Source organism: Vibrio sp. YYF0003 (genome assembly GCF_036350715.1).
Taxonomy (GTDB): domain Bacteria; phylum Pseudomonadota; class Gammaproteobacteria; order Enterobacterales; family Vibrionaceae; genus Vibrio; species Vibrio natriegens.
This window is the reverse complement of record NZ_JAZDWA010000001.1, coordinates 1,128,280-1,185,950: the sequence shown is the minus strand read 5'-3', so window position 1 is coordinate 1,185,950 and position 57,671 is coordinate 1,128,280. Positions and strand designations below refer to the sequence as shown.

General features: G+C 44.9%; 52 protein-coding genes and 1 pseudogene. 31 read left to right on the top strand and 22 right to left on the bottom strand.

From position 1 onward, the window contains the following. Positions 1 to 14 precede the first annotated feature (14 nt). On the top strand, positions 15 to 404 hold the full coding sequence (locus V1U08_RS05215; protein WP_024372646.1) for a cytochrome b562: 390 nt from the start codon (positions 15 to 17) through the stop codon (positions 402 to 404). A 153-nt stretch (positions 405 to 557) separates the two neighbouring features. Continuing rightward, a complete protein-coding gene (locus V1U08_RS05210; RefSeq protein WP_076633446.1) occupies positions 558 to 911 on the top strand; it encodes a hypothetical protein in 354 nt (117 codons plus the stop codon). A gap of 80 nt (positions 912 to 991) precedes the next feature. On the opposite strand, the gene gloA2 is transcribed toward V1U08_RS05210, so the two are convergent. Both gloA2 and V1U08_RS05200 read right to left on the bottom strand, forming a co-directional pair. Then, the gene (gene gloA2, locus V1U08_RS05205) at positions 992 to 1,375 is read right to left on the bottom strand and encodes an SMU1112c/YaeR family gloxylase I-like metalloprotein (RefSeq protein ID WP_020333450.1); all 384 of its coding nucleotides are present in this window, start codon (positions 1,373 to 1,375) and stop codon (positions 992 to 994) included. Continuing rightward, on the bottom strand, positions 1,368 to 2,297 hold the full coding sequence (locus tag V1U08_RS05200; RefSeq protein WP_014234956.1) for a LysR family transcriptional regulator: 930 nt from the start codon (positions 2,295 to 2,297) through the stop codon (positions 1,368 to 1,370). Before V1U08_RS05200 ends, gloA2 begins: the two co-directional genes overlap by 8 nt. Before the next feature lie 346 nt (positions 2,298 to 2,643). Between V1U08_RS05200 and V1U08_RS05195 the strand changes: the two genes are divergently transcribed. From V1U08_RS05195 to V1U08_RS05180, 4 genes are all read left to right on the top strand, one after another. After that, entirely contained in the window at positions 2,644 to 3,327 is a 684-nt protein-coding gene (locus V1U08_RS05195; RefSeq protein WP_330470101.1) for a spondin domain-containing protein, read from the top strand. Between the two features lie 9 nt (positions 3,328 to 3,336). Then, a complete protein-coding gene (locus V1U08_RS05190) occupies positions 3,337 to 4,029 on the top strand; it encodes a spondin domain-containing protein (protein WP_330470100.1) in 693 nt (230 codons plus the stop codon). A gap of 138 nt (positions 4,030 to 4,167) precedes the next feature. Next, entirely contained in the window at positions 4,168 to 4,923 is a 756-nt protein-coding gene (locus tag V1U08_RS05185; protein ID WP_330470099.1) for a response regulator transcription factor, read from the top strand. Between the two features lie 20 nt (positions 4,924 to 4,943). After that, a complete protein-coding gene (locus V1U08_RS05180; RefSeq protein ID WP_330470098.1) occupies positions 4,944 to 6,317 on the top strand; it encodes a sensor histidine kinase in 1,374 nt (457 codons plus the stop codon). A gap of 32 nt (positions 6,318 to 6,349) precedes the next feature. Here V1U08_RS05180 and sodC read toward each other — a convergent pair whose 3' ends face one another. Continuing rightward, positions 6,350 to 6,823, bottom strand: coding sequence for a superoxide dismutase [Cu-Zn] SodC (gene sodC / locus V1U08_RS05175; RefSeq protein ID WP_443089732.1), 474 nt, complete (start codon positions 6,821 to 6,823; stop codon positions 6,350 to 6,352). A gap of 585 nt (positions 6,824 to 7,408) precedes the next feature. Between sodC and V1U08_RS05170 the strand changes: the two genes are divergently transcribed. The 5 genes from V1U08_RS05170 to tdh all read left to right on the top strand — a co-directional run bounded on the left by V1U08_RS05170 (position 7,409) and on the right by tdh (position 14,744). Then, positions 7,409 to 8,824 (top strand): aminotransferase class V-fold PLP-dependent enzyme, encoded by a 1,416-nt coding sequence (locus tag V1U08_RS05170; protein ID WP_065303969.1) that lies wholly within the window; start codon positions 7,409 to 7,411, stop codon positions 8,822 to 8,824. A 60-nt stretch (positions 8,825 to 8,884) separates the two neighbouring features. After that, positions 8,885 to 9,814 (top strand): transporter substrate-binding domain-containing protein, encoded by a 930-nt coding sequence (locus V1U08_RS05165; RefSeq protein ID WP_065303968.1) that lies wholly within the window; start codon positions 8,885 to 8,887, stop codon positions 9,812 to 9,814. After that, complete coding sequence (locus V1U08_RS05160; protein ID WP_330470096.1) at positions 9,814 to 12,138, top strand: putative bifunctional diguanylate cyclase/phosphodiesterase; 2,325 nt, start codon at positions 9,814 to 9,816, stop codon at positions 12,136 to 12,138. The genes V1U08_RS05165 and V1U08_RS05160 overlap by 1 nt, the downstream gene beginning before the upstream one ends. 212 nt (positions 12,139 to 12,350) lie before the next feature. Continuing rightward, complete coding sequence (locus V1U08_RS05155) at positions 12,351 to 13,544, top strand: glycine C-acetyltransferase (RefSeq protein ID WP_020333441.1); 1,194 nt, start codon at positions 12,351 to 12,353, stop codon at positions 13,542 to 13,544. A gap of 168 nt (positions 13,545 to 13,712) precedes the next feature. Continuing rightward, positions 13,713 to 14,744, top strand: coding sequence for an L-threonine 3-dehydrogenase (gene tdh / locus V1U08_RS05150; protein WP_014234946.1), 1,032 nt, complete (start codon positions 13,713 to 13,715; stop codon positions 14,742 to 14,744). Between the two features lie 134 nt (positions 14,745 to 14,878). Here tdh and V1U08_RS05145 read toward each other — a convergent pair whose 3' ends face one another. Continuing rightward, positions 14,879 to 15,079, bottom strand: a complete 201-nt coding sequence (locus V1U08_RS05145) for a hypothetical protein (protein ID WP_014234945.1) — start codon at positions 15,077 to 15,079, stop codon at positions 14,879 to 14,881. Between the two features lie 560 nt (positions 15,080 to 15,639). Between V1U08_RS05145 and V1U08_RS05140 the strand changes: the two genes are divergently transcribed. Further along, entirely contained in the window at positions 15,640 to 15,852 is a 213-nt protein-coding gene (locus tag V1U08_RS05140) for a cold-shock protein (RefSeq protein ID WP_425315146.1), read from the top strand. A 77-nt stretch (positions 15,853 to 15,929) separates the two neighbouring features. Here V1U08_RS05140 and V1U08_RS05135 read toward each other — a convergent pair whose 3' ends face one another. Beyond that, on the bottom strand, positions 15,930 to 16,367 hold the full coding sequence (locus tag V1U08_RS05135; RefSeq protein WP_014234943.1) for a DUF3859 domain-containing protein: 438 nt from the start codon (positions 16,365 to 16,367) through the stop codon (positions 15,930 to 15,932). Positions 16,368 to 16,710: 343 nt separating this feature from the next. Between V1U08_RS05135 and V1U08_RS05130 the strand changes: the two genes are divergently transcribed. Beyond that, positions 16,711 to 17,430, top strand: a complete 720-nt coding sequence (locus V1U08_RS05130) for a carbonic anhydrase (RefSeq protein WP_065298104.1) — start codon at positions 16,711 to 16,713, stop codon at positions 17,428 to 17,430. Between the two features lie 54 nt (positions 17,431 to 17,484). Here V1U08_RS05130 and V1U08_RS05125 read toward each other — a convergent pair whose 3' ends face one another. Further along, complete coding sequence (locus V1U08_RS05125; RefSeq protein WP_330470095.1) at positions 17,485 to 18,594, bottom strand: mechanosensitive ion channel family protein; 1,110 nt, start codon at positions 18,592 to 18,594, stop codon at positions 17,485 to 17,487. 226 nt (positions 18,595 to 18,820) lie between these two features. On the opposite strand from V1U08_RS05125, the gene V1U08_RS05120 reads away from it, so the two are divergent. Beyond that, positions 18,821 to 19,168, top strand: coding sequence for a helix-turn-helix domain-containing protein (locus V1U08_RS05120; RefSeq protein ID WP_014234940.1), 348 nt, complete (start codon positions 18,821 to 18,823; stop codon positions 19,166 to 19,168). A gap of 114 nt (positions 19,169 to 19,282) precedes the next feature. Here V1U08_RS05120 and lldD read toward each other — a convergent pair whose 3' ends face one another. Together lldD and V1U08_RS05110 are read right to left on the bottom strand one after the other, a co-directional pair. After that, complete coding sequence (gene lldD / locus V1U08_RS05115; RefSeq protein ID WP_014234939.1) at positions 19,283 to 20,425, bottom strand: FMN-dependent L-lactate dehydrogenase LldD; 1,143 nt, start codon at positions 20,423 to 20,425, stop codon at positions 19,283 to 19,285. A gap of 299 nt (positions 20,426 to 20,724) precedes the next feature. Next, complete coding sequence (locus V1U08_RS05110) at positions 20,725 to 22,416, bottom strand: L-lactate permease (RefSeq protein WP_014234938.1); 1,692 nt, start codon at positions 22,414 to 22,416, stop codon at positions 20,725 to 20,727. Between the two features lie 163 nt (positions 22,417 to 22,579). On the opposite strand from V1U08_RS05110, the gene V1U08_RS05105 reads away from it, so the two are divergent. Together V1U08_RS05105 and V1U08_RS05100 are read left to right on the top strand one after the other, a co-directional pair. After that, a complete protein-coding gene (locus V1U08_RS05105; protein ID WP_014234937.1) occupies positions 22,580 to 23,479 on the top strand; it encodes a LysR family transcriptional regulator in 900 nt (299 codons plus the stop codon). A 166-nt stretch (positions 23,480 to 23,645) separates the two neighbouring features. Further along, a complete protein-coding gene (locus V1U08_RS05100) occupies positions 23,646 to 25,679 on the top strand; it encodes a prolyl oligopeptidase family serine peptidase (protein ID WP_330470094.1) in 2,034 nt (677 codons plus the stop codon). Positions 25,680 to 25,909: 230 nt separating this feature from the next. Here the strand turns inward: V1U08_RS05100 and V1U08_RS05095 are convergent, their stop codons facing one another. After that, positions 25,910 to 26,407: a hypothetical protein gene (locus V1U08_RS05095; protein WP_330470093.1), complete on the bottom strand. Its 498-nt coding sequence runs from the start codon at positions 26,405 to 26,407 to the stop codon at positions 25,910 to 25,912. Positions 26,408 to 26,602: 195 nt separating this feature from the next. Here V1U08_RS05095 and V1U08_RS05090 point away from each other — a divergent pair, with 195 nt between their 5' ends. Beyond that, complete coding sequence (locus V1U08_RS05090; RefSeq protein ID WP_268668829.1) at positions 26,603 to 28,963, top strand: Lon protease family protein; 2,361 nt, start codon at positions 26,603 to 26,605, stop codon at positions 28,961 to 28,963. Between the two features lie 116 nt (positions 28,964 to 29,079). On the opposite strand, the gene V1U08_RS05085 is transcribed toward V1U08_RS05090, so the two are convergent. After that, positions 29,080 to 29,814 (bottom strand): flagellar brake protein, encoded by a 735-nt coding sequence (locus tag V1U08_RS05085; protein WP_330470234.1) that lies wholly within the window; start codon positions 29,812 to 29,814, stop codon positions 29,080 to 29,082. Positions 29,815 to 29,943: 129 nt separating this feature from the next. Between V1U08_RS05085 and V1U08_RS05080 the strand changes: the two genes are divergently transcribed. Together V1U08_RS05080 and V1U08_RS05075 are read left to right on the top strand one after the other, a co-directional pair. After that, positions 29,944 to 30,219 (top strand): GNAT family N-acetyltransferase, encoded by a 276-nt coding sequence (locus V1U08_RS05080; RefSeq protein ID WP_020333428.1) that lies wholly within the window; start codon positions 29,944 to 29,946, stop codon positions 30,217 to 30,219. Positions 30,220 to 30,227: 8 nt separating this feature from the next. Beyond that, positions 30,228 to 31,205 (top strand): phosphotransferase, encoded by a 978-nt coding sequence (locus V1U08_RS05075; RefSeq protein ID WP_330470092.1) that lies wholly within the window; start codon positions 30,228 to 30,230, stop codon positions 31,203 to 31,205. Between the two features lie 26 nt (positions 31,206 to 31,231). Here the strand turns inward: V1U08_RS05075 and V1U08_RS05070 are convergent, their stop codons facing one another. Then, positions 31,232 to 31,732, bottom strand: a complete 501-nt coding sequence (locus V1U08_RS05070; protein ID WP_330470091.1) for a GNAT family N-acetyltransferase — start codon at positions 31,730 to 31,732, stop codon at positions 31,232 to 31,234. A 388-nt stretch (positions 31,733 to 32,120) separates the two neighbouring features. Here V1U08_RS05070 and napG point away from each other — a divergent pair, with 388 nt between their 5' ends. From napG to V1U08_RS05055, 3 genes are all read left to right on the top strand, one after another. Further along, on the top strand, positions 32,121 to 32,891 hold the full coding sequence (napG, locus tag V1U08_RS05065; RefSeq protein WP_014234929.1) for a ferredoxin-type protein NapG: 771 nt from the start codon (positions 32,121 to 32,123) through the stop codon (positions 32,889 to 32,891). Then, complete coding sequence (gene napH / locus V1U08_RS05060) at positions 32,891 to 33,745, top strand: quinol dehydrogenase ferredoxin subunit NapH (RefSeq protein ID WP_330470090.1); 855 nt, start codon at positions 32,891 to 32,893, stop codon at positions 33,743 to 33,745. The genes napG and napH overlap by 1 nt, the downstream gene beginning before the upstream one ends. Positions 33,746 to 33,837: 92 nt before the next feature. Then, positions 33,838 to 35,019 (top strand): MFS transporter, encoded by a 1,182-nt coding sequence (locus V1U08_RS05055; RefSeq protein ID WP_065298113.1) that lies wholly within the window; start codon positions 33,838 to 33,840, stop codon positions 35,017 to 35,019. Positions 35,020 to 35,125: 106 nt separating this feature from the next. Here V1U08_RS05055 and V1U08_RS05050 read toward each other — a convergent pair whose 3' ends face one another. From V1U08_RS05050 to deoD, 7 genes are all read right to left on the bottom strand, one after another. Next, positions 35,126 to 35,674 (bottom strand): ECF-type riboflavin transporter substrate-binding protein, encoded by a 549-nt coding sequence (locus V1U08_RS05050; RefSeq protein WP_014234926.1) that lies wholly within the window; start codon positions 35,672 to 35,674, stop codon positions 35,126 to 35,128. Between the two features lie 226 nt (positions 35,675 to 35,900). Continuing rightward, on the bottom strand, positions 35,901 to 37,034 hold the full coding sequence (locus V1U08_RS05045; RefSeq protein ID WP_020333422.1) for an HlyD family secretion protein: 1,134 nt from the start codon (positions 37,032 to 37,034) through the stop codon (positions 35,901 to 35,903). Further along, the gene (locus V1U08_RS05040) at positions 37,034 to 37,411 is read right to left on the bottom strand and encodes a DUF3302 domain-containing protein (RefSeq protein WP_014234924.1); all 378 of its coding nucleotides are present in this window, start codon (positions 37,409 to 37,411) and stop codon (positions 37,034 to 37,036) included. The genes V1U08_RS05045 and V1U08_RS05040 overlap by 1 nt, the downstream gene beginning before the upstream one ends. A 404-nt stretch (positions 37,412 to 37,815) precedes the next feature. Continuing rightward, positions 37,816 to 39,399: a GGDEF domain-containing protein gene (locus V1U08_RS05035; RefSeq protein ID WP_330470089.1), complete on the bottom strand. Its 1,584-nt coding sequence runs from the start codon at positions 39,397 to 39,399 to the stop codon at positions 37,816 to 37,818. Further along, positions 39,383 to 40,867: a hypothetical protein gene (locus V1U08_RS05030; protein ID WP_330470088.1), complete on the bottom strand. Its 1,485-nt coding sequence runs from the start codon at positions 40,865 to 40,867 to the stop codon at positions 39,383 to 39,385. The genes V1U08_RS05035 and V1U08_RS05030 overlap by 17 nt, the downstream gene beginning before the upstream one ends. Positions 40,868 to 41,014: 147 nt before the next feature. Next, complete coding sequence (locus tag V1U08_RS05025; protein WP_330470087.1) at positions 41,015 to 42,484, bottom strand: lactate dehydrogenase; 1,470 nt, start codon at positions 42,482 to 42,484, stop codon at positions 41,015 to 41,017. 61 nt (positions 42,485 to 42,545) lie between these two features. After that, positions 42,546 to 43,256: a purine-nucleoside phosphorylase gene (gene deoD, locus V1U08_RS05020; protein ID WP_014234920.1), complete on the bottom strand. Its 711-nt coding sequence runs from the start codon at positions 43,254 to 43,256 to the stop codon at positions 42,546 to 42,548. A 398-nt stretch (positions 43,257 to 43,654) separates the two neighbouring features. Between deoD and V1U08_RS05015 the strand changes: the two genes are divergently transcribed. The 4 genes from V1U08_RS05015 to V1U08_RS05000 are packed head-to-tail and all read left to right on the top strand — an operon-like array spanning position 43,655 to position 47,768. Continuing rightward, positions 43,655 to 44,605: a YbgA family protein gene (locus tag V1U08_RS05015; RefSeq protein WP_020333419.1), complete on the top strand. Its 951-nt coding sequence runs from the start codon at positions 43,655 to 43,657 to the stop codon at positions 44,603 to 44,605. Then, positions 44,595 to 45,410 carry a MerR family transcriptional regulator gene (locus V1U08_RS05010; RefSeq protein ID WP_239946711.1) on the top strand — a complete coding sequence of 272 codons (816 nt, stop codon included), beginning with the start codon at positions 44,595 to 44,597 and terminating at the stop codon, positions 45,408 to 45,410. Before V1U08_RS05015 ends, V1U08_RS05010 begins: the two co-directional genes overlap by 11 nt. 9 nt (positions 45,411 to 45,419) lie before the next feature. Continuing rightward, a complete protein-coding gene (phrB, locus tag V1U08_RS05005; protein ID WP_330470086.1) occupies positions 45,420 to 46,835 on the top strand; it encodes a deoxyribodipyrimidine photo-lyase in 1,416 nt (471 codons plus the stop codon). A 6-nt stretch (positions 46,836 to 46,841) separates the two neighbouring features. Further along, positions 46,842 to 47,768, top strand: coding sequence for a L,D-transpeptidase family protein (locus V1U08_RS05000; protein ID WP_024372651.1), 927 nt, complete (start codon positions 46,842 to 46,844; stop codon positions 47,766 to 47,768). Positions 47,769 to 47,789: 21 nt separating this feature from the next. Here V1U08_RS05000 and V1U08_RS04995 read toward each other — a convergent pair whose 3' ends face one another. Further along, positions 47,790 to 48,035, bottom strand: a complete 246-nt coding sequence (locus V1U08_RS04995; protein WP_014234915.1) for an Lpp/OprI family alanine-zipper lipoprotein — start codon at positions 48,033 to 48,035, stop codon at positions 47,790 to 47,792. 544 nt (positions 48,036 to 48,579) lie between these two features. Between V1U08_RS04995 and V1U08_RS04990 the strand changes: the two genes are divergently transcribed. Beyond that, positions 48,580 to 49,923 carry a DEAD/DEAH box helicase gene (locus tag V1U08_RS04990; RefSeq protein WP_014234914.1) on the top strand — a complete coding sequence of 448 codons (1,344 nt, stop codon included), beginning with the start codon at positions 48,580 to 48,582 and terminating at the stop codon, positions 49,921 to 49,923. 88 nt (positions 49,924 to 50,011) lie between these two features. Here the strand turns inward: V1U08_RS04990 and V1U08_RS04985 are convergent, their stop codons facing one another. Next, on the bottom strand, positions 50,012 to 51,655 hold the full coding sequence (locus tag V1U08_RS04985; protein WP_330470085.1) for a methyl-accepting chemotaxis protein: 1,644 nt from the start codon (positions 51,653 to 51,655) through the stop codon (positions 50,012 to 50,014). Positions 51,656 to 52,003: 348 nt separating this feature from the next. Here V1U08_RS04985 and V1U08_RS04980 point away from each other — a divergent pair, with 348 nt between their 5' ends. From V1U08_RS04980 to pstB, 4 genes are all read left to right on the top strand, one after another. Then, on the top strand, positions 52,004 to 52,825 hold the full coding sequence (locus V1U08_RS04980; RefSeq protein ID WP_014234912.1) for a phosphate ABC transporter substrate-binding protein: 822 nt from the start codon (positions 52,004 to 52,006) through the stop codon (positions 52,823 to 52,825). 100 nt (positions 52,826 to 52,925) lie between these two features. Next, a complete protein-coding gene (gene pstC / locus V1U08_RS04975; RefSeq protein WP_014234911.1) occupies positions 52,926 to 53,858 on the top strand; it encodes a phosphate ABC transporter permease subunit PstC in 933 nt (310 codons plus the stop codon). Between the two features lie 22 nt (positions 53,859 to 53,880). Further along, positions 53,881 to 54,744 carry a phosphate ABC transporter permease PstA gene (gene pstA, locus V1U08_RS04970; RefSeq protein WP_014234910.1) on the top strand — a complete coding sequence of 288 codons (864 nt, stop codon included), beginning with the start codon at positions 53,881 to 53,883 and terminating at the stop codon, positions 54,742 to 54,744. 60 nt (positions 54,745 to 54,804) lie between these two features. Then, entirely contained in the window at positions 54,805 to 55,554 is a 750-nt protein-coding gene (gene pstB / locus V1U08_RS04965) for a phosphate ABC transporter ATP-binding protein PstB (protein ID WP_014234909.1), read from the top strand. Positions 55,555 to 55,628: 74 nt separating this feature from the next. Here pstB and V1U08_RS04960 read toward each other — a convergent pair whose 3' ends face one another. Together V1U08_RS04960 and V1U08_RS04955 are read right to left on the bottom strand one after the other, a co-directional pair. Further along, entirely contained in the window at positions 55,629 to 57,272 is a 1,644-nt protein-coding gene (locus V1U08_RS04960) for a BatD family protein (protein WP_330470084.1), read from the bottom strand. Positions 57,273 to 57,279: 7 nt separating this feature from the next. After that, positions 57,280 to 57,671 (bottom strand): annotated as a pseudogene (locus V1U08_RS04955) (hypothetical protein); the annotation flags it as partial.

The following is a 57,671-nucleotide window of genomic DNA, read 5'->3' as shown; positions in this document are numbered from 1 at the left end:
ATGGAGAAGTGAAGATGTTACGTCCTTTAGTTTTAGGGTGTGCGATTGCGTTGGGCTCAAGCTACGCAATGGCAGAAGCTGTCGATCTAAAACAGAACATGAAACAAATGAAGATGGATTTCAAACAAGCGGCCGAAGCGTCGGATGTTGAAACCATGAAAACGGCCATTGATAGCTTACAAGCTATCGTGGAGCAATCTAAGCGTGGTAACTACCCACCAGAAAAGTTTGATACGTTTCTTGAAGGCTTCAACAAGTTGTCGGTGACACTAGACAGCATCGAAGCGGACTTAGATGCGGGTAATCTTACCGAAGCGAAAGCTCAACTGCGCGAAATCGATAGTCTTCGTGAAGAATACCACGACAAACGTAACCCAAGCATCTGGAGCAAGCTGTTTGGCTGATTTGGGATGGGTATGAACAACCCCCAACGATTTCAAGACCCGCAACTCTGCGGGTCTTTTGTTTCTGATGGAAAATAGAACTACGCCTGAAATCCTTTATTGAGCTTGTACTTAGAATTGGTTACGCTGTATGAAATTTGTTAAGTCACCGTTATGCGTAGATTAATTCCTTTTTATCGCTCCATGCTGCTTGTTAGTGCCCTAAGTTGGGCGCTGGTAACACTGATGCCTGTTATTAATGCTCATGGTAACAGCATGGGCGTGTGGGCAACGCTTTGTACGCTTAATGGTTTTGAACTGGTACAGGTTGAAGAGGGAGACAATGCGGTAACACATAAGGGGAAACCCTGCCCATTCAGTTACTTTTCACCCTTTCATCACGACTCACTTCCAACTACACCTTTACTTTTACGACTGAGCTCGGTTATTTCTGACAGCTACACTTTTTTGGCTCTAAGTGTGCGATTTGAAACACCAGTTCCTAGGGCGCCGCCAGCCATTGCCTAATCAAACACTTAACGTTTTCTGAATCCCTTTACCTTCCAACCGAGCACCTCAAATACCCCCACGTTTTCCATCTTCACGGTTTACTTCTGATATAACTCCAAAGGCAGCCGATCCGGATCCTGAAAGAAAGTGAACGCTTTACCAGTGAATTCATCAATTCGAATAGGTTCAACTGCGATGTTCTTCGATTCAAGGTAGGTTTTTACTTCCTCAATATCATCAACTTGAAACGCCAGGTGTCGTAAGCCCTGGGCTTCCGGAAAGCTTGGGCGCTCAGGTACATCTGGAAAACTGAATAATTCAATCTGGCTACCATCAGGAAGCGCAAGGTCGAGCTTATAAGAATCACGCGCTGCACGGTAATTTTCTGCAATAACGGACAGGCCTAATATTTCCGTATAAAAATGCTTTGACGTTGGGTAATCACTACAAATGATGGCGACGTGATGAATCGCATTAAACATGATTAGGTTCCTTTGAGATCAAGTGTTCATTGACGAAATCGATAAACACACGCAAGCGCGCGGGCATGTACTTCGTTTGAGGGTACTGCATGGCTATTGCACCATGGTAGTTACTCTTGATCATCCAATCTGCAAGTACTTCAACGACTTCCCCTGTTTCTAGCGCTTCTTTAACGACAAAGTCGTGAAAGATTCCAATACCCAGCCCTGCTTTAACGCCATTTAATCGCATTTGAGAGTGGTTTACCGCGTAGCGACCATTTACGGCAACAGAGTGAAAGGCTTCTTCTTTAAAAAATGACCAAATGTTGTCTTTATCGTTTTCTGCCAGATAAATACAGTCATGCTGTTCAAGCTGAGTTGGATGGTCTGGCGTGCCCTGCTTAGCGAGGTAGTCCGGTGACGCACACAACACCAGATTGGTTTTACTTATTTCTTTTAATACCAAATTCTCGTCGGGCTTGTCAGTCAATTTGAAAGCGACGTCGATGCCTTGACGAAACAAATCGATTTCTCCATCTGCAGCGCGCAGTTTTAACTGAATCTTTGGGTAGCGCTGTAAGAAGGGTAAAACAAAAGGCTGAAGTACCGAGTTTAAAAACGCCTCTGGTGCTGCAACGGTAAGCGCACCTTTTGGCTCAGTATGATCTTCTGCTGAGAGTTCGACAGCTTGCTGCGCTGCGTTAACCATCGCAATGCTTTGGTCATATACCTTTTGACCAGCTTGAGTGATGAGCAGCTTACGAGTGGTGCGTTCGAATAATTTTACCGAAAGCGCATGCTCCAATCTCGTGATCAGTTTGCTCAAAGCTGAAGGCGTAACCCCGAGTTTTTTCGCTGCGGCAGTAAAACTCCCTTCATTTACTACCAAGATAAACGAGGCAAGATCAGGAAGGAGGGCGATAAGTTTAGTATTAACCATAGGTTTTGGTTCTGTAGCGCGTAATGACGGTATTCTCTGGCACGACATGGCTGAGTTCAAGTGTATCAGTCTCGCTTTCACGATATTTTCGTCAGAAAGCATGTATCGCTTGTTTTGTTCAGTAATCAGAGTGCGCTCAACCGATAAGAAGAGGGCCATTTCTACGTGTCATCAACCGAACCAGAAGTTGTGAGAATTTTATGAGAATTTGATGAAGTTGCCGATAGATCTACCCGCCATGCTTAGAAGCAGAACGGAAGGCGTTCGATCGTAACTTTACCCAGGCAGCCGTAAGACGATGAGTTAACGGGCTTGGATACCACTCTCATTAAAGGATGGACTCACAATGAAAAAACGTACCCAACTTAGTCTCGCCATGGCTTCTGTCGCTCTGACGTTTGGCGGAGCATCGGTGAGCGCAGCAGAATTAGAAATTACCGTAACCAACGCTACCAAAGGCATCTATTTTACTCCGCTCATTGTGGCCGCACATGGCGCTAATCTGCATATGTTCAGAGTGGGTGAAGCCGCGACATCGGAGTTAGAAGCGATGGCTGAACAAGGCGACATTTCCGGTTTATCCAGCGTGATTGGTAACGCTGGGGGCACTGTATTAGAAAATCCGGCAGGCGGCTTCCTTAATCCGGGGACTGCAACCACGTTTACCTTTGACAGTGGCGTTCATGGTTATCTTTCTCTCAGCGCAATGCTGTTGCCGACCAATGATGGATTTGTTGGTTTAGATAGCTGGGAAATTCCTACGGCAGCAGGTACTTATAAAGCAGCATTGAACAGCTACGATGCAGGCACAGAAGCCAATGACGAGTTAGTGGCAAGCATACCCAATCCGCCTTTTATTACTTTCGGAAGTGGCGGGACGGGTGTTGAAACTGTGGTCTCAAATGACAAAGTTCATGTACATCCGGGGAATTTGGGTGACAGTGATTCGCTCGGTGGTATGAGCGACCTAGACAGTAGCAGTCACCGTTGGTTAAACCCCGTAGCTACCATCACCATCGTAGTGAAGTAAGGGGGACGTATGAAATACAGAATCTTACTAGTGGCTGCGTCAGTCGCTCTACTCGCAGGTTGTAATAATGATGACAACGACGAGGTAACGTCATTCCGATATACGGTAAATGTGGTGAACCTCACTGCAAATCAGCCTATGTCTCCACTGGCGGTACTTACTCATAATAGTGATTTCCGCTTATTTGAAATTGGTCAAAGTGCTTCGGTCGCCTTAGAGCACTTAGCTGAAGGTGGCAGTAATGCCGAGTTGCTTGCGATGATGAACAGCGACAGCAACGTCTATCAGGGTGTATCGGGGAGTGGATTGTTACTTCCGGGGGCTTCTGACGAAGTGACGATTACCCTTAATCCACATCGCTATGGTTACTTGTCGGTGGCATCTATGTTGGTAAACACTAACGATGCCTTTGTTGGCGAGACCGGCTTATCACTTAAATCGCTCGCGGTTGGTGACAGCTACGAAATGAACATGAACGTGTGGGATTCCGGAACCGAGCTCAATGATGAACTCGCTGCGACGATTCCAGGCCCGGCTGGTGGCGGAGAAGGTTTCAATGCAGAGCGCAATGACAACGCTGATATGGTCGCTTTCCATGCTGGCGTTATTAGCCACGATGATGGCATGACGAATTCTACCTTGGCTGCGAATCACCGATTTCTAAACCCTGGCGCGAAGGTGACGATCACACGAATCGAGTAAACAGAGCTTCCGGCGGCTAAGCTTAATTCTCTTTCTTTTTGCCGCCGGAGCCTTTTAGTGAAAGAAAGCATGCTTTGATCCGGTCATGTGCAGAATGAGGCTTCTCAGATAGAGAAAGTCATTCGCAGGGAAAGGATCATGGCGCAGCAATCTATTAACCCAGCAATTAACCCAGCAATCAATTTGGCAGCAAACATTTTGTTGATAGAAGACGATAATGATTTAGCCGAGCTGGTTCAAATGCACCTTAAGTTTCAAGGGCATCATGTCACGCGAGTCGTTAGCATCGAAAAGGGTAAAGCTGAGTATCAGCGACAGACTTTTGACCTGGTTATCCTCGACAGGGGGCTACCAGATGGTGATGGTTTAGAACTTTGCCATTACTTGCGTCAGCAGCAAGATTGGACGCCAGTTCTGGTGCTGACTGCGAGAGACAGTGAAATGGACAAAGTCGATGGCTTAGAGGCAGATGTTGACGACTACATAACGAAACCCTTTAGTGTGCTGGAGTTTCAAGCTCGAGTGAGGAATGTATTACGCCGAGCAAACCAAACGACAGATAACAAGGCCAGAGAGACAGAGACCGAAGACGCTTTGAATTTTGGCGCGTTAAAGATTGTTCCGGCGTTGCATCTGGTTTCGCTCAACAATAAAGATGTTTCGCTGACAGCGATGGAATTCTCGTTGTTACAGTTTCTCGCGACTCGCCCCGGCAGGGTCTATAGCAAAGATGAACTGCTCGATCATGTCTGGAATACCAATCACGCCGGATATCATCACACGGTTTGTAGCACTATTAATCGCTTGCGCTCTAAGTTGATGCTCTCGGATTCTGAGCATCATTTTATCCAGACAGTTTGGGGTGTGGGTTACAAATTTCAGTCGCACCAATGAGCCAGTTAGGAGGCGAAAGGATGAGCTTCAAATCGCGTTTGGTTGTGTTTACCACGGTATGGTTTTGTTTGGCTACCGCTGCCATTGCGCTGACTTATAACTGGCAGAAAGAAACCATCGAACTTCGCACTCAGCAGAGTTTACACAAAGAACTCGCCAGTCATATGCGCGATGATAATCCGTTGATGATAGGGACCGATTACAACCCGAAAGCACTAAAATCGATCTTTCATACTTTAATGTTGATTGGGCCCGACTTCGAAATCTATTTTCTTGATAGTCAGGGGAATATCACCACACATGCCGCTCCGGATGGGGCAAAGCTGTTGGAGTCGGTGGATCTTGCTCCGATCAAACAGTTTTTACGCGGTGATGCTTTCCCGATTTTAGGCGATGATCCGCGAAATAGTGAGCAACATAAAGTGTTTTCCGTCGCAGCGATTGAAGAGCTTGGCTCAACGGTAGGTTATCTTTATGTGGTGATCGGCAGCTCACGTCACACAGCGATTGCTAACGCGCAAGTTGATACGCCTTACCTCGCACTCGCTGGGCTGGTGTTACTCTCCATATTAGGCTTCGCTTTCGGTGCCTATATGTTGGTGAAGCGCAGTCTTCTTAATCCTATCGAGCGAGTGACCGATCAATTGCAACAGCAGGCGGAACATGATTTTCGTCTGCATCCAGAGTTTACTCGTCAGGTTCCAGAGTTAATACCCGTCGCTCATTCTTACCAATTGATGGCAAAGCACATCCAGCAGCAATTCTTACACCTTGAATATCAATCTTCTCAGCGTCGTCAAAGTCTTGTGCAATTAAGTCACGATTTAAAGACACCGCTTTCAAGTGTATTGGGGTATTTAGAAACGTGGCGATTACAACATCCTGAATCGGACCCTCTTATTGATGTGGCTTTTCGAAATGGAGAAAAACTTTCCAGACAACTGCATGCATTACTCGAAGAGGCCAAAAAAGAAGCCACGCTACCGAGCTACGAATATCTTCCCGTAGATTTGGCTGAGTTGGTGACAGAGTGTGCTGAAACGATGCAAGGTCAATTTCAGAACAAGGAAGTGACGCTGAGTGTAGAGATGGAAGAGCAAATACAGACCATTGGCGACAAAGGGCTGCTGGAAAGGATGCTGCTTAACTTGTTGGAAAACGCGTTACGCCATAGTCCGTCAGGGTCGACCGTCGTTTGTCGAATCAATCTCAGTGATGACAGAGCCAGTGCCCACTTTATGCTTTCCAACCACATTGCGTCAGAGTCTCACCAAGGTTCATTAGGTATCGGAACTAAAATTGTGCAGTCCATCTTAATGTTGCATCACAGTTACTTAGAAACTGCAATGACAGCGTCACGATTTACCCAACGATTCACACTTCCCGCGGTATGAGAGAAGTGTGAATGAGTCAAGGGTTTGAGTCGTTACTCAATCACTCCACAAACAATGCGGGCCCCACCACCACCGAGTTTCGCTGGTTGATCGGAATGGTTATCCCCACCTGCATGTATCATCAGGGCTCGGCCTTTCAAATCGGACAGCTTTAGGCGTGGTGCAACGACGGGTGAAACGGCATTCCCTTCCATATCCGCATACAAGGGAGGAAGGTCGCCAAGGTGGTTATCGTCTGCCCACGGATACCCATGTTTTCCGGTATTTTGTGGATCATAATGGCCGCCAGCTGCACCGCCTAAGACGGTTTTTCCGTCTTTTTCTGCACTTTCACAAGATGGGTTTACATGTACGTGAAAGCCATGCAGCCCTGCAGGGATACTGGTCAATTGAGGCGAAAATACAACGCCGTATTGACTTTCTGATAGCTCAACCGTACCAACGCTTTTGTTGGTATTGAGATCAGTCATGGTGATCGATTGAGCGATAGCGGCAGGTGCGATCATTCCAATCAATGTTACGGGTGCAGAAATCCGCAGTAATCCTTTTAACATGGTTTGCCCTTCCATATAACTATTCGGATGTTAGTAAGTTCAATGTGCGAGTGTCGGAAAGAGACACGCGTAGCGTCATGCTCTTCAAACAACTTTTGACGTGAACTGGGGAAAGTTCTAAAGCCAGAACCGTATATTCTGACCCTAATAAAACGTAGCACATCAGACATATTTGACATAAGAATCACCGTGATAAGCGGAGAGTCAACGGCAAACTTGTTCGAAACCATGAAGAAAAACAGATGTGTAGAACTAAAAGCGAATGAACGAATCGGTTTTACTCGAGCGAATAAATTAAATTTTCCCTACTAAATCGCTCTAATTTAACTACTATTTTAATATGAGCTTATGTGAATATAAATGATAGTTTGGGTGTCTAATATGTCATCATTTTGTTAGAAAAATGGAATAAAGATCACTTAACAACGTTGAAAAAAATTCAAGTTTGGTTTGAATAAGTAATAATGTTTTAGTAACAAATAGTTACGTGTATTTAATTAACAATAAGATGGCTAATTTCGACAAGGAATGAAAAAGATGAGCAACAAGGAATCTACTCAGACTGATCGCAGCCGCCGTAATTTTCTGAAAGGAGCAACGGGTGCCGTTGTTGCTGGTGTGAGTGCATCTGCCTTCTCAGGCCTTGCACAAGCAGGTGAGCAGAAAATTAACTGGGGCAGCCAAGGTCTAGGTAGTAAAAACGATAGACAATTTTGGCGTAAAGTTCAAAAGCAGTTTGTTCTAGACAAAAAAACGACGTACATGAACATTGGCACGACAGGTTCTATGCCTAAGCATGTACTGGAAAACTACGCAGACAATAACAAGCTAGTAGCAACATACCCATGGGATATGCAAGGCAAGTTTGGTTCTTGGCCACAAGTTACCAATATGGCCGCGGAAATTGCTGCGGGCTTTGGTGCAGATGCGGAAGAGATCATTCTTAGTCGTAACACCACTGATGGCTTATGTACAATCATCAACGGACTGGATTTCGAAGAGGGTGACGTTATCCTCACAACGCACCATGAACATGCAGCAGCCCTTTCGCCTCTTCACGTGGCAGCAGAGCGTTTTAAAGCTGAGGTGATTCAAATTCAACTTCCGGTGTTTACTGGTACCGAAGAGGTCTCTGAAGAAGCTTACGTTGACGTGTTCAGTAAGGCGATTGAAGATAATCTTAACGCTGGTAAGAATGTCCGACTGATCGTTTTCTCTCATATCACTTACAAAACAGGTACGGCACTGCCAGCCAAGGCGATTTGTAAACTTGCGAATGAGAACAGCATCCCTACGATGATCGACGGTGCTCACACCATTGGTATGTTAAATCTCGACTTCCATGACATAGACTGTGACTTTTATGCAGGTTCTGGTCATAAATGGCAGTGTGGTGCTGGCGCGACTGGTATTTTATACGTAAGGAAAGGTGATCGTTTAAGCGAGTACTGGGAGCGGGAACTTGAAAACCCGCTTTGGTTGATTAACTCATCACTTGCTCATACTGGTATGTCTCAACAGACTCAGTTTCAGTACATTGGTAACGATAACTTCCCAGCGAAACAAGCGTTAACTGACAGCTGTAAAATGTGGGATGAGATTGGCCGAGATCGAATTGAAGAGCGTGTCCTTGGCTTAGGTAGTTTGTGTAAAGAGTTGCTTGCTGAAGCTTTACCACAAGCAAAGATCTTCTCACCAAACGTAGAGGGTTTAACCAGTGGTATCACGACGTTTAACCCACTTGCAGATGAGACGGACGGTGAAGCTCTAACGCTGTTCCGGGATCGCTTGCGCGAGGAGTATGGCTATATCATCCGTACAACGGATTTCAAGTTGAAGAAAGATGATTCACACAATACGTATGCGCTGCGTATCTCTACACACTTGTTCCATGATGAGCAAGATGTAGAAGGGTTAGTTCAAGCAATTACAGACTTGTACTACTCATTCTAAGATTGTTATTGATCACGTAAGCGTCCAGTTTTGGGCGCTTTGTGAAAAAGGTTAAGCACTATGTCAGTCAAGATACTTAAACGAACCATCGCCGCGATGGGGATAATAACGGCCACCGTTATGTCTTCTTCAGTTTGGTCAAGTGATCTCCAAGAGATCCGCGAGAGTGGAGTCCTGCGCCATATCGGTGTTCCTTATGCCAATTTTGTTTCTTATATCGAACAAGGTGAAATGGAAACACTCACCGGGTTTGATGTCGACATAGTGAGAGGATTTGCTCAGTCTTTGGGCGTGCGTTATGAATACGTGCCTGCTCAGTGGAGCAATATGATCGGCAAGCTCATTGGTCAACATGTTCATTACCAAGATAAACGAGCTGTGTTGGGTGAAACGACACCTATTGAAGGCGACTTGATTGCAAATGGTGTGACCATCCTCGACTGGAGAACTGAGGTTGTTGATTTTTCGAAGGACTACTTTCCTTCTGGTGTTTGGTTAGTATCCAGAACGGATTCGTCGCTGTCTCCAATTAAGCCAACTGGCTCAATTGATGACGACATCGGCATAGTGAAAGATCTCATAGATGGTCGAGAGGTACTAGCCTTGGAACACTCATGTCTTGACCCCAATCTTTATGACTTGTATGACACCGGAGCAAAAGTGATTCTTCCTGATGGTCACCGCCTTCTCAACGAGATGGTGCCAGCAATTATGAAAAATGACGCGGAAAGCACTTTATTAGATGTTGCTGATACCCTTATCGCACTAGAAAAATGGCCTGGTGAGATAAAAGTTATTGGTCCCATATCAGAAAATCAAAAGATGGCGGTAGCATTCCGAAAAAACTCGCCAGAATTACGCGAAGCCTTCGATCGTTATTTGGACGCGATTAAGCAAGATGGAACGTATGAAATGCTAGTGAAGAAATATTATCCATCGATCTACTACTTTTACAATGATTACTTCATAGAAGAAAGTAAGAAAAATTAATGAAAAAGGCTGTTAAGAAAATATCCAGCAGAAAAATAATAACAATAAGCGCAATATTAGTGTCGGCTTATTTGGCGATGCTTATTGTTGTTACCAGTCTCGGCCAAAATAAATTAAAAGAGTCACAACATAGAGAACTAGAATTAAAAGTAAATAGTTATGCAAGTACCCTAAATAATTTATTTACGATTGCAAGTGAAGACATTGAAAATTTATCCAGTGATAAGACCGTCCAAACATTTTTTGCCAATTTGGCATCTGGTATGTCTATGGAGTATGGACTGGGTGCGAGCCTGATCAATCTGAAGCATCGTTTTGACAGTAAAATCGCCAGTAAAAAAATAAATAACAGCCATATTTATGACAAGTTAACGCTGGTGGGCGGTGATGGAACGATTATCATCTCTACAAATCCTGAGAAGTTACAGTCGGTTGATGTTCATAAACTGATGATCGATCATAATCATACAGAGGAAGTTTACGCGTCTGATGAGGGTGATGGCACACTCATTCAAGTGGTCAAAAAAGTACAGTTTTCAGGAAAACAAGTCGCTTTTATTGTTGCAGACATCAACACAAGTGTCGTGATTGAGCAATTAACCAATCAAGAGCACGAAGATAGCTATAGCCGGATGGTTCTCAATGTTAAAAACGTTGAGATGGTTGTTTGGGATTCAATAACAAAGAATTCTATAGATAATCAACACGAGAGTTCCCTAGAACCTAAAGAACTGACAAGTAAAATATATTTTGAAGTGCCGGTTGAACGCTATCACTTTAAATTGAGAGCCTGGTTTGAGCCTTTAAGTGAAAGTGATGTTCTTACCTCACGATTATTTATTATTGGCTTGAGTATTCTTGCCGTAATGATTGTTAGCGGTCTTTGTTACGCTTTCATCGCGAATAATAATAGAATTGAATTAAAAATAAAGCTTGAAGAAGAAAAAAAGCGTAAGGATATTCTTTCTAAACAAAACCAAAAGCTTACTAATGAAATAGAGCGTCGTATTGCATCAGAAAAAGAGCTCGAATTCCAAGCGAAATATGACACCTTAACCAACTTGCCAAATCGTAGTTACGGTTCAGAACGATTGGCGTTGGAATTGATCCGCGCTGCTCGTAGTGGCTCTAAAGTGTTGGTTATGTTTATCGATTTGGATCATTTTAAACAGATCAATGATTCCATGGGCCACTTTGTTGGTGATGAAATCCTTAAGCTTAGTGCGCAACGTTTACACGGTGTCGCGAGAAAAACCGACTTACTAGCCAGAATAGGCGGTGACGAATTTTTATTAGTGGTGCCTGACTTGCCTGATGGTGACACGGCCAAACGTGTCGCATCTAGTGTACTCACTGCTTTTGATGCGCCGTTGATGTGGAACAACCATGAGTTTTTCCTCACCAGTAGTATTGGGATGTCAGTGTTCCCTGATGATGGTGAAACTGCGGAGCAGTTATTGGCAAGTGCTGATATGGCAATGTATCGCGTTAAGCAAGATGGCCGAGATGCTTTCTGTTTTTATGACCAGAACATGAACCAGGATCTGCAACGCTATCTTGATTTGGAAAGCCGATTGCGTCACGCAATTTCTAATCAATTGTTGGAATTGTATTACCAGCCTATTGTTGAGCTGAAAACAGGCGAGATTGTCGGTGCAGAAGCATTAATGCGCTGGAAAGATGAAAAATACGGATTTGTTAATCCTGAAGAGTTTATCTCCATCGCTGAGAAAAATGGATTGATTCACCAAGTGGGTGAGTTTGCCATCCAGCAAGCCTGTCTGCGAGCTGCGCAGTGGCAATCAATTACGCCTTTATTTATGTCGGTCAACTTCTCTAGTGTTCAGTTCCGTTATTGTGAAAAATTACTTGATTTGATAACTCAAAACTTAAGTGAATCGGGGCTCCCAGCCGATAAGTTTGATGTCGAAGTGACGGAAAGTTTACTGTTCAACCATGACCAAGAGTTATTGGACATGCTGAACAACTTGCGTTCATTGGGAACCAAACTGACCATTGATGATTTTGGTACGGGATATTCGGCACTGAGTTACTTGCAGAAATTCCCATTTGATCGTCTGAAAATCGATCGAGCTTTCATGCAAAACGTGTTTGAAAATGAGTCGGATCAAGAACTGGTCAGTGTAATTGTCGCGATGGCAAAAGCACTCAATCTCAAAATTGTTGCTGAAGGAATCGAAGAGCGCCGACATGTCGATTATCTCAACAACCTAAACTGTGAGTTTGGACAAGGTTTCTACTATAGCCGCCCAGTACCCGCAGAGGAGTTCGAAGCCTTACTAAAGCAACCAAGCTGGTTGTAAATCCTTTCAATACAATGTTATAGCTAAGCATTGATGATATTTGTGCCTCAAGTTCATCAATGCTTTTCCACCTCAAGGGATAATCCCTCTTCCTGCTTTGAATTACACTACAATTAATTGATAAGTGATCGCCGGTGACGCCCGTCACACAAAGGCTAAACCAAATTCAAAACGAGTGAAAACTCGCCAACGTAATCAAGAAGGAATTGCGAATGTCTTCTGCATTTTACCAACAGATTCAACAGCAAATTGAAGAAGTGAAGGCTGAAGGTCTTTACAAAGCAGAACGTATTATTACGTCTCAACAGCAAGCTGCTGTGAAAATCTCAACCGGTGAAGAAGTACTGAACTTCTGTGCAAATAACTACTTAGGCCTTGCTAACCACCCTGCACTGATTGAAGCAGGTAAAGTGGGTATGGATGAGCATGGTTTTGGTATGGCGTCAGTACGCTTCATTTGTGGTACTCAAGACATCCACAAAGAGCTAGAGCAGAAACTGTCTAAGTTCCTGGGTAAAGAAGACACGATTCTTTACACCTCTTGCTTTGACGCAAACGCAGGTCTGTTTGAAACCATTCTTGGTAAAGAAGATGCAATTATCTCTGACGCACTAAACCATGCGTCTATCATTGATGGTGTTCGCCTGTGTAAAGCAATGCGCTTCCGTTACTCAAACAACAACATGGAAGAGCTAGAGCAACAACTGATTGCAGCAAAAGAGGCGGGTGCTCGCCACATTCTTATCGTAACGGACGGCGTGTTCTCGATGGACGGCGTGGTTGCGAACCTTCCAGCTATCTGTGACCTGGCGGAAAAATACGGCGCATTGACCATGGTTGATGACTCTCACGCGGTTGGCTTTATGGGTAAAACCGGTGCAGGCACGCACGAGCACCACAACGTGGTTGACCGTATCGACATCATCACTGGTACGCTTGGTAAAGCAATGGGCGGCGCTTCAGGCGGCTATACATCAGGTAAAGCAGAAGTGATCGACTGGCTACGTCAGCGTTCTCGTCCGTACCTATTCTCAAACTCGGTTGCACCAGCAATCGTAAATGCCTCTATCCGAGTTCTAGACCTGCTAGAAGAAAGTGGCGACTTACGTGACCGCCTGTGGGAAAACGCAGCGCATTTCCGTGCACGTATGGAAGCGGCTGGCTTCACGATGGGTGGTGCTGATCACGCAATCATCCCAATCATGCTTGGTGACGCGAAAGTTGCGGCTGAGTTCGCTGAGCGTGCACTAGAAAAAGGCATCTACGTAATCGGCTTCTCATTCCCTGTTGTACCAAAAGGTCAGGCGCGTATCCGCACTCAAATGTCAGCGGCGCACTCTCGTGAGCAACTGGATCGTGCGATTGATGCGTTCATTCAGGTTGGTAAGGACATGGGCATTATTTAAGTTTCTGTATCGCTCGTGTTTCACGTGGGTTTATGACAAAGGCTTGCCCAAATCTCCCTTGGAGAAGGCTCATTGGGTTAAGCCTTTTCACCCACGCTATTGAGTGATAATGAAAGTTATTGAGAATTTTTTGTTGCGCACTGAGCGGAGCAATATTTGGTGAATACTATGAAAATTAAAGCATTATCAAAGCTAAAGCCTGAAGAAGGCATCTGGATGACCGAGGTGGAAAAACCTGAGGTTGGCCATAACGACATTCTGATCAAAATTAAGAAAACGGCTATCTGTGGTACAGACGTACACATCTACAACTGGGATGAATGGTCACAAAAAACCATTCCAGTACCTATGGTTGTGGGCCACGAATACGTGGGTGAAGTTGTAGCGATTGGCCAGGAAGTTCGTGGCTTTGAAATTGGTGATCGCGTATCTGGCGAAGGTCACATTACTTGTGGTCACTGTCGTAACTGTCGTGGTGGTCGTACACACCTTTGTCGTAATACCATCGGTGTAGGTGTAAACCGTGAAGGTGCATTTGCAGAATATCTGGTTATCCCAGCGTTCAATGCATTTAAAATTCCAGATGAGATCTCTGATGATCTAGCATCGATCTTCGACCCGTTTGGTAACGCAGTACACACCGCACTTTCTTTCGACCTAGTTGGTGAAGATGTGCTGATCACGGGTGCTGGTCCAATCGGCATCATGGCAGCTGCAGTTGCAAAACACGTTGGTGCGCGTCACGTAGTCATCACAGACGTCAACGAGTACCGTCTGGAACTTGCTCGTAAGATGGGTGTCACTCGCGCAGTAAACGTAGCAGAAGAGAAGCTAGAAGATGTAATGGCAGAGTTGAACATGACAGAAGGCTTCGATGTTGGCCTTGAAATGTCTGGCAACCCTGCTGCGTTCAACTCAATGCTGACAACCATGAACCACGGCGGTCGTATTGCTCTGCTAGGTATTCCACCATCAGACATGGGTATCGACTGGAACCAAGTGATCTTCAAAGGTCTGGTTATCAAAGGTATCTACGGACGTGAGATGTTCGAAACTTGGTACAAGATGGCAAGCCTGATCCAATCAGGTCTGGATCTGTCGCCAATCATCACGCACCACTACAAGATTGATGACTTCCAAGAAGGCTTCGACGTTATGCGTAGCGGTCAGTCTGGTAAAGTTATCCTTGATTGGGAATAACCATTCTAGGTTAGAAAAACGCTCCGAAAGGGGCGTTTTTTGTTTTAGGGAACATGAATAACCAGTAAACGTCTGGAATTAATCCCCGAAAGTTCTAACTAAGTAGAGTTTTGGCTAGCAGATCGAACGACAGGTTACCTCCAATGCGTTTCTTCTAGCTCTTTTTGAGCTTTGTCTAGCAAAGCCATTAGCCTGTCCGCATCTTTGTATTTCCCTGCGATGATGGCACTACGTAATTCGACCTGTAGAGCCTTTAATTTATCTAAGCCAGTTGGAGATTTAACAAGACGACGTAAACCTTCAGCTTGATCCATAGAACTGATGTTATTGTTCATTTAAGCTCCCATTTCGATGGAGAACTATATCTCTTTGAGTTTGATGAGAAAAAACTTCTGCTGAACAATTTATACACTCATATTTGAAGTATTTTTTCCGGAATACTTTTTCTATGAATGTCCGGTGTATTCGATTAAACACCGTACTCTTCTTACACGAAGGGCACATCCCATAAAGTTGCATATAAATTAGCCTACTGACGAACGGACAAAAAATTTATTCATACCTACCTGGGTATGAAACTTAGTTATATGCATGAGATTACTTCGAGTTTTTGTTTTTTGGTGTGATGTGCACCCCATAATTCAATGTTAAATAGGTGGTTAGATAAAGTTGGCAGCGCTAGGTTGATGGTGGATTTCTGTTGGATTTTTACACAGGTTAGCCTAAATATTTTCTGCAATTTCTTGTCTATTGCCTATATTGAGCTAATGGTTACTTATAGTTTTATTTGTTTTTATTAATTGGCTTACTTTTAATTCAATATAAAACTTTAAAACAAAATGGCTCTTGTAATGGTGATAACAAGTAAGTCATCCATAGTTCACCAAAGATGAAGATTGAGAATATGAGTACAGGAATAGTTAAGTGGTTCAATGGAGATAAAGGATTTGGCTTTATTACACCGGATGATGGCAGTAAAGATTTATTCGTCCACCATTCGGAAATTAAAATGAGTGGTTATAAGTCGCTGGCGGATGGTCAGAAAGTAGAATACGAAGTAGGGCAAGGGCAAAAAGGTCCGTGTGCGACTAATGTTAAGCCTCTATAACTGAGTATTGAAAAGTAAGCAGGCTCATTAAGTGTCGCTATGAGTCTGCTTTTAGTGTTTTTTAAGCATAAGTCAGGTTAAAACCCTCGGCTTTTCCAGAACTGTCCTTCGTCACGAGCAACAACGTTGAATGTTTTTTCAGCGATTGTCTTACCTTGCATTTCTAGCGTCATTCGCCATTCACCTAAGTTGCTTTCTAATCCGTTAATCGGACACAGCAGCTGAATGGTATCGCCAAGATAGAAGTGCCAATCATTACTTCGTACATACACTTCTCCATCAAAAGGCGCGAGTACTTTACCCTTTTTATTGATAATGCCCGGATGATGGATGCAAAACTGTAAAAGCTGTCCTTTCGCTTTCTTAATATTGACGGTAAAGCCAAATTCAACCCCTTCATCGGCAGTAACCGTTTGGGTGAACGCTTTAATTTGAGGCAACTCTTTGGCTTTTGCATCCCAGTGGGAATAAATACCGTAGGATGTCATTTCTATAACTGGAGTACGTTTTGCCACTCATTGGTTCTCGCTCATGAATAATGCCGCGATTCTACCAAATACCGGCAGGGCTTCAAGCAAGGGCCTGTATCCCCGCAAAAACAGACCAATATGGTGAGGTTGTGTCTGAATTACTCGACGTCATTCTAAGCCTGATGTGATGGATGAGAACACATCGATGCTTGTCTTTTTGTGACTTTCTGTGAAACAGAAGCTGGTGGGAGAACTATCAATTACATAACAAGAGGTCTTGCTCCCAAAGTTTATTTGCAATCATAGTTTTCGGACTATTCCAACAGGATCTTCTGAGATTAGTATAGCGAGGTTAAAAATACTTCGCTTGATGGAATAAGGTAAAACTATGAATAAGTCACTTACAGCGCTAGGTTTATCTCTAGCATTAGTTGGTACAGCGCATGCTGCAAATTGGGGATATGAGGGTAACCATGGCCCGGAGCATTGGGGGGAATTTGCTTCTGAATGTGCTCAGGGTAAAAACCAGAGCCCAATTGATATTCAGTCTACGGTTCAGGCGGAATTGGCCAAGCTGGAATTAGATTACAATGGTAAAGCTATTTCACTGACAAATAATGGTCATACGCTACAAACAAGTCTAGAAGGCGACAACAACCTGCTTGTTGACGGTAAGTCATTTAACCTCAAGCAATTCCACTTCCATACGCCATCAGAAAACCATGTTGATGGTAAATCCTATCCGTTAGAGGCGCATTATGTTCACGCAGATGAGCAAGGTAATCTTGCGGTAGTCGCGGTATTCTTCGAAGAAGGGGATGCAAACCCTGCGTTGACTCAGCTATTAGATAAAGTCCCAGCAAAAGACAGTAACGTGACGATCAGTGCGCCATTTGATGCAAGTGCTCTGATCCCGAGCGAGAAGGATTACTATCGATTTAATGGCTCTTTGACCACGCCTCCATGCTCGGAAGGGGTGCGTTGGCTAGTGCTTAAAGATCCTCAGACGATTTCAGCAGAACAAATCGCGACATTTGAACAAGCCATGGGTGAAAATAATCGTCCAGTACAGCCATTGAATGCGCGCCTGATTTTAACCAAGCAATAACGGCTGCTAAACCATAATGAAAAAGCCCACTCAATTGAGTGGGCTTTGCGTTATTTAATGTTTAAAGCCGTTTTCGTCTTGTTCTGTCTGATTGGCCATTTGAATCGGATCCAGCTTAAGCGTTTGAGTTGGGAAGGCAATGTCTGCGTTGTGCTCTTTAATGATAGTGATCACTTGCAGTAAGACATCCTGCTTTACCTCATGGTAGCGCACCCAGTTGACCGTCTTTGTGAAGGTGTAGATAAAGAAGTTCAACGATGATGGCCCGAAAGAATCGAAGTTCACGATGAGCGTTTGACGAGCGTCGATGTCTTTGTGAGCCTTCAGCATTTCCTTGATTGCATTGATGAGCTCTGGCACTTTTTCTGCGTCGTCATAGCGAAGACCAATTTTTTCATAAATGCGTCGGTTAAGCATTCGCGACGGGTTTTCCACCACAATGCTACTAAAAACCGAGTTGGGAACGTAAAGCGGGCGTTTATCAAACGTGCGAATAATCGTCATGCGCCACCCGATGCGTTCAACTGTGCCCTCGATCTCTCTGTCTGGCGAGCGAACCCAGTCGCCAACTTTGAAGGGACGGTCGAAATAGATCATCAAACCACCAAAGAAGTTAGACAACAAATCTTTCGCGGCTAAACCCACAATCAAGCCACCCACACCACCAAAGGTGAGCAGACCTGACAGAGAAAGGCCAAATGCCTGCATGATCGTCAAAACGCCCAATGTTGCGAAGAACAAGCGAGCCACTTTCGCGATAGCCTGCACCGTCGTTTCGTCGCGTTTTTGGTGTTCGAGTACGTATTCTTCTACATTGGTGATTAGCCGCATCAAGGTCCAGACCAAGATGCTGATGATCAAAATGAGCTTGAGTGTGCTCAGCCAATCTATCTTATCGTTTAGCTCGCTTTCCAAAATAATGCCGAGTGACACCGTGGCGGGCCAACACCAGATGAGTGTACTCACCGGCGCTTTGAGAGCCTCAAGCAACATGTCATCCCAATGGAATGGTGTTTTCTCTACCAGGATGGCTAAACGTGAGCGAATTAATCGCCAAGCGATCCATGCAATAAAACTGGCGAGAGTGATAAATAGAACGCTGCTGTTCCATTCTTCACCGTTGGTAAGAATATAGTTTTGAAGATCGATAAACCACTGTGACATAAGTAACTTTATTTCGAATGAGTCTTGGTGAGAAAGGTAGCAGATATTAAACGCTCACCCCAGAAATTTAACAAATATTGTATAGCACCAGCGTTATTGTCAGTAGAGTAAGTAACATTACCTTACAGGGCTTGAACGTTTAATTATAAGTTCTTTGACTTATCGCTAACATTAAGCGGTGGCAAGTGTGAGAGGGTATTGCCACTTAAAATTAGCGGAGGCAGATATGGAATTTAAAGAGCAGGATAGAATTGCGCTCTATAACACTTGGATGTCACAAAAAGCCAAAATGCACATCACTCAAATGGATATGGCGAAGCGCCTCGGCGTGAGCTTGCATGAGTTTTCTGGCTTATTACGTGGTAGTTCACCCCTGACATTGGGTTTTGTAAAACAGCTATGCGAGCAGCTACATGTGCGCCCTAGTCAAGTGATTCCGACTCTAAATGAGCGAGAAATGTCTGCTATAGGTTCTGTACAACTGCAAAGCCGAGTAACGGTGGATGGCGATATTAGCAACGTATTTATCGAAGGCAACCAGGTGGTGATCGAATACGTGCATCAAGTGAGCTAGTTTTCGTAGCCCGGTCTCAATCACTATTTGAACGACGACTACGCTCTCCAGCCCTTAGCTAATTAGCTATAAAAAACGAGCCTTTGATGGCTCGTTTTTTATTGATGTATCGGATTAGCTCGGGATTTTCACTAATGAGTCTTGTGAAAGGTCGGCAATCGTTTTAGCACCGGTTAACGTCATCGCTACACGCATTTCTTTGTCGTAAAGGTCAAGCAGGTTCTCTACACCAGTACCACCTTGTGCAGCCAGTGCGTAGACAAAAGAACGACCCAGAAGCGTACAGTCCGCGCCAAGAGCAAGCATGCGAACCACATCCAATCCAGTACGAATACCAGAGTCAGCAAAAATCTTCAGGTCACCTTTAACCGCGTCTGCGATACTTGGCAGCGCTTTAGCGGTAGAAAGCACACCGTCCAGCTGACGACCACCATGGTTAGATACGACGATACCATCGGCACCAAAGCGTACCGCGTCTTTTGCGTCTTCTTCATCCAGAATGCCTTTGATTACCATTGGGCCATCCCAAAAGTCACGAATCCACTCTAGATCTTTCCAAGAAATTGAAGGGTCAAAGTTTGCGCCTAGCCAACCAATGTAATCTTCTAACTTCGTTGGTTCACCACGGTAAGTGGAAATGTTACCCAGGTCGTGAGGTTTACCAAGCATGCCTACGTCCAGTGCCCAGCTCGGGTGACGCATCGCCTGAAATACGCGGCGCATTGCTGCATTAGGACCACTCATACCTGAGTGCATGTCGCGGTAGCGTGCGCCAGGTACTGGCATATCTACCGTAAACACAAGCGTCGTCACGCCAGCCGCTTTTGCGCGCTCAAGAACGTTTTTCATAAAGCCGCGGTCTTTTAGTACGTATAGCTGGAACCACATTGGGCGTTCAATGGCCGGAGCGACTTCTTCAATCGGACAAACGGAAACCGTAGACATCGTGAAAGGAATGCCTTTTTTCTCTGCTGCTTTTGCTGCCTGCACTTCGCCACGGCGTGCGTACATGCCCGTCAAACCGACAGGAGCAAGTGCGATAGGCATGGCGAGTTTCTCACCAAAGATCTCGGTTTCCAGGCTTAAATCAGCCATATCACGTAGGACGCGTTGACGAAGAGCGACATCACCTAAATCGTCAGTATTGCGCTTCAGAGTACGTTCATCGTAAGAGCCGCCATCAATATAGTGGAATAAAAATGGAGGTAGCTTGGCTTTAGCGGCTGCGCGGTAATCGGTAGAAGCAGATATAATCATAATTGTGTCCTAGCGTTTATTCTAAGCAAAGTTGTGGAGCGTGGTTTCTCATCGCTACGGAGTAGCTGACGACATCAGAATACGGGTTAACAAAGAAGTACAACTATCAGATAGAGTAATTCTAGTAACCAATTTACATAATTGATTGAACAATCAGTCCAATTATTCAATCAGTTATATAATGTGATTAAAGGTGACACAGCTACCGGGGGAGATTTGCAGGTCAAATAACCTATGCAGGTAGTGTTGCTAATAGCTGTGTCAAAATTGTGCAGGGCGTTGACACCCTGCGCTTTTATTTACTTCATCAAAGCATCTGTCATGTTGAATCCGTATATCAGTACCAAACCGATAATGCCCGTCATAACAAGGTAGTAGAACGTTGGGATAACGGTTTTACGCAGCGTCGCACCTTCACGTCCCAGCAGACCTACTGTTGCTGATGCTGCTACTACGTTGTGAATCGCAATCATGTTACCCGCTGCTGCACCTACTGCTTGAAGTGAAACGACAATCACACTTGAGATAGACAGCGTTTGAGCGACTTCAAACTGGAATTGGCTGAACATCATGTTTGATACCGTGTTCGAACCCGCGATGAACGCGCCTAGTGCTCCAACCGTTGCGCTCAATGCCGGGAATGCAGAGCCTACAAGGTCTGAGGCAAAGTTCGCGGTTGTTACCGGCATACTCGCAAGGTCTGCACCATTAACTCCTGAGTTAATGAAGATTCGTACCATTGGAATGGTGAATACCAGTACGAAGCCAGCACCAATCAGTGTTTTGCTTGATTCGCCGAATGCTTCACGAAGTGGTTTCGCGCTGCCGCTTTGCAGTAGTGCCGCAAGTAGCGCAACAAACACCAGGATGCCACCAGGCAGGTATAGCGGTTGGATGGCTGCACTAACGCCCGCTTCTCCAAGAATATTGCTGAAAGACAAGCTGATGCTTTGCAGGAAGCTCTTGAACTCAGCGCTTACACGGCTAGCAACAAGAATCACAGCCAACAATACGTAAGGAACCCAAGCCATTACCAGGCTCATTGGCTTACCAGATTTCTCTTGAATGTTGATTTTCAGAGAACCTAACCACTCGGCTGGCCATTTATCTTCGCTTTCAAAGTCCCATTTAGTTTTTGGTACCAGGAAGCCTTTCTTCGCTGCGGTCACCACAATTGCTAGACCAACAAGGCCACCAATCAGAGATGGGAACTCAGCACCCAGGAATACGCCAGTTAATGCGTAAGGAACCGTAAATGCGATACCAGCAAACAGAGCGAATGGCAGGATATCGAGACCTTCTGTCCAGCTTCTGTTTTTACCGAAGAATCGTGTTAACATCACAGCCATTAACACTGGAATCATAGTACCAACAACCGCGTGGATAACCGCTACGTGAGCAGTAATGTCCTGTAGGTATGCTTCCCATGAAGAACCTTGTGTTACCAATGTCTCGGTAATGTTATGTGAATCCAGTCCTTTATTGACACCGACAATGATCGGCGTGCCTACAGCACCAAATGACACAGGTGTAGACTGAATCATCATGCCCATAAGCACGGCTGCCATTGCTGGGAAGCCAATCGCAACGAGTAGCGGCGCAGCAATCGCAGCAGGCGTACCGAAACCAGATGCCCCTTCGATGAACGAGCCAAAACACCATGCAATGATGATAGTTTGAACACGACGGTCGGCAGAGATATCGGTAAAGCCGTTACGGATAGTTGTGATCGCTCCAGTGTGTTTTAAAGTGTTGAGCAAGAAGATGGCGCCAAACACAATCCAGAGTACAGATACAGTAATTCCTAGGCCTTGGAATACGGATGCCAGTACGCGAGTAGCTGACATATCCCAAAACATTAGGGCGATAGCGACGGTAAGACCGAACGCAACAGGCATAGCTTTTTTAGCAGGCCAGTTGAGACCAACCAATAAAATGGCGGCCACAACAATTGGCGAAAACGCCACGAGGGCAAGTAGGGTTTCACTCATTTGTACATCCTTCGTTCGCAGACTTTTTTGAACGGTATGTTTCCGTTGTAGAGGCGACTTTTTGTTGTAATGGTTTTGTTAATTTGGCGTGAATCTACTCCTTTATTTTTTTTAGATATAGGGAAATAATGAAAATAATTAATTCCAAAAGTGACATAATCAAATGAGAGCAGACGACTTAATCCTATTTTCTCAGGTAATGGAACTGGGCAGTTTTAGTAAGGTTGCTGAGGCAAATAACCTTACAAATTCGGTAGTTAGTAAAAGAATCGCCAGGTTGGAAGAAGAAATCGGCGCGCAGCTATTATATCGAACAACACGTAAATTGACCCTGACGGAAGCGGGGAAGGTGTTATTACATAGTGCTAAAAATGTGAAGCAAGCCACTCAGGAGGCTATGGATGCAGTTGCAGGCTTTGGAGAGAATGTAAGCGGACATATCAAGATGTCTGTGCCATCTATTTCTGGAGACTTGATTCTTGCTGATGCAGTAGCCGAATTTTGTAACCTTCATCCGGGCTTAACCGTCGATATGTCGCTCGATAATCGCTTCGTTGACCTTGTGGCTGATGGTTATGATCTCGTGATTCGAACGGGGTATCTTGAAGACTCCAGCTTAATTGCAAGGCATATTCTCGACTCTCAATGGGTGGTGTGTGCTTCTCCTTCTTATATAGCCAAAAATGGTAAACCAGTAGAACCGATTGATTTGACGCGTCATAACTGTTTTCAGTATGCCTACCAAACCACAGGTGCTTCCGATTGGGAGTTTAAGAGTGATGAAGGCAACTACATTGTTAAAGTGTCGGGCAGTTTCTCTACTGATAACGCCACCGCGCTTCGCAAAGCGGCGCTGGGTGGCCATGGTATCGCCTACGTACCAAGGTGCTTGGTGTATCACGATATTCGTAATGGCCAGCTGGTGGATATTTTTCCTGAATTGGTTGGCAAAAAACTGGGCATTTATGCGGTGTATCCATTTACTCGCCAGCCACCCAATAAAGTAAAATTATTAATTGAGCACATCCGTGATCGTTACTTAACGATTTCACACTATTTTTAGCGGCTTGGACTTCATGCCGTCTTCGATGCAAATTGCGTGTTAAGTATCAATTTAATAAATGTTTCAATCTTTTAGTTGAAATCAAACGTTAGCGCCCTAAGGTATGTGTTGAGAATTAGTCTCAATTAAAGCTAAAACAAAATTAAAGTGGAGTAACACGGACGTTATGCATTACCCAAAAACTCGCAAAGATTCTGTCGTGGACAGCTACTTCGGACACGATATCGCCGATCCTTATCGCTGGTTAGAAGATGATCGTAGTGAAGAAACGGCAAACTGGGTCTCAAGCCAAAACGCAGTGACTTTTGATTTACTGGGTCAGATCCCTTATCGCCAGAAAATTCGCGATCTGGTCGCTAGCAGCCAAAACTATGAGAAATACTCACAGCCATTTGTGCGCGGTGAGTACACCTATTTTTATAAAAATGATGGTTTGCAAAACCAAAGCGTACTTTACCGTCGTAAAGGAGAGGGTGAGGCAGAAGTATTTTTAGATCCTAATACTTTTTCTGAAGAGGGGACCACTTCTCTTGGTGAAGTGAGCTTTTCAAAAGACAACCGTTTAGTCGCGTATTCTATCTCTGAAGGTGGCAGTGACTGGCGTAAGATCTTTGTGATTGATGCGGAAACCAAAGCACAGTTGGAGCCTGAAATTGTCGATGCGAAATTTACCTCCATTTCCTGGTTGGGCAGCAAAGGCTTCTACTATTCCAGCTACGATAAGCCAGAAGGCAGTGAACTGTCAGCGCGTACTGAGCAGCATAAACTTTACTATCATGAGCTAGGGACTTCACAAGCTGAAGATAAAGTCGTGTTTGGCGCATTGGACTCTCAGACACATCGCTATGTATTCGCTACGACGACAACGGATGATCGCTACTTAATTATCTCTGGCGCGGAATCAACCTCTGGCAACCGCCTGTTTTATATCGACCTAAACTCAGCAGCACAAGAGATTGTGACGTTACGCGAAACCACACAAGGCGATACGCACCTTATTGATAATCAAGATGCAACTCTGCTGTTTTACACCAACCTTGATGCGCCAAATGGCAAAGTCGTCAGTTACAACACGCAAACCTCACAATGGGTAGAGGTTATTGCAGAGCAAGAGCAGCCGTTAGAAGTGGGTAAAGGCGGTGGCTATCTGTTTGCTACTTACATGGTTGATGTTCTGTCGAAAGTACAGCAGTACAACTACCAAGGTGAATGGATTCGTGATGTTGAATTACCGAGCGAAGGCACGGCATATGGTTTAGCAGGGAAGAAAGAAGAAACTACGCTTTACTACACTTTCACCAATTACGTCACTCCGCCGACGATTTTCTCTTTTGATGTGGAAACTGGTGAATCACCGCTTTATCAAGAATCTAAAGCGCCATTTGATCGCAATGACTATGAGTCGAAGCAGGTTTTCTACACCTCAAAAGACGGTACGCAAGTACCGATGATCATCTCCTATAAGAAAGGCACCAAGTTCGACGGTACTGCGCCGACCATGCTTTACGGTTACGGTGGTTTTAATATCAGCCTGACGCCAATGTTCTCTGGTAATGTGGCCAACTGGCTTGAGTTAGGGGGCATTTATGCCGTAGCGAATATGCGAGGCGGTGGTGAATACGGAAAAGCTTGGCACAATGCCGGCACTCAACTGCAAAAGCAGAATGTGTTTGACGACTTTATCGCCGCAGCTGAATATTTGATCGAGAACGACTACACAAGTTCAGAACGCTTGGCGATTCGTGGTGGTTCGAATGGCGGGTTGTTGGTCGGTGCGTGTATGACTCAACGTCCAGAGCTGTTCAAAGTGGCACTGCCTGCTGTGGGAGTGCTTGATATGCTTCGATACCATACATTCACTTCTGGAGAAGGCTGGAAGTACGACTTTGGTACGTCTGAGCAAAGTGAAGAGATGTTCCAGTATCTCCTGGGTTACTCGCCTGTACATAATGTGAAAGAGGGCGTGCAATACCCTGCAACGCTGGTGACCACTGCCGATCACGATGATCGTGTGGTGCCTGCTCACTCCTACAAATTCATTGCCGAACTGCAAGATAAACATCAGGGCGAAAATCCAGTATTGATTCGAATCGATGTGAATGCAGGACATGGTGCGGGCATGCCGCTCAGTAAACAAATCGATCTTACAACCGATATCTATGCGTTCACCCTATACAATATGGGCATCGAGTCTGTGTAACGACCGATGAGTTAGAAGAATAAAAAATGCCGCGACAGAATCGCGGCATTTTTCATGGTTGGGGGAACTCAAGTCATACTGTTAACAGTATATTGAATCAGATTGACTAAGTCTGACTCGTTGAACCAACCAGTCTCGGCGGCCAAACCGAAAGGCAGCTATGCCCATTTTCAGTAATTCAAAAGTTTTCTTGCCAATTTATGCATCGCTTCGGAACCAGAGGTTGAGGCTTAATTATAGAGACGCATATTGGCCGATTCGGCAGATATCATTGCCTGCAAATGCAAAAATTGTTCGTGTGCATGAGTCACGTGCTGTAATTCAATCATCCATTCCGCGTTACGTTGAGCGGTACAAAATGCTGCCATGTGTGCAAGTAAGTCTTCACTTTGCTGCGCGAGCAGGTGACTTAAGCGCTCAATCAGCTCATGGCTTTCCAATTGTAAGAACTGAAATAATGCATAAGTTTGGTTGAGTGCTGAAAAAGCTGCACGTTGCGAACCGAGTCTATTGAGAATCTCTGACTGTGCCACGCTAGCATCACGTAGTCCGCTAATAAGACAAATAAATTGGCAGGGTTTGGTTTGTTCGTTTTCTAACGCTGAGTGGATGTGATTGGGTAAATGATTGAGTACATCTTCATATAAACGATGCGCTTCAGGCCAGTGACCCTGTTGTATTAATTGCCCAGCTTTCATGTAGCGCATCCAGCATTGCTCGATATCCATGTCCAACTCCCCAAATTAGATTGAATATGATATTAAATGAAAATGGTTATCAATTGCAAGTGTGTATTGTTGTCATTTTTTGTGGTTTAGTTGTTCATAAAGTGTTCGGTTAGACCGCGATGTAATGTAAATCACTTAAAATTAAACAAATAATCTCTACACTCAATTGAACACAATAAGAAAAAGGAAGCGGATATGGCAATACTAAGGCTAGAACCTAAGCAGTTGTATTCTGTAGCTGATCTAGAGAATATGCCATGTAAGTCTACCAAGGAATTACCTCCTATTGATGAAATCGTGGGGCAGGAGCGCGCTCAAAAGGCAGTTGAGTTTGCGATGTCAATCAAGGAGAAAGGGTACAATATTTACGCAATCGGTCAGAATGGTTTAGGTAAACGTACCATGATTTTACGTTACTTAAATCGTCATCAACACGATGTAGAAGCGTTATTTGATTGGTGTTATGTCGCGAATTTTGAAGACACTCGCACACCTAAAGTATTGAAACTGCCTTGTGGTATCGGTAATAAGTTACGAGTTGATATTGAAGCCTTAATGGGTAAGTTGCTCAATGCATTACCATTGGCATTTGATAACGAAATGTACTTTAGCCGCGCTGATCGTTTAAAAAACCAACTTGCTAACAAGCAACAAAATGAGTTGGATCGTATTAGCAAAGAAGCGAAAGATAAAGGCATTAGCCTGACGATCACAACACAAGGTGACTACCAGTTCGTTGCGATGAATGGTGATGAGCTGCATACCGAAGAGTCGTTTGATGCACTGAGCAAAAAAGAGCAAGAACAATTCAGTGATGCCATTGATGAGTTGGAAGTGGCGTTGCGCTCTATGGTTCGTGAGCTCACTGAGTGGGAAGAAACGTTTAGTGATAAGATCAAAAAGCTCAATGATGAAGTGACACTGGATGTGATTACTCACTTCATTAAGACGCTTAAGGTTGATTACTCTGAATATCCAGAGATCAAAACCTATCTTACTGAACTTCAAAAAGACATTGTCGAGAACGCCGATATCTTTCTTGACCAAAGTGGTGAACAAGGCGAAATCGCGACCGCGTCTTTAGATAAAAAGTTACCGCGTCGCTACAAAGTGAATGTACTGGTCAGTCGTTGTAACAGTGATTTCCCAATTGTGGTCGAAGAGAACCCTAATTATCACTCGCTGTTTGGTTCAATTGAAACGGCAACGTTTAAAGGCACAGTGTTTACCGATTTCTCGCTTATCCGGGCAGGTAGTTTGCACAAAGCCAATGGCGGCGTCCTTTTGATGGATGCACAGAAAGTGCTGGAGCAGCCTTATGTATGGGATGGCCTAAAGCGTGCGATTCGATCGCGTCAGTTAAGTTTTACCTCACTAGAGAAAGAAGTAACGTTAACCGGTGCGGTTTCACTCGATCCAGAGCCGATTCCGTTAGATATCAAAATTATCCTGTTTGGTGATTACCGAACTTATCAGTTGTTACAGCACTATGATCCAGAATTTAGCGAGCTATTCCGTGTTACTGCCGATTTCGAAGATGAAATGAGCCGAACGCCTGAGTCTGAGCTGCACTACGCGCGCTTTATTTCCAGTGTCGTCCACGATAACAACATGCTGCACTGCGACAAGAAAGCCATTGCCCGTATTATCGAATACAGCTCTCGTTTGTCTGGAGACCAGTCCAAGTTGTCGCTGCATTCAGCCAACATTGCTAACTTGCTCCGAGAATCCAACTACGTTGCTCGTCAGGCCAACTCCAACATGATTCGAACCGGGCATGTACAAGAAGCGCTGAAGAATCAAGAAATGCGTGTGAGCCGTTTGCGTGACAGTGTGATGGAGTCCTATGTCAATGGTACTACTTTGATACGCACTGAAGGTTCCGCAGTCGGGCAAGTTAATGCATTGTCGGTGTTGAGTACCAGTGACTATATGTTTGGTGCACCAAACCGCATTACCGCGACCACTTGCTATGGTGACGGTGAGGTGATTGATATTGAACGCAGTGTTGATCTCGGTGGTAGCATCCACTCCAAAGGGGTCATGATTTTATCGGCGTATTTGTCGTCTGTGTTCGGTAAAAATGCACGTGTTCCGCTTACGACTACTATCACCTTTGAGCAGTCTTACGGCGGGGTCGATGGAGACAGTGCCAGTATGGCCGAGCTGTGTGCGGTTGCTTCTGCGTTTTCAAAACAGCCAAACCGTCAGGATATCGCCATCACAGGCTCGATGAACCAGTTTGGTGAAGCGCAACCTATTGGCGGTGTAAACGAAAAGATTGAAGGCTTTTATGACGTGTGTGTCATTAAAGGTCGTCATAGCGGTCAAGGGGTAATCATTCCTGCGTCGAATGCTCATAACCTGATGTTGCGATCCGATATCGTCACAGCGGTAGAAAAAGGCGAGTTTCATATTTGGGCGATAGACCATGTCACCGAAGCGATTGAACTGTTTACTGGAAAAGTGGCCGGAGAACCGACAGAAGAAGGCTCTTATCCGATCGATACGATTTTTGGTATCGCTCAAGCTAAGCTTAATGCATTGAGAAAGTAGACCAAATCTCGCGGAAAAGAGATTCAGTTATCTGGCTGAATCAAACAACAAAAAGGCACATTCAGTGCCTTTTTCTATTCTTGTGTTGTAAGAAAAACGATGAGACAAATTCTGAACTACTTTAATTTCAGTTTGGTTCCGTCAAATTTGAGATTGCTCAGTAAGCGCTTTGCATTAGATTTGCCTACGTCATCAAACTCCACGCCGTAACGGGAGTAATGAGTCGATTTTTGCAGGTTACAAATGCGGCCATTGAGTGGGGCTAGCATGCGGCTATCCTCCGGCATAGTTACATCTAACGAAATGAGGTCACCAATCTGTAGCGGACGACTGATCGGAGACGTCACGAAACGGCAGCCGCTTCGGGAAATGTCTCTTATCTCACATTCGTTGCGATATGTTTCGAAGCGGACATGGGCTTTCAAATTGACTTCGTAACGAACTTCTTTCCTAAGCTGATACACTTGCATCGTATTTGGCAGGTTGAGAACCAATAATGGATAAGGTTCACCCAAGCGATGCTGGATTTGCGCTCTAAAAGGAATAATAGCGCCTTCACCACGCTGAGAGTACGCTTTGATGTTGATCCAGAATCCTTCTTGAAAGTAGAACTTGAGATCTTCTTCCGAAATATTTGGTAGCTCTACCAACGCGGTATGGTTGGAGTGACAGCCAATAAAGGTGCTGGTGGTTATAAACTTAGTTCCTACGGGCGTCGTCACGTTTAAAGAAACTTCGCTTCCGTGTTCCACCATTGCCATTGCATCGGTGCTGTTGAGTATTGTCGCCTGACGTTCTGGTTCCCTCTTACTTTGAGAAGGTCGTTTGCCATCTCCGGCACTAATTATCATATTTCTCATTATTATGGTCGAACCTGAAAAGGGACTGATATGAAATGACTGGGCTTCCTAGCGTGGTATTGATTTTATTCAGTGATATAGTTCGATTCAATAAGTTAACCGAAAATAAGGAAGTAAGTTATGCAAAAAGTGACGCACGACAGTGAAAGTGGCATCTTTTGGGTTGAACTTGAGCAAGGCTTTAGCGCTAAAGTTGTGTATCAACTGCAAGATGGCGCAATGCATATCACGTCGACCGTGGTTCCTGAAGAACTAAGAGGTAAGGGTTGCGGAAAGGTGATGATGGAAGCCGTACTGCCAGAAATTGAATCATTGGGCTACAAAATCGTCCCGGTTTGTCCTTATGTCGGGCACTATATTGATAAAAATAAGCAGTGGGCACATCTTTTGGCGTAGGGGGACAAATGATCAACCCTCTCTATGTGAACATTGGCAATGAGCTAGATCTGGGTAATCTTGCTTCAGTCGAAGTGATTCAATCACTTTGGGGAGGTTACGGTGAACTGGTGCGAGTGAAGTTCTCTAAGCGCTCAATCATTGTAAAACATGTGACGCTTCCCAAACCATCTGAGCACCCAAGAGGCTGGAATACCGATCGCTCCCATCAACGTAAACTGCACTCTTATCAGGTTGAGGTCAGTTGGTATGAACACTTTAGCCAATCTGTCGACGAACATTGTCGGATACCCAAAGGGTTAAAATGCTTTCAAACGGACAATGAATGGTTGATCGTTATGGAAGATCTCGCCGAAGCGGGGTTCACCAAAGTGATGGCTCAAGCGTCCAAAAAACATTTACAGGCTTGTCTTTCTTGGTTAGCGCATTTTCATGCCCGCTATATCGGGGTTTACCACGATCAGCTATGGGATATTGGAACGTATTGGCATTTGGCAACGAGGCCAGATGAACTGGACGCGTTAGAAGATAAAGAGTTAAAACAAGCTGCTTCGTTAATTGATAGCACACTTACCTGCGCAAAATATCAAACTATTGTTCATGGCGATGCTAAATTAGCCAACTTTTGTTTTGATGACACAGAGTCATTAGTTGCCGCAGTCGATTTTCAATATGTTGGCCATGGCTGTGCGATGAAGGACGTGGCGCTGTTTATGAGCAGTGCGGTCGAGCCAGATGCGTGTTCAGAAATGGAAAGTTGGGTTCTTGATATCTACTTCGTAGAACTTAGGCATGCTCTTCAAATCTACCAGCCACAGCTTGATGCAAAAGCGGTCGAGCAAGAGTGGCGTCCGTTGTTTCCTGTCGCCTGGGCTGACTTTCAGCGTTTTTTAAAAGGCTGGAGCCCAAAGCATTGGAAAATTAATCCCTACACTGAAGCGCTGACCGCGAGAGCGATTGCTTATCTGAAAGGCCAATCTGAATGAAAAAGCCTCCATGTGGAGGCTGAATTCTAACTCTTACTCGGTCTTATACGTGCCATGTAATAGGTATTGATGAACTCACCATCGCGGAAGGAACCATCAATTGCTTCGCCTTCGATCTCGAAGCCATGCTTTTTGTAGAGGCCGATGGCTGCGTCGTTGTCGGCGTTCACCTCTATTTGAATGCGTCTCACATTGAGCCATTTATCGGCTAACTCTGTCACTGTCTCAATCAACTTACTGCCGACACCAAGGCCGTGAAAACGGTCATGAACACCAATACCAAAAGAAGCCGTATGTGACGTTCTTGGGCGTTGTGAGTGATGAAAGCCAATATTGCCTACCACTTTTCCATCCACTTCAGCGACATAGCTGTAAACGCCAGCAGACATGTTAGACAACCTTTCCACCCACATGGCGATAGACGGGTTAGGGAGCTGCAGGGTTTCACGTTGCGCTTTAGGCTGGGAATAGATTTCAACGAGCGCTGCTGCGTCTTCAACCATGGTTGGACGTACGATTATTTCCATGCTTCTCTCCTATGTGTTTGTTTTACCTTAATCTAACCACTGTTTTGGTTTTTGAATAGCATTTTTTAGGATTTAGTGAATTTATACGTTTAAAATTAGTGGTTTATGTTATTGGTGTTTTGAGTTTATATAGTGTTTTAGGGCAGAAAATACCGACAAGATTGAAAATGTGTTGGATTTTTATACTGAAACTTTACGCGTTTATAGGCAATTGTGGTGAATTCGTTTTTAGCGGAGAAAGAGGGTTTTCAAACTGTGAAGTGGGTAGCCGTCTAGAGTTGATTTGAATCAAGAGAGGTTGGAGTTACCTCTTATGAGGTATGGGGAAGACGTACGTTTCGGGCTATTTATGCTTAACTTGATAAAGGAGCTTCTTTGAGGAAACGTGATGAAATCTTTCCCGTCAAAAATGTCCCAAAGTCGTCGCCGATTTTTGCGTGATACTGCTCGAACAGCAATGGGCGTTGGTGCTGCAGCCTGTGTATTGGGGCTACAGTCTTTGCAAAGTCAAGCTCGCGAAACCAAAGGGGTCCCAATCAGGCCTCCGGGGGCTCTGCCAGAGGGCGACTTTGAATCTGCCTGCATACGCTGTGGGTTGTGCGTACAAGCATGCCCATACGATACGTTAAAGCTTGCCACGTTACTGTCTCCAGTCGCTACTGGCTCTCCGTATTTCACTGCACGCGACATACCTTGCGAAATGTGTGATGACATTCCGTGTGTGGTCGCGTGTCCGAGTGGGGCTCTCGATCCTGAGTTAACCAACATTGATGATGCCCGCATGGGAACCGCCGTCCTCATCGATCACGAAACGTGCCTTAACTGGCAAGGCTTACGTTGTGATGTTTGCTATCGAGTCTGTCCTCTTATTGACGAGGCGATTACTCTAGAAAAAATTCACAACGACCGCACAGGCTACCACGCTAAGCTGATCCCAACCGTTAATTCTGAGGTCTGTACAGGTTGTGGTAAATGTGAGCAGGCTTGTGTACTGGATGTGTCAGCAATTAAGGTTGTGCCTACGGACTTAGCGAAAGGCAAAGTGGGTAGCCATTACAACTTCGGTTGGCAGGAAATAGATAAACCTTTAGAGAACGTGCTTCCAGAAGAGAACCCTGTACCGACAGGTGCACTTGAGTCTCTAAAAGGAGGTAAGTAATGGCTAAAAACTTAGCTCAAGATGCAGGTAAAGAGGCGATAGAAAAGCTTGGCTGGTGGCGAGCACACCGATTCCTAATCTTACGCAGGCTTTGTCAACTTTCCATTATCGCGCTGTTTATGGCTGGGCCAACGCTAGGTGTTTTTTCGGGTAATCTTTCCTCTAGCATGTTGCTCGATACGGTTCCCATGAGCGATCCGCTGATCGTATTACAGGCGTTGGCTACTGGGCATGTACCGGAGTTTAATGTCTTGTTAGGGGTAGCCATCGTTATTGTGTTTTATGCGATTCTTGCGCCACGAGCATTTTGCGCATGGGTTTGTCCTTTGAATGTGGTGACAGACTTTGCTGCCTGGCTGCGGCGAAAACTGAATATTAAAGCGAGTTATCGCTGGTCTCCATCATTGCGCTACTGGTTAATTCCAGTTTTGATGTTGGGCAGTGCATTCTCAGGCACGATTCTCTGGACATGGATAGACCCGGTGGCCGCGTTGCACCGAGGGCTTGTGTTTGGCATGGGAGCGGGTTGGGTTTTAGTTGGGCTCGTTTTTATTCTGGATCTACTGCTGGTAGAACATGGGTGGTGTGGTCACCTGTGTCCTTTAGGAGCAACTTACGGTGTCATCGGTAGAAAGAGTATTCTCAGAGTTACTGCTGTACGACGTGAAGCTTGTACCAAATGCATGGATTGTTTTTACGTCTGTCCAGAACCAGAGGTTTTGAGGTTACCGTTAAAAGAAGGGGATCGCAGGGTGATGGATCAAAACTGCATCAGCTGCGGACGTTGTTTGGATGTGTGCCCGGAACACGTCTTTGAATTTAAAAATCGCCTGAGCGTAAAGAATATCGATTAAGCGTTATTTTACTTTTGCGTCAAATTAGAATGATATTGCGAATTTGTTACATTTAGGGCTATGATGATGCCTTCATATCTAAAGGATGCATCATGAATACCTCTTCTCAAGGCTGGAGAACACCGCAAAACTTCTTATTGCTCATCTCCATAATCGTGCCAATCGCCTTTTCAACTTGGATGGCGCTGCTCAACAATTTCGTTATTGAAAAAGCAAACTTTGATGGCTCAGACATCGGTTTGTTACAAAGTGTACGTGAAGTGCCGGGCTTTTTGTCGTTTACCGCCGTATTTGTGCTGCTGTTTATTCGCGAGCAACGCTTCATGCTGGTCTCTCTGGCCATGCTGACATTAGGCACGGCAATAACAGGTTATTTTCCCACTCTGTACGGTTTACTTTTTACGACCTTGTTAATGTCCACCGGATTCCATTATTTCGAAACGTTGAAACAGTCTCTCTCGTTACAGTGGCTGTCTAAAGACGAAGCCCCAGAAATGCTTGGTAAGTTCATTTCGGTAGGTGCGTTGGCCTCTCTGGTTACCTATGGCGCGTTGTGGGTGATGCTAGAGCAACTTAAACTGGATTTTCAAACGGTTTATATGGTGATGGGTGGGATAGGCTTTGTGCTTATCTTGGTAATGGCATTTGCTTTCCCTCAGTTTAAATCCACAGTACCGCAGAACAAGAAGTTGGTATTGCGTAAACGCTATTGGCTCTACTACGCGTTGACGTTTATGAGTGGTGCTCGTCGTCAGATCTTCACCGTTTTTGCAGGGTTCTTAATGGTGGAGAAGTTCGGTTATTCAGCGGCGGATATCACCTTACTGTTTTTGATTAACTACTTATTTAATTTCCTGTTTGCTAAACGAATTGGCCGATTTATTGGTGTTGTCGGAGAGCGTAAGGCGTTGATGTTTGAATACGTCGGTTTGATCTTTGTGTTTGTTGGTTACGGATTAGTTCAAACTGCGGAATGGGCAGCAGCGCTATACGTGGTTGATCATCTGTTCTTCGCTCTGGCACTAGCGATTAAAACGTACTTCCAAAAGATAGCTGATCCGGCAGATATGGCATCGACGGCGGGCGTAGCATTCACCATCAACCATATTGCTGCGGTTGTCATTCCAGTTACGTTTGGTGTTATTTGGCTGGTTTCGCCTTCAAGTGTTTTCTATATTGGTGCTGGTATGGCGGCAGTGAGTTTGTTGTTTTCGCTCAACATTCCTGCCAAGCCAGAAGAAGGCAATGAAACTCGTGTGCTGAGATGGAGTTAAGATTTATTACGTCATTTGCTCACGATGATCTGATTTAACAATGGGATGCACTGGCATCCCATTTTTGTGTCCGAATAGAACGATATAAAGCTTAGTGCTAGTGTGATTAAGTCTCTGTTAACTTGTCGCTGCCCTTATTGCGTTTAGCTATAGTTCGGATAATGAAGTAGCCAATAATAGAAATAAGTACCGTGTTGCCAGTGGCGATGATGAGCATCTGCGTTAGGACTTTATTAAAAGGTTCAGCATAAAAGATGGTGTCAAGATAGGCTGAGCAGCCATAGCCCAGAATATTACCAATCAGTGCGAGTACCACGAAAAGTATAACGTCTTGCCTGTCGAAGCCTCCGTCGTCTAAGCGGTGACGAGTCAGGTAGGGGAAGAGCCCCATAATCAGACCGACAACGCCAGAACCCGCCACCCAAGTTAACCATAAGCCCCAACCCGCGAACTGATCCGTGATCCAGTGGCCGATAATGCCCACCAAAAAACCGACAATAGGGCCGAATAACACCGAGTACACGGCTAATATCGCCATGGCTGGTTTTAGGGTTGTGTTAGCAAAGACAGGGACGCCAAACATAGGAAGGCCGCCGATACCGTAGAGTAAAGCGCCGCTAGCGATAACGATGAGAGTTTTGCCGAAAAGATTCATAGATAGCCTCTGCTTAATAGTCAGCGTTGAATATCGTTCACTTACATTACTTTGAATTATCGATAATTTTGCTGTTTATTACAGCTTAGCAGTAACCCAATTGATTGGGCTTTGGACAAGGTCGGTTTGAAAACAGTGTGTGATAAAACTCACGTATACGAAGGGTGCAGAAATAAAAAAGGAGCGGATATCCGCCCCTTTGTGAGTATGTAGCAAAGTCCATGTATTAATGGTCTAAGTACAGATAGTTTTGCCAGCTCTTCATGCGGATAAGTACTTTACGCATGATAGAAACATGGTGGAAGCTGTCTGAATAAACCGCGACTTCAACAGCTGTACCCATCGGAAGATGGAACTCACTCAAGTCATCGGTAATTTTGAGTTTGACAAACACTCGTCCACTCGTACGAAGTGCGTCTGTGCCTAACAGAGACCCACGTGCCTGGAATTGGCTTTCACCGATTGCTGGGATAACTTCAACCACTTCACCACGGAATACTCGGCCTGGGATCGCACGGAACATGAATTCAGCTTCAAAGCCGGGCTCTAGTCGTTGTAGTGAGTTTTGTCTGAAGGCCGCTGTGTAGAACTGGGTGGCTTCTGTATGAACAAAGGTCATTGCCGGAGCCAGTGGTAGAGGTACCGCCATCACGCCAGGACGTAAAGCAAGTTGGGTAACGTAGCCGTCGGTCGGAGCACGAACCACCGTTTGATCTAAATTGAACTCAGCTTTGCGTAATTCGGCAAGCAATTGAGCAACTTGGGTATTCTCTCCGCCTACTTCTGAATCTAGCGCAATTTGGGCTTGTTCTCTTTGTTGCAATGCGACTTCAAGGGTAGCTTCTGCCGCTTTATAAGCCTGACGACGAGTATCTAGGTCTTGTTCGGTAAATGCGCCTCGATCAAACCCTCGTTGGTAGCGGTCGAACTCTCGCTTCGCTTTATCTCGTTCTGCTTGCGCCTTGATAATGCCTGCCTGTGCCTCTTGCACCCCAGATTCTAAACCTAAAGCCCCTTGGCTTGCTTCTTTTACTTTTGCTTCAAGACGCGCAACTTCGGCCTCAAAAGGTGTTGGATCGATTCTAAATAGTATATCGCCCGTCTTTAATGGTTCGTTAGGTTGCACCGGCACTTCGATGACACGGCCACGAACACCAGAAACGATAGGTGTGGTCGGGTAGATCTGATTGCCAATTTGAGTAAAGGGATGGTTGTAGTTCATAAGAAGCACGAGCGTGCCTATCAGTACAACGCCACCAAGGACAGCGGTTGGAACCGACCATTTGTTAAGAGGGATCTTAAAAATTTTGAAAATCGCGATACAAAAGGCTGTATAAGTCAGGATCAACAATAAATCCATTATTTTTCCTCTTTACTTAGGTCAGCGGTAGGATTTTGCTGAGTTTGTTTCTTTAATACTGATACTTCATTTTTTAGCTCGTTTACTTCGTCAATGAGCTCTTCAAGACGATGATGAATATCGTGTGTTTCTTGTTCCAGTTGTTTAAAGCCCCAGCCTCGCTCTTTGCGCCATAATGTTGCCCAAATCCACAGGAAAGGCCACAAAGCGTGGAGTGTGAACAAACTTACCCAGCCAGCGTAATGAATCGCATCTTGATGTGGGTGTTCACGTTCTTTAGCAATTTCATAGGGAATATCGTGAATGACGATGATTCCGTAGAAAATAACCAAAGCAACGAAAATGAGTATCCCAAGTGCAAAATAGTCTAGAAACATCTTATTTACCCGTGCTTGTTGCTATATGAAAAAAGTTACGTAAATGAGTTGCTTAAGTATTTGATACAATTATAAATGAATCAAGTATTTTTGACGGTTATGCTCCGCTACTTCCAACATGCTTTGTTCTGTCTCAAATAGTGCACATTGAGAGACAAAGTAGTTTAAAGTTTTTGTCCCATTACATAGGAATTGCAATCATCAATTGTCTGGAAGAATTACAGCCTTTTGATACGCCGGCTGTTTAAAACAACTTGGCCCCTGAATAGTTAAGTAATAGACCTATATGGGAAGGAATGGAAACGAATTGCAGTACTTAGGAGAAGCAGCAGAGAAAATTACTGCTGCTATGCTGGCGACTACTTAAACGTTAACCGTTCTGTCGCTCAAAAGCTTGGGATCATTTATAACTCGGTACAAACTTGGTTGCGGCCATTGGCTTTCGCGCGGTAAAGCGCTTTATCGGCACGGTAAAAAGTACGCTGTGTATTTTCACCCTCTCGGTGAACAGTAATACCGATAGAAACCGTGAGGCCGCGCTCACCTAAAATATCACTCCAGTTGTAGTGATAAATTTGCTCCCGGTAATGGTCTGCGTGGATCTCGGCATGTTCTAGTTTGTCGTTTTCAAGTATGACGAGAAACTCTTCACCACCAAAGCGGATGCATGAAGCGCCTGAAAAGTTAAAGTAGTTGGATAAATGTGTTGAAACGCTCTGGATTGCTTTGTCACCGACTAAATGGCTCAGTTCATCATTGATGGATTTGAAGTGGTCAATATCAATCACCATAAGAGCAAAAGCCGTATCGCGAAGCAGCAAGTCTTTCAGTTTCACTTCTAACCAGCGGCGATTGTGTAACGACGTTAATGGGTCGGTAAAAACGTCCTGCTGCAATTGAGCAACGGTATTCTTGTGTTGTTTTGTCGTCTCTTTGAGCTCTTTGTTTTCGATCTCTGACAAGATAAGTTTGAGCTGTAATTCAAAGCGATCCAGACGATGTAACTGAGCAGAACCTAGCTCACTGATAGGTATTTGCCTAACAAGTTCAGACTCAATATTAAATGCACGTTTTTCGCAATCAAGTGCGAGCTCAAACTGACCTTGAGAAGCACTAATGTTACTCATCATATTATAAAATGTGCGGGCAAGCATCGCGGAAGAGTGTTTCTTAATTCGCTTAGCAACGGAATCCATAATTAAGTTGGCTAAAGCGGTATTGCCACTCCCATTCAGACAGTATGCCGTCTCCATTTTGACCATCGCAGACAACCAAAACGTTGTGGAGCTGCCCGAAGTATACTGGACACTAGAAAGTGCAAGTAAAGCGTTTGAATAGTCATGGTTCAATTGATGCAGTTTGGCTCGGTAAAGGTGAATTTGACCAGCGAGGTTTTTATCGCTGACCAGAATACTGAGCTCTTCACATTCAGTGAGTAGCTCCATAGCATCATCTGTGTGTTTTAGACTGATGTAACACGCGAGCATGTATAGCTTGTAGCGTAAACGCAAGGAACGGCTGCTGATCGCATGGTCTATTGCCTCGATTTTTTTATAAAAACGCAGCGCACGTTCGTGATCACCATAGGCATCACACAAGTTACCCATACCGACTATCGCTAATACATACTCGTCTATAAAACCGTAATCAACCGCGATATTTGTTGATTTAATATACTCGATCATCGCTGAATCATAATCACCGACATCAACCAGATGTTCACATAAACTCGACTTTACCGACAAAATATCCTCGGCATTCGCAGGTAGGGTGAGATGTTCCAAGGCTTGTCTGAGCTCGTCAATACTGTCGCTTAGCTGTCTTATCTCTTGGCGATACTCTGCACTGATAGTATAACAATGTGCTTTTTCGAGAGGGGTTTCGGCGATGTGCTCTCGAATATGTTTCCACAGTGCTATCGCATCTTCACCAGTCACCGATGATGGGTCAATGCCAGCCTGAGTCACTTTATTAAGCAATTGTTCCATTTTTCATTACCTCTATGTGGCTTTCTTCCAATTGCTCTAATGTGAACGGGAAAGTCAGAATATCTTGTAAATATAGGGTGGGCGTTGGTCCTTTCAGACCTCGTCTCTCCCATGGGTAAATGTTCATCATGGACTGGACCGTTTTATATAGCGATTCGGCGGCCTGACCTTTGTCCGCTATTAACATGGCGAGCCTGTCAGTAGAAAGCCGGGATACTAAATCGGTTGGTGCGGTTAAAGAGTGAACGAGTTCAGTACAGGCATCCAAAAAAGCCGGATTGGCGTGATGAATCATGATAATCGCGTGATTCGATTGTGTAAGTTCACTTTTGAACAGAACGAGTTGCTCCCACCAGTAGGTTTCAGAGACAACGTTAGAAAGATTCTTTTCAGGATCGTATTCATGTTGAGAACGAATATGATTGATCAGTTTACGAGCGCGCTGTTCAAGTTTGCGCTTGGAGCTGTGCGCTTTATCCTGACTGAGTTGATGCCTTTGATCTTTTATCGTTTGAAGCGAGTGTTTCCGGTATTTTTGGAAAGCGTGGAATGCGGCTTCAAACTGACCTTGTTCTTCTGCAACGCGTGACTGCTGGTAGCAAATCTGACTAAGTAACTCACCCTTATCAAAATGCCGTGCGGACTCTTCGGCGGCAATTAACAATCTCGTCGCATTTTCGGTATTGTTATGCAGAAGTTCCAGACGAGCTCTGCTAATGGACGAATGGGCTTTCATCCAGGTTAGATCATGCTCCATAGCTATCTGATGCGCTTTTTTCGTTGCAACTTCTGCGGCGTCTAATCTCTCTAATCCAAGTAAAGCCAGCCCTTTGAAGTCCCATATTTCTGCATGCCAAGTCGAGTCTTGATGATCTTTTAGCACTTCGGCTGCACCATCAAGCACAGTTAACATCTTGACGTAATCCTTCTGCAGGTAGTAATCCCATGCTAGTAAGATACGGGCTTTTCCTTCCAGGCTGGAGATACGGACATTGTTCGCCACTTTTACGGCTAGCTCATGCGTTGATGTGGCAAGTTTGTGTTGATTGGTGATACGCCAAACGTTACCGAGCCCAATCAGAGATTCAAGTTGGACTTCGATATTATTGTTCAGGACGGACTGTTCGAGTGCATTAATCCAGTATTTCTGAGCTGAGAAATATTTGGCTTGCCCCCAGTACTGAAGCGCAAAGGTGTGAAGAATCTCTGGAAGGTGGTCGTCGTTTTCAAGCCGGCTCTGCTTATCGTAAGCGGTCTTTATAAGCTTAAGCCCTTGACGATAATCCATAGCACACCAGCAACAGTGTGACATGATAAGTAAGGCTTGGATTTCGCCTTCGCTAAACAGCATTTGTTCTGCGGTAACACGAAACTGCTCAGCTTTACGCAGAGTGGATTTGGGTTGAGAACTAACTTGCTCTTTAAGCAGTGCTAGCTCACATGCTAGCTGAGTTTTGCTTCTATCCAACGTTTACATCCATGACCATCGAGCAGGAATTTACACCTTAACTTTATCGCTAGGTGCGCATTTCATTACGAGAGCAGATCAAGTACTACTTCATAAATCATCAGGAGATCTCATTGATATCGTAAGCACTCCTAATGATTTAGATGGTTAGGATAGGAGCTGTTTAATCGTCAAAGGAGCGTCAGTAACTTCGAGTCTTTGCGCCGCTGTGAGACCTTCTTTATCTTGATAGCACAAATTATGCCAAGCTCTGAAGATGTCTAAAAGAGGTAATAGACCTCCAGGTCTTAATTTGCGACGCGGCTCGTTGATGAAGCTTTCAAAAAGTAGCTGGAATCGATTTTGGTAGAATTGCACTTGTCGTGTTGTTGCAACATTGAACCATTTTTCAGGCTCATTATGATCACCTGCGAGGTAACAAATGCCCTTGCTGCTATCTCCTTGGTTTGAGATAGCCCAACGGTCTCGCCACCAACTCATATAAGCAATATCAATTTTACCGAATGGTAATCGCATGTCCCATGCCGGATCTTCGTCGACGTACATTAAATCAATATTTTTTTCTTTAATACGAGACAAACAGACGCTCAATGCCGCAGAGCGAAGCAGCGGATCCTGAGGCATGTAGATAGACACGCGTTTGCTTGGGCTGCACATATCGAGGACATGTAAATAATGCGCGTACGAAGTATAAGGTGGTCGAATAATCGCGCCTTTTGATGGGTAATGAAATACGGCCAGATTCCCAAGCGGATCTTCCACATTACCGCGAGCCAAAATGGTCTGGTATTTCTGGTCGATGCGTTCACGAAGTTTGCTTGAGGGCGCAGCTGGTGGCTCGCTGGCTTCTGCCGTGTACTCTTGTGAGACAAAACGAGATACCTGATCGTACGGGTTATGATCAACGCTACCCGTAGGCTCTTCATCAGAAGCGTAGTTAACGTGTTGGCAGAGAATATAACCGGAATGCGCTTCACCGGAGACGATCCAGTATACGCCGTTGTTACTCTTCGGCTGTAAAGCGATGTAATTTGACGCTAACTCGTAGCGATTTGCATGGTTTACCCAGCGTGCATCAATCGTCGCTAATTTACGGCGACAGCGACTCGCAATATGATCTACATGATCATAAAACGTTTTCGGGTTGATACTGAGTTTGCGGCAGATCTCGCGGACAGAGTACCCTGTGAATAGCAGCGCCATCAGGTTCTCTTGGAACTGTAGCTTCTTGTTCGCACCAGACCACTTGTCGACGAACGTACTTTGACACGCTTTACAACGGTAACGCTGGCGATCGCCACTGTAACCGAACGCGTGGTAGAGGTGTTTATGAGTATGGACAGAGAGCCCGAAGTTATCGCAGTCATTATTGCGACAAGCAGGTAGGCCGTCACTATGAACGTGCCGCAGACGATGAAGTTCGTTCACGACATCGCGATTGTTAAGTAAGGGGGGGAAAGCTCCACATTCACGGCATACCATCGCCGGACGCTTGGGGTTAGCATGTTGCAGAACGTAACGTTTTGCATCACTCAATCCAAAGTTGTCACACGCCAATGTTTTACAAAAGTTGAGTTGTAACCCATCTGCATCTTTTGGCAGTTCGCCGTTAGACACGATCGCCCCCTCTGGGTAATTCGGGCAGCCAGTCAGGCACTGGCTGCAAATAACAAATGACTTAGATGTTGATTGCGGTTTCTAGTGCAACTTTCATCATGTCGTTGAATGACTTTTGACGCTCTTCAGAGCTTAGTTTTTCGCCACGGATGATGTGGTCAGAAACCGTTAGGATAGTCAGTGCTTTAGCACCTAAATCAGCAGCTACGCCGTAGATACCTGCCGCTTCCATATCTACACCTAGGATACCCAGTTTTTCCATCTTCTCGAAGATGTCTGCTTCTGGTGTGTAGAACAGGTCAGCAGAGAACACGTTACCCACTTTAACTGGAACTTCTTGCTGGCGAGCTTGTTTTACCGCTTCTTCTAGCAGACCGTAGTCAGCAATTGCCGCGAAGTCGTGGTTGTTGAAACGGATACGGTTAACTTTTGAGTCTGTAGAAGCACCCATACCGATAACAACGTCCATCAGGTTTACATCGTCACGGACAGCACCACAGCTACCAACACGGATAACGTTTTTCACGCCGTACTCAGCGATCAACTCGTGTACGTAGATGCAGCATGATGGGATACCCATACCGTGGCCCATAACTGATACTTTTTTGCCTTTGTAAGTGCCAGTGAAGCCGAACATGTTTCGAACATCACAAACTTGCTTCACATCTTCCAGGAACGTTTCTGCAATGTATTTAGCTCGCAAAGGATCGCCAGGCATTAGAACTGTTTCAGCGAAATCACCTGGTTGTGCGTTGATGTGTGGGGTTGCCATAAGTGCTCTCCAAAGTTTTGTTTGATAAAACAGACCCTAGTATAGATGCCTGTTACCAATTCTGTTGAATTCGTTCGTTTTCGTTGAGGCAATAATATCGGGGAGTACACCTTACCCTTGAGAGGTTGGTCACAAAAAGCGCCCTTATGGAAGCTAGTACCAATCATTATAACTAAATCTGTTGAAAGCAAAAAGGCAATCGATTTGCTTGACGCAGGTTTGTTGACGGCGCACACAGAATTGCTGGTATGAGCGGAAATTCTTTTTTGATTCTCGGTGATCGAAATTCAAATTAGCTAAGTAAAACGATTAAATTGTACAATTTATTTTCTTGTACAATTAAAACTAACTTGCTATAAGTTATACAACAAAACCTTTTGTATAGGGATGGCGTTATTATGGAATCTTCAATCAAAGTTGGTATCAGTTCTTGTGTACTTGGTGAGCGTGTTCGTTTTGATTCTGGCCATAAGGTCAGTAACTTTGTGACCAAAGAGCTCAGCAATTACTTCGATTTCGTTTCTGTTTGTCCAGAGGTTGGCGTTGGCATGCCTGTACCCCGACCTACTATTCGTCTGATTTCTGATGCAGAACGAGTCGCGTTGGTTGAAACAAAAAATCCTGAGAATGACCACACGGACAACATGCTGGCGTACTCGGCTAATAAAGTAGATGAGTTACAGGAGCAGCAGCTATGTGGCTACATTGTGTGTGCCAAGTCGCCTACTTGCGGTATGGAGCGGGTTAAAGTTTACAGCAAGAATAATGCTTCTAAGGAAGGCGTGGGGCTGTACACGCAAACGCTGATGCAAAAGATGCCATGGTTGCCAGTTGAAGAAGATGGCCGCTTAAATGATCCTGTGCTTAAAGAGAATTTCATCACTCGCGTTTACTGCCTGAATGACTTTTATCAATCCATGGCTGGTGAGCCGACCCGTGGCAAAATTATTGATTTCCACTCTCGTTATAAATTAACGCTGATGGCCCACCATCCAGAATCATACCGAGCGTTGGGCCGTTTAGTGGCAGAAGTTGCCAACTACGAGATTGAAGATTTTTATGCAGAGTATCGTTTGGGGCTAATGAAAGCACTTTCAAATCGTGCCAGTCGAAAAAATAACACCAATGTATTGATGCACCTTCAGGGTTACTTTAAACGTGCCTTAACTAAAGACGAAAAAGAAGAGCTAGCGACGGTTATTCACGATTATCGCACGGGCCTATTGCCTTTGCTCGCACCGCTAACACTGATTAAACACTATCTAAATACTTACCCAGACGAGTATTTACAGAAACAGAAATTTTTAGAGCCGCACCCGCAGGAGATGAGATTACGTTATGGTTTGTAGTTCAGAAGGAAAACTGTACGCAATTAGAGATGTTGCAGAGATAACCGGAGTAAAGCCCGTCACTTTGCGAGCTTGGCAAAGGCGATACAATTTGATTCAGCCGCAGCGGACAGATAAAGGACATCGTTTGTATCGCCAGCAGGATATTGACACGATTAAAGAGATACAAAGTTGGCTGGCGAAAGGCATCGCAATTGGCAAGGTGAAAGGCCTGCTGGGCAAAGCCGATGAGTTAGATATGAGCGCTGAACCTGCGACTTTGGAAGAAGTGGAAACTCTGCTTTCTGCTTTATCTGATCTGAATCATGCCAAGACGGAGAGTGTACTTTCATCGGTAATGAAGGAATATCCGCTCAATTTAGTCGTTGAGCAGTTTATTGAGCCGGTATTTGAAGCGTTAGATCTCGTGAAAGGATCGCTGCGCTCAATACAGATGGGGTTGTTCCAGACATGCCTGATCAAACGGTTGGCCCTTATCGTTGACTCTGAAAACAAGGCATCTTCAAAAGGGAAGTGTTTGCTGGTTTGCTTTGAACAAACCCGAGAAGCAGAGAGCTGGATTCAAGCCGCAATACGTTGTGAGCAAGGTTATCACACAACCTTAATTGCTAACGTTAATGACATTTCAGGCTTGGCAGAACATCAGGTTGTCGATCGTTATCAACGTATATTTCTGTTTTCTAATAAAGCACTACCAGCCAAACAGGTTGAGGTGTTAAAAGCGATGCGAATGCAATTCCCCAACCAGATTCAATGTTCAGAAGTCATAGAGAAGCTTCATTTTGAACAGGCAGAGAATAGCTAAGGAGACATCATGATTCTGGTATGGTTTCGACGTGATTTAAGAACGTTAGACCACACGGCTTTGCAAGCGGCCCTGGACTCTGGGCAGCCTGTCGTCGCCTGTTTTATTGCGACGCCTCAGCAGTGGCAATCGCACGATATGGCTCCGATGCAGGCGGATTTGATTGCTCGTCGCTTAGAGCACCTGAATCAAGAGCTAGCAGAGCTTAACATTCCGTTTTTGTATGCAGAAGTCGACAATTTCTCCGGTTGCAGCGCCGTCATCGGCCGTTGGGTGAAAGCCCTAAATGCCACGAGCGTCATGGCAAATATCCATTATGAAGTGAACGAGCAGGAGCTTGATCGAGAAGTCTCTGATGCATTAAACCAATCAGGTGTGCGCTTTGAGTTGTTCCATGATAAGTGCGTTCATGCACCAACGACGGTTTTGAACAAGCAGGGCGACTACTTTAAGGTGTTTAGTCCCTTTAAACGAGCCTGGTTGCAGAAGTTTCAATTACCAAGAGTTGCAAAACCCTATCCCCAATCACCGCTTTCACCGCAAGTATTGAAAGAGATAGAGGGTGAGTGTTTTGATGATGATTTTACGTTCAGTTACCCACGTGAATCTAGCGAGCATTGGTTGGCTTCAACGAGTGACATACTGAATCAGTTAAGAACGTTTGCTCGAGAGCGAAGTGATGAATACCGCGAACAGCGTGACTTCCCGGCCACTGATGGCACCAGTCAACTCTCTCCTTATTTGGCCATTGGCGCTTTATCTCCGAGACAATGTATTGCCAGATTGTTTACTGAGAATGATCAATCGGATTTAACAGAAGGCAAAGCAACATGGTTAAGTGAAATTATTTGGCGTGAGTTCTACCAACACTTGTTGGTGTTTGAACCAAAGCTTGTCAAAGGCAAAGGGTTTATTGATTGGGAAGACAAGATTCAGTGGTCTTACGACGAGAAGGCGTTTGAGCGCTGGAAGACCGGCACTACAGGTTACCCAATTGTAGACGCCGCAATGCGTCAGTTGAACCAAACTGGCTGGATGCACAATCGCTTACGCATGATAGTCGCGAGTTTCCTGACCAAAGATCTTCACATTGATTGGCGCTGGGGTGAAAAGTACTTCATGAGTCAGCTTGTCGATGGTGATTTTGCAGCCAATAATGGAGGGTGGCAATGGTCTGCGTCGACCGGTTGTGATGGTCAGCCTTATTTCCGAATTTTTAATCCTGTTAGTCAGGGAGAAAAGTTCGATGCTGATGGATGCTTTGTGCGCCATTGGGTGCCAGAAATAAAGAGCGTACCGAACAAGTTCCTCCATAAACCATGGACTTGGGAAGGCTTTTCTTTACTGGATTATCACACTCCGATGGTTGATCATAAAGCAGAAAGAGAGATAACCTTACGGCTCTTTAAAAGTGCCAAGGAATAGAGTGAAATGCTTAGCAAGAAGCGGTCGATGAGTATCGCGAAACGAACCCTGTTATCAGTCTCATTGTCATTAGTGAGTGGATTGTCATTCGCTAAGATGTACGAGTTACCTTCAGACAGCAGTCGTCTTATTGGTCGTATTGAAAACCACGTCGTGCAAAACGGGGAAACCATGGCCAATATTGCTAAGTTATATGACGTCGGTATGCTGGGTTTAATGGCCGCGAATAAAGGCGTAGACCCTTTTCTTCCTCAAGAAGGGCATGTTCTGACGGTTCCTACCCAACTCATTCTTCCGGACGTTGCTCACCAAGGCATCGTTATCAATCTGGCCGAGTTACGCCTGTACTATTTCCCAGCTAACGAGAACGTCGTGCACGTGTTTCCGGTTGGGATTGGACGTATAGGGCGTGATACTCCAGTGATGTCAACCAGTGTCAGTCAGAAGCGTCCTAATCCGACGTGGACACCACCGGCTTCTATTCGTGCTGAATACAAAGCAAAAGGCATTAACTTACCCGCAGTTGTCCCTTCTGGCCCTGATAACCCGTTGGGTATGTTTGCATTGCGTTTAGCTTACGGGAACGGCGAGTACCTTATTCATGGTACCAACAAAGATTTTGGTATTGGTATGCGTGTCAGCGCAGGTTGTATCCGTATGGAGCCAAGCGACATTGAATGGCTATTTGAACAAGTACGTCGAGGCGAAAAAGTCACGGTTATTAACCAACCGGTTAAAGTGGCGTTAGAACCAGACAGAAGTGTCTTTATTGAAGCTCACGAACCATTAACTCGCAGCAACGGTAAGAAAGATGAATTGGAATTACCGAAAGAGTTAGGCTGGTGGTTAAGTGAATTTGGTATGAAGGATGTTAAGGCAAAAGCAGTGATTGCCGCGCAGAATGGAGTACCAGTAGAAATAACCGCGCCGTGAGGCGCGGCATAACACTATAACTTACTTAGTGTAAGATTGAGCGATGTTGTCGATACGCTCATTAGCACGTGCAGCTTCTTCTTGAGCAGACATTGCTGCGTCTTTAGACATTTGAACGTCAGATTGAAGAGTTTGTACGTCTTGGCTTAGCATGCTAACTTGATTGCTTAGTTCGTCTAGTTTAGCTGTAGTTGCGTCATCAGAAGAAGCACAACCTGCTAGTAGAAGTACTGAAGTTGCTGCAGCTGCGATCAACGTTTTGTTCATATAAGAACTCCTTGCTTATAGTGAAAGTCTCGCTCCATAGTTTTTGTTAGAGGCGAGGTTAAATGTGGATACATTGTATCAGTACATGATGTAGCAAAAGTCAAAAAAATCCAAGAATTTCATGGAGTACCTGACGTTAACTTTTACCTGAGCCTAACAAAAGGCAGTATTCAACCCTTCATTGACTCCAACAACAGTCTTCATGGCAGGTATTTTTGCCACGTTCCTGATATCAATAATTTAGACGATATTGACGCAAATGAAAGCTTCTCTCCGCAAATAAACGCAATATGCATGGATAAGCCTTAATAATCCGCGTATTCGCCATGACAGCCGTATATTGATGAACATAAGTTTAGGGCATAGATTGAAGCTGTGCCGCCCGAACTTGAATGAGTCTCAAAAGTAACTCTATTTTTTCTTCAATAATTAGTTTGTGTGATCTCTATCTATACTCCTATGATTTGCGGTATTATAGCGAGCTTTTATTTATTGCTACGTTAGAGCGGAATGACATTACAGAGCGCTCATATTGACTGATTTATTGGAGAATACTTTGCAATTTAAAGATCTAGGCCTAGACAACCGATTGTTGAAGAACCTAAAACACTACGATTTCAAAAAAGCGACTGAGATCCAACAGCAAGCAATTCCTGTTGCGATTGCAGGCAAGGATCTATTGGCATCTTCGAAAACGGGTTCGGGCAAGACTTTGGCGTTTGTATTGCCGATGCTTCACAAGTCACTTAAGACAAAATCATTTTCTGCGAAAGACCCTCGAGCTGTCATTCTGGCGCCAACGCGTGAATTGGCTAAACAAGTATATGGTGAGCTTCGCTCGATGCTTGCTGGCTTGTCTTACGAAGCAGCCTTAATTCTGGGTGGCGAAAACTTTAACGATCAGGTGAAAGCTCTGCGTCGTTACCCTAAATTCATCGTGGCAACACCAGGGCGCTTAGCTGACCACTTAGAGCACCGTTCTTTATACCTTGAAGGTTTAGAAACCCTGATTCTGGATGAAGCGGACCGTATGTTGGATCTGGGCTTCGCACCAGAGCTTCGTCGTATTCATAATGCCGCTAAACACCGCCGTCGTCAGACTTTGATGTTCTCGGCTACGCTCGATCACGCGGAAGTTAACAGCATTGCCTCTGAGATGCTGAATGCACCAAAACGTATTTCTATCGGTGTTTCTAACGAAGAGCACAAAGATATCACGCAGAAATTCTACTTGTGTGATCACCTAGATCATAAAGAAGCGATTCTTGAACGCGTCCTTGCAGAAGCCGAATACCGTCAGGTCATCATCTTTACCGCAACACGAGATGATACTGAGCGTCTTACAGCGAAGCTGAACGAGAAAAAACTCAAGGCAGTAGCACTGAGTGGTAACTTAAACCAGACGCAACGTAATACTATTATGAGCCAGTTTGAGCGCGCGGTGTTTAAGATTCTTGTCACCACTGACGTAGCCTCTCGTGGTTTGGACATCGCGACAGTGACGCACGTTATTAACTTTGATATGCCTAAGCACACGGAAGAATACGTTCACCGTGTTGGCCGTACTGGCCGTGCAGGTAATAAAGGCGATGCGATTTCGCTTGTTGGTCCAAAAGACTGGGATAGCTTTAAACGTGTTGAAGCATACCTGCAGCAAGATTTGTCGTTCTCCGTTTTCGAAGACTTAAAAGGCAAGTTCAAAGGGCTGAAGCCACGCAAGCCTGATATGCGTAATAAGAAAGGCGCGACGAAAAAAGCACGTCCTCAAGCTAAGAAAGTTGCGAAGAAGCCAGTTAAGCGCGACAAGACTTTCTACAAAACTGTGTCTGTTGGTGATGATGTTTTCATCCCTAAAAAGAAGCCAGCAGAACCTAAAGCAGAAGATTAATTTCTAGATTCTTAATGCTGTTTTAAGCAAGAAAAAGCTCCGCAAATCGCGGAGCTTTTTGATATTTCTAAGTCAGAAAAACCAGCTACTAAATCTGGAATTGCTTCAGTTCCTGCTGCTGCTTTTCTGCTAAGCCAGACAGCTCTTGCGCCGCTGCCGCTGACTGAGTAATGCCTGTGACGTTCTCGCTGACGAGCTGATAGATGTTTGACAGGTTATTGTTGATGTCTGTTGTGACCTGTTTCTGTTCTTCTGAGGCTGTCGCTACGTGCGTGTTAATGGTGTTCAGTTCAGAGATAGACTGACTGATGTTATTTAATGAAAGGCTGACTTCTTCAGCGATAGCTTGGTTGTCTTTTAACATAGCCAGGCTAGAGTGCATGCTTTCGTTTGCTGTCCCGGATTGTTGCTGAAGTTCCTCAATGATGACCTGGATTTCTTTGGTGGATTCTTGAGTTCTGGCCGCGAGCATTCGCACTTCATCCGCCACGACTGCAAAACCACGTCCACTTGCCCCTGCACGAGCGGCTTCTATTGCGGCATTTAGTGCCAGTAAATTCGTTTGCTCAGAAATGCCTTCTATTACCTCTATAACGCGTCCAATTTGCTCTGACTGTTCTTTTAACGAAGTGACAACTACTGCTGCAGCGTTGAGTTGTTCAGCCATTTTTGCGCTTGCACGCGTGCTCTCTTCGAACATGTTTAAGCTTTCTGTGGCAAGCTGTCGAGCTTCTGTTGACGCGGTGTCAGCCGACTGGGCATTGTTGGATACTTCAGTCGCAGCCGATTCCAATTGGTTAATCGCTGAGGCCACTTGTTCGACTTCCTGCTTTTCATGATCGGAATTGACACTGCTTTGTGTCATGACCGTGGCTAGCTCGGTAGATGCGGAAGCGACATCTTCGCTGATACGCACTAGTGATCTGACCGTGTTACGCAGCTGTTCGATAGTCTGATTCACATCTTGAGCAAGCTGGGATACTTCGTTGTTGCCAATTTCCTCAGCGTTGACGAGCAGGTTGCCTTTTGCTACTTCGCGCATCGTGTTTTGCAAGTTGCGAATTGGTGTCACAATATAGTTGGCTAAGATCCAGCTAATCAGAGATGCGACTAACAGTATCAATGCGATGGAAATGGCACTTTGAGTTAAGGTGTCAGAATGCACCTTTCCGTTGGCTTGGACGTCGCTGATTACGGTCTGATTGAGCTTTTCTGAAAGGTTGTCGATGGCGTTGATCATCTCTTCACCCGCGATGCGATAATTTACCATGGCTGCTTCGAAATTCTGGTTGAACTCGGCAGTGATGTATTGGCTCGCGTGCTTTTGGGTAAGTAATGGCGTCATAGTGAGGCGTGTGAAATCCACATAATGGTTCATGGCTTCGCGCATGGCGTTCACTTCTGACTGCACTCCCGGCAGATCATTAATGGAATCTAAGAATTCACGGCTTTCAGCCTGTCGCTGCGACAACTCTTGATTAAGGGATTGAACATCTTCTGCACGAAACAGGCTGTAAATGGCTTTAATGCGCATTGCATAGGTGTTATCGACAATGGCACTCAGGTCATCTTTATGAACGACAAGAGAGTGTGTGGACGTCGAAACCTTATTAAATGCTTGATCTAGCTTACTTATCCCGACAGTGAGTCCTATAACAAGTAAAACAACAGTAAATAAAACAGGTAAAAATACCTGTAACTTAATAGATAGCGTGCTTAGAAATTGACGCATAATTACCCTCAATCTGAATGAATTATTATGTTTTTTATTATTAGATTTGGATTCTAATTGCTATCTTTTTGAAATCAATAGGTTAGTGGTTTTTATCTATGCCTTAATGCTATAAGAAAAGTTTAAGTTAGAAATAATTATTCAATTGGTAATTAAAATGTAGGTAATTGGTAAAGATGAATCAGAGGTGCATGTAAGCGCCAGATTAATCGTTCATTTCCCCTACGAAATGGATAATCTGTCATAGAGGCTTCAATTAAGTGAAACACAACTGTCACATTTGAGTTCTAAAGTGAGCACCGTTCAAGTGAAACACAACGGCAATAAAGCCACTTTAAGGAAATTGTGATGAAAAAGACAGTAATCGGTGCAATCGCACTTCTAGGCGCAATGGCAGTGACTCCTGTTTCTGCTAAAGAAACTATCTCTGCAGTGGGTTCTAGCAGCGTAACTCCACTGATGGAAGTTTTCTCTGAAACATACATGAAGACGAACCCTGAAGTATTTATCGAAGTTCAGGGCCCTGGTTCTTCTGCTGGTGTTAAAGCAGCAAAAAATGGTTCGGCTGACCTAGGTATGTCTTCTCGTAACCTAAAAGACTCAGAAAAAGAACCAACTCTTATCGAAGAAGTTGTTGCTCGTGACGGTATCGCGGTTGTTGTTAACCCACAAAACAAGCTAGCAGGTCTAACTGCTGAGCAAGTAACTGCAATCTACAAAGGCGAAGTATCAAACTGGAAAGAAGTTGGTGGCGAAGACAAGCCAATCGTTGCAATCACTCGTGATACAGCTTCTGGTACTCGTGGTGCATTCGAAGACATCATGTCTCTAAAAATGAAAGTTTCTGGTAAGAAAGTTTCTGCTATTTCTCAACGTGCTCAAGTTGCTAACGGTAACGGCGCACTGAAAACTATGGTTGCTTCTAACCCATACGCAATCGGCTACATCTCACTAGGTACTGTAGACAACACAGTTCACGCACTAGCAATCGACAGTGTAGATGCAACAGTTGCTAACGTTAAAAACGGTTCTTACAAAGTAGCTCGTCCTTTCCTTGTGCTTTACAAAGAAGGCAAACCATCTGCTGAAACGCAAAAATTCCTAGATTGGATGCTAACTGAAGATGCTCAAAAGCTAGTTGACCAAAACGGTTACATCTCAGTTCACTAATCTTATCGTGACACTTAAGTTTGCTCAGCCCACTGTTTAGGGCTGAGCCTTTTCATCCATAGCGTTCATTGGCTAACAACCAGAACCGTGAGATTTTTAAATGACCATCGCAACAAATAGTGAAAAGCTTATGAATACTGACGCTAAAGCTATCAGCAAGCCAGGCCTGCGCGAGAAACGTCGTGTAGACTGGAAAGAGCGTATCTTCCACGGCTTGTTCCTCACCAGTGCCGTTATCGGCATCGTATCATTGGCAGTAATTGCTTACTTTATTGTTCGAGAGAGTATTCCTGCATTTCAAGAAGTTGGGGTCTCGGGCATTGTTTTAGGTCAAAACTGGCTACCACCTGCACTTTACGGTGTTGCAACCATGATTGTTGCTTCCGTTGTTTCGACAGCTGGCGCAGTAATGGTTGGTGTTCCGGTTGGTGTTTTGACTGCAATCTTTATCGCTGAAATCGCACCTAAGCGTTTAGCTGACGTCATTCGTCCGGCTGTAGAGCTGTTGGCGGGTATCCCTTCGGTGGTATATGGTTTCTTTGGTTTGGTTATCATCGTACCTTTGATCCAAAACATCTTTAACGTACCAGCAGGTAACACGATTCTTGCGGGTATCATCGTTCTTGGTGTGATGATTCTACCAACGGTAATTACCGTATCTGAAACGTCTATCCGTGCTGTACCTCGTGCTTACAAAGAGGGCTCACTGGCTCTAGGCGCATCTAAAATCTACACGATTTTCAAATTGCTCGTTCCTGCGGCTCGTTCAGGGATTATGACCGGTGTGATTCTTGGTATCGGTCGTGCTTTGGGTGAGACGATGGCAATCATCATGGTGATGGGTAACGCACCGGCAATGCCAGAAGGCATTCTGGACTCTGCACGTACGCTAACCGCGAACATTGCTATTGAGATGTCTTACGCAAGTGGTGTTCACGCGAACGCACTTTACGCTACTGGTGTGGTACTGCTGGTCTTCATCATGTCGTTGAACGCTGTACTTCTTTACCTAAACCGAGAAAAAGCGAAGTAATCGCTCGTTAAAGGTGACAATTATGGATCGCGCAAAACTAAAACAAGCTCGCCAGTTCAAAGATAACGTCTTTAACGCTTTCGTTTGGATCTCGGCAGGATTAACGGTAGGTTTTTTGTTCTGGATTATCTGGTACATCCTATCAAACGGTCTGCAACACGTAGATTGGAAGTTCATTACTGATAACTACACTCGTACAGGTGATGAACACGGTATCTTCCCGATGATCGTGTCAACCATCTATATGGTTATCGCATCTATCGCTGTGGCAGCGCCACTCGGTATCATGACGGCAATCTATCTGACTGAATACGCAAAAGTCGGTAGCCGTTTAGTGAAAGTGATTCGATTCTGTACTGAATCCCTGGCAGGTATCCCGTCGATTATCTTCGGTCTGTTCGGTATGACTTTCTTCGTGGCAATTCTTGGTCTTGGTTTCTCGATTCTATCGGGTGCTCTGACACTAAGTATTCTGATTCTGCCGGTTATCATCCGTACTACGGAAGAAGCACTAATGGCAGTGCCACAAACGTATCGTGAAGGCTCGTACGGCCTTGGCGCTTCTAAAATTTACACTATCTGGCGTTTGATTCTTCCGAGCGCAATGCCAGGTATCTTAACCTCGGTCATTCTTAGTATTGGTCGTGTCATTGGTGAGTCTGCTCCAGTATTCCTGACAGCAGGTATGGTGGCTCGTATTCCTGATTCTCTACTCGATTCAGGTCGTACGCTAACCGTTCACCTTTACAAACTGACTACCGAACTGTTTACCGTTGAGGAATGGAATCAGGCTTACGGTACGGCAACGGTGCTTATTGTGGTTGTTCTTTTGATCAACATGGTGACTAAACTGATTGCAAGACGTTTTAACACTGCAACTTACTAACAAAACAAATTAAGAACGCACGTTAAAAGACACGAATTTAAGATTTAAGAGATTAAGAACATGAACAAGTTTGATATTGAAAACCTAGACCTATTTTACGGTGAAAACCAAGCACTGAAATCAATCAACCTGCCTATTCCAGTTCGTCAGGTAACGGCACTAATCGGCCCGTCAGGTTGTGGTAAGTCAACACTTCTGCGTTGTTTGAACCGTATGAACGACCTGATTGAAGGCGTAACCATTACTGGTAAGCTGGCGATGGATGGTGAAGACATCTACGGCAATATTGATGTCGCGGATCTTCGTATTAAAGTCGGTATGGTATTCCAGAAGCCAAATCCATTCCCAATGAGCATTTACGAGAACGTGGCTTATGGCTTACGTGCTCAAGGTGTTAAAGACAAAAAGTACATTGATGAAGTGGTTGAGCGTTCACTGCGTGGCGCAGCACTTTGGGATGAAGTGAAAGATCGTCTTAAGTCGCACGCTTTTGGTCTTTCTGGTGGTCAGCAGCAGCGTTTGTGTATTGCACGCACAATCGCGATGGAACCTGATGTGATCCTTATGGACGAGCCAACTTCAGCACTTGACCCAATTGCAACGCACAAAATCGAAGAATTGATGGAAGAGCTGAAGAAGAACTACACCATCGTTATCGTGACTCACTCAATGCAACAGGCGCGTCGTATTTCTGACCGCACTGCGTTCTTCCTGATGGGAGAACTGGTTGAGCACAACGATACGCAAGTGATCTTCAGTAGCCCACAAGATGACCGAACTCAAGGTTACGTAAACGGTGACTTCGGTTAATCAACAATATTTATTGGCATAAATACATAACTATAAGCGATGGTAACTTTGCCCCTCTATATGAGGGGCTTTTTTTATAGCTTTTCAAGCTGAGGGCTAGATTGAATTTTTTTCGCCTTTGACAGCTTATTAATATTGGTGAGTAAAGAATCTGAATTCCAAGGTTGCTGCTCGGCACTGAAGCGGGCTTGATTCATCACTTCTAGATCGTGCTTCACTGCTTCCACTACTTCTGAATTCAACGATTCACGGTTTGCATCTAAATATTCGTTAACGGCTCTTTCAATTTTGGCGGCATCGCCTTGCTTGATAACAGCCTTGAGCCCGTCCACGTTCAGAGGAGCTTGCGAATTTATCTCTTGATTTTTACTTTCGTGAGGACGCTTTTTCCACACCACAACCGTGATGATAGATGTTATTACCCACAGTCCTGCGAAGACAAAAGTGAGCACTCGCCATAGTTCACTGACGCCACCTTGAGCAGGAGGAGTCGCTGTCGTTGCTGGCGTTTGTGGCAGAGTTGTTTCTGGCAGGGTAATCAAGCCCATATCACTTTGCTCTACATCCAGTTCAATGGCTTCTATCGTCGCCTTTTTGGCTTCGTCCTGAATGCTGTTCCACCAGTTTAGTGTATAACCGGGTAGGGAATAAGTGCCTACTTCCGTTGGTATGATCACTTGTTTCACCGTCATGACCAGAGTGCCATCTCGCGTCGTTGCAAACTGCGGTTGTTCTGGATACACACGCAGTGAAGTTGGGTAATCCATATCAATTCGAGGTAAGAACTCTGCTTGGGTTCCACGCGCCTTGATTTGAATAGTGCGAGTGATGGAAGAGCCTTGCTTTACTTTATTCAGTTCATTTGGCGATAACTTGTTACCCTCGTCGTCTTGCCAACTTTGCGTCATCTCTAATGCTGAGGCTGGCAACCATTTCCCCTGAAACTCCGCAGGAATGGCTTTGACCGTAATCGGCATTTGTTCAATGTTGGTTTTGATTGGCATGACCTTGGTCGAACCCGTCAGGCTATCACCGTAAATGTACGAACCTGTCAGCTGTGGACCATTTAACGTGTAAGTGCCGGCAGTATCCGCGGTCAAACGAAAAGATTGCTCTACAACCGTCACTTCAAGCCCATCCATGACTTGCTGACCTTGTTGCATTTCTCCAACGGGTTCGAGTTTCATCCCGTCAGTGCTGGGAGGAATGATCTTAGGGTTGTCCAAGTGACGAGTATCCGCTTTGATAATGAGCCGCATACGTAAGTTCGCCGATTGCTGCGGGTATAAAGTATGGTTGTCGACGCTCATTGAGAAGCTGAATAGATCGTCGAGATCAGGTTCCGTTTGACTCGCGGTTACTCGCAATTTAATTGGCTCGGTACTCATTCCGTCCACGGTAAAGCTAGGAATGGTTAACACTCCTTCTTTCATCGGAGCGATAGAGATGCTCCACTCGGTACGTAAATATTTACGACCATTAATATTATTGCTGGAGCGACCGTAGCGAGGTTGCCCTAAGAAAAAGTCTTTATCTAATACACTGAAATCGATCGCGTCGGAACTCAACTCCGTGTCAGCCATGATTCTCAGATTGATGACTTCGTTTTTCACGGCTTGAGTTTTGTTGACACTCGCTTCGAGACTTTGAGCCATTGCCGAAATACTCGATAACAGGCTGGTCAAAAAAATAAAAACCAGCATTACGCCTTTTTTCATCACAGGCTTACCACTCCTTTTGCGATTGTTGCGGACGTTGTTTTTGCTGCGCTTGCAGCTGCATTTGTGCACGAATCAGAAAGCTTGGATCGCGCGCGCTTTCTACTGCCTCCAGGCGGCGGAATTCAGGATCATCCTGTTGTGATTGGTCTGGTTGAGCCTGAACCTTCATCGGCTGACCGTCTTGCTCAGACGTATTGTCGTCTTTTTGATGGTTGCTTTTTGACTCTTTTTGTTGGTTTTCCTTTTTATTTTCAGTGTCTTGACGATTTTGTGACTGTTGTCCTTGCTCCTGATCCTGATCATTTTGAGACTGTTGCTGCTGTTGCTGCTGTTGCTGCTGTTGCTGCTGTTGCTGCTGTTGCTGCTGTTGCTGCTGTTGCTGCTGTTGCTGCTGTT

Bases quoted from the DNA above. Each gene is read 5' to 3' on its own strand.
- V1U08_RS05210 (WP_076633446.1), top strand. From the start codon at position 558: ATGCGTAGATTAATTCCTTTTTATCGCTCCATGCTGCTTGTTAGTGCC.
- V1U08_RS05170 (WP_065303969.1), top strand. From the start codon at position 7,409: ATGAGCAACAAGGAATCTACTCAGACTGATCGCAGCCGCCGTAATTTT.
- V1U08_RS05000 (WP_024372651.1), top strand. From the start codon at position 46,842: ATGCTTAGCAAGAAGCGGTCGATGAGTATCGCGAAACGAACCCTGTTA.
- deoD (WP_014234920.1), bottom strand. From the start codon at position 43,256: ATGGCAACCCCACACATCAACGCACAACCAGGTGATTTCGCTGAAACA.
- V1U08_RS05190 (WP_330470100.1), top strand. From the start codon at position 3,337: ATGAAATACAGAATCTTACTAGTGGCTGCGTCAGTCGCTCTACTCGCA.
- V1U08_RS05015 (WP_020333419.1), top strand. From the start codon at position 43,655: ATGGAATCTTCAATCAAAGTTGGTATCAGTTCTTGTGTACTTGGTGAG.
- V1U08_RS05075 (WP_330470092.1), top strand. From the start codon at position 30,228: ATGATCAACCCTCTCTATGTGAACATTGGCAATGAGCTAGATCTGGGT.
- V1U08_RS05185 (WP_330470099.1), top strand. From the start codon at position 4,168: ATGGCGCAGCAATCTATTAACCCAGCAATTAACCCAGCAATCAATTTG.
- V1U08_RS05165 (WP_065303968.1), top strand. From the start codon at position 8,885: ATGTCAGTCAAGATACTTAAACGAACCATCGCCGCGATGGGGATAATA.
- V1U08_RS05070 (WP_330470091.1), bottom strand. From the start codon at position 31,732: ATGGAAATAATCGTACGTCCAACCATGGTTGAAGACGCAGCAGCGCTC.
- tdh (WP_014234946.1), top strand. From the start codon at position 13,713: ATGAAAATTAAAGCATTATCAAAGCTAAAGCCTGAAGAAGGCATCTGG.
- V1U08_RS05200 (WP_014234956.1), bottom strand. From the start codon at position 2,297: ATGGTTAATACTAAACTTATCGCCCTCCTTCCTGATCTTGCCTCGTTT.
- V1U08_RS05110 (WP_014234938.1), bottom strand. From the start codon at position 22,416: ATGAGTGAAACCCTACTTGCCCTCGTGGCGTTTTCGCCAATTGTTGTG.
- napG (WP_014234929.1), top strand. From the start codon at position 32,121: ATGAAATCTTTCCCGTCAAAAATGTCCCAAAGTCGTCGCCGATTTTTG.
- V1U08_RS05155 (WP_020333441.1), top strand. From the start codon at position 12,351: ATGTCTTCTGCATTTTACCAACAGATTCAACAGCAAATTGAAGAAGTG.
- V1U08_RS04980 (WP_014234912.1), top strand. From the start codon at position 52,004: ATGAAAAAGACAGTAATCGGTGCAATCGCACTTCTAGGCGCAATGGCA.
- pstB (WP_014234909.1), top strand. From the start codon at position 54,805: ATGAACAAGTTTGATATTGAAAACCTAGACCTATTTTACGGTGAAAAC.
- V1U08_RS04985 (WP_330470085.1), bottom strand. From the start codon at position 51,655: ATGCGTCAATTTCTAAGCACGCTATCTATTAAGTTACAGGTATTTTTA.
- V1U08_RS05010 (WP_239946711.1), top strand. From the start codon at position 44,595: ATGGTTTGTAGTTCAGAAGGAAAACTGTACGCAATTAGAGATGTTGCA.
- V1U08_RS05105 (WP_014234937.1), top strand. From the start codon at position 22,580: ATGAGAGCAGACGACTTAATCCTATTTTCTCAGGTAATGGAACTGGGC.
- phrB (WP_330470086.1), top strand. From the start codon at position 45,420: ATGATTCTGGTATGGTTTCGACGTGATTTAAGAACGTTAGACCACACG.
- V1U08_RS05045 (WP_020333422.1), bottom strand. From the start codon at position 37,034: ATGGATTTATTGTTGATCCTGACTTATACAGCCTTTTGTATCGCGATT.
- V1U08_RS05145 (WP_014234945.1), bottom strand. From the start codon at position 15,079: ATGAACAATAACATCAGTTCTATGGATCAAGCTGAAGGTTTACGTCGT.
- V1U08_RS05180 (WP_330470098.1), top strand. From the start codon at position 4,944: ATGAGCTTCAAATCGCGTTTGGTTGTGTTTACCACGGTATGGTTTTGT.
- pstC (WP_014234911.1), top strand. From the start codon at position 52,926: ATGACCATCGCAACAAATAGTGAAAAGCTTATGAATACTGACGCTAAA.
- V1U08_RS05090 (WP_268668829.1), top strand. From the start codon at position 26,603: ATGGCAATACTAAGGCTAGAACCTAAGCAGTTGTATTCTGTAGCTGAT.
- gloA2 (WP_020333450.1), bottom strand. From the start codon at position 1,375: ATGTTTAATGCGATTCATCACGTCGCCATCATTTGTAGTGATTACCCA.
- V1U08_RS05125 (WP_330470095.1), bottom strand. From the start codon at position 18,594: ATGTCACAGTGGTTTATCGATCTTCAAAACTATATTCTTACCAACGGT.
- sodC (WP_443089732.1), bottom strand. From the start codon at position 6,823: ATGATCGCACCTGCCGCTATCGCTCAATCGATCACCATGACTGATCTC.
- V1U08_RS05080 (WP_020333428.1), top strand. From the start codon at position 29,944: ATGCAAAAAGTGACGCACGACAGTGAAAGTGGCATCTTTTGGGTTGAA.
- V1U08_RS05035 (WP_330470089.1), bottom strand. From the start codon at position 39,399: ATGGAACAATTGCTTAATAAAGTGACTCAGGCTGGCATTGACCCATCA.
- V1U08_RS04960 (WP_330470084.1), bottom strand. From the start codon at position 57,272: ATGAAAAAAGGCGTAATGCTGGTTTTTATTTTTTTGACCAGCCTGTTA.
- V1U08_RS05100 (WP_330470094.1), top strand. From the start codon at position 23,646: ATGCATTACCCAAAAACTCGCAAAGATTCTGTCGTGGACAGCTACTTC.
- napH (WP_330470090.1), top strand. From the start codon at position 32,891: ATGGCTAAAAACTTAGCTCAAGATGCAGGTAAAGAGGCGATAGAAAAG.
- V1U08_RS04995 (WP_014234915.1), bottom strand. From the start codon at position 48,035: ATGAACAAAACGTTGATCGCAGCTGCAGCAACTTCAGTACTTCTACTA.
- pstA (WP_014234910.1), top strand. From the start codon at position 53,881: ATGGATCGCGCAAAACTAAAACAAGCTCGCCAGTTCAAAGATAACGTC.
- V1U08_RS05050 (WP_014234926.1), bottom strand. From the start codon at position 35,674: ATGAATCTTTTCGGCAAAACTCTCATCGTTATCGCTAGCGGCGCTTTA.
- V1U08_RS05085 (WP_330470234.1), bottom strand. From the start codon at position 29,814: ATGATAATTAGTGCCGGAGATGGCAAACGACCTTCTCAAAGTAAGAGG.
- V1U08_RS05040 (WP_014234924.1), bottom strand. From the start codon at position 37,411: ATGTTTCTAGACTATTTTGCACTTGGGATACTCATTTTCGTTGCTTTG.
- V1U08_RS05215 (WP_024372646.1), top strand. From the start codon at position 15: ATGTTACGTCCTTTAGTTTTAGGGTGTGCGATTGCGTTGGGCTCAAGC.
- lldD (WP_014234939.1), bottom strand. From the start codon at position 20,425: ATGATTATATCTGCTTCTACCGATTACCGCGCAGCCGCTAAAGCCAAG.
- V1U08_RS05055 (WP_065298113.1), top strand. From the start codon at position 33,838: ATGAATACCTCTTCTCAAGGCTGGAGAACACCGCAAAACTTCTTATTG.
- V1U08_RS05195 (WP_330470101.1), top strand. From the start codon at position 2,644: ATGAAAAAACGTACCCAACTTAGTCTCGCCATGGCTTCTGTCGCTCTG.
- V1U08_RS05120 (WP_014234940.1), top strand. From the start codon at position 18,821: ATGGAATTTAAAGAGCAGGATAGAATTGCGCTCTATAACACTTGGATG.
- V1U08_RS05160 (WP_330470096.1), top strand. From the start codon at position 9,814: ATGAAAAAGGCTGTTAAGAAAATATCCAGCAGAAAAATAATAACAATA.
- V1U08_RS05095 (WP_330470093.1), bottom strand. From the start codon at position 26,407: ATGGATATCGAGCAATGCTGGATGCGCTACATGAAAGCTGGGCAATTA.
- V1U08_RS05130 (WP_065298104.1), top strand. From the start codon at position 16,711: ATGAATAAGTCACTTACAGCGCTAGGTTTATCTCTAGCATTAGTTGGT.